The sequence below is a fragment of the Hymenobacter baengnokdamensis genome, from assembly GCF_008728635.1.
Lineage (GTDB): Bacteria > Bacteroidota > Bacteroidia > Cytophagales > Hymenobacteraceae > Hymenobacter > Hymenobacter baengnokdamensis.
The window spans coordinates 1,490,175-1,547,845 of record NZ_CP044285.1 but is presented as its reverse complement, the minus strand read 5'-3'; the positions used below and the strand labels follow the sequence as shown (position 1 = coordinate 1,547,845).

Sequence of the window (57,671 nt, the reverse complement as noted above, 5' to 3'; positions counted from 1 at the left end):
CCGCCGAAGGCTACTGGCGCGATGCCGGGGGCCGCGAACGCAAAGCCTATTTCCTGCTCGGCCCGCGCTTCGGCACCGTGAGTAAAACCCAGGTCAACGAGGCCGTGAGGGAGTGCCGCCAGCTCGGCGACGCCGATTGGCTGGTGGTGCTGGGCTTCGCCTTCGACGATGCCATCGAAAACCGTGAGCAAACCACCAATGCCGGCACGTTTCAGGTCACGCGGGCGCGCATCGGCGAGGACTTATTGCAGGAAGGCCTGCTGAAGAAAGACAAGAAAGCCGCCTCGTTCGTCACCATCGGCGAGCCCGAGATTGCGCTGCTGCGCGACGCCGCCACCGGCACCGCCACCGTTGAAGTACAGGGCCTCGACATCTGGGACCCCATCAACAACCGCCTGGCCGCCCGCTCGGTCGAAGACATCGCCTACTGGATGCTCGACGACGATTACGACGGCGCCAATTTCCTGGTGCGCCAGGTTTTCTTCTGCGGCGGCGAAAAGAACGAGTTCAAAAAATGGCGTGCCCGGCTCGATGGTCAGGCCAGCGCCTCGGCCAAAAAGCAAGCCGAGCAAACCCTACGCATCGAGTTGGACGAAGACGCCTGGGAACGACTCTACGGCTTCCGCTCGCATCCCATCGAGCTGCGGCCCGGCCGGCGCGTAGCGGTGCGCGTCATCAGCCAGTTTGGGGAAGAAAGCACCCGCGTGCTCACGCTGTAGCCGCGCCCGTACTCCGGCCGGCACCGCACCGGGCTGGGCCGAGGTACGTATCTTAGTTTGTCCAACCAGTCTGCCTACCCCATGTCTCAGGTCGTCATTACCCTCGATGAGTCGCTGCTCAGCGACGCCGAAGCCTATGCCCGGCAGCACGGCCAGCCACTCGACGCGCTGGTGGCCGAGCTGCTGCAAGCCGCGGTGCGGCCACCAGCAACTCCTGGTCAGCCCTTATCGCCCCGCATTCAGCGCTTGTTCGGCTCAGTCTCAGTACCGGCTAATTTCGATTACAAAGATGCGCTGACTGATGCCCTTCGCGAGCGTTACGGTATATGACGCGCTTTTTTCTGGACACTAATGTGGTGCTGGATTTTTTAACGCGCCGCGAACCGTTTGCTGTACAAGCAGCCGATTTATTCCAGCTAGCCGAAGACCGGAAAGTGCGGCTTTATTGTAGTAGCCTGTCATTTAGCCAAATACACTATATCCTACGTAAAATCATCGGCTCAGTTCCTGCTCGTAGTCTGTTGCTAGAATTGGCGGCCCTCGTGACCATTGTCGCCGTTGATTCGCGCAACGTACAGGATGCGCTTCAGTCCGCTTTTATTGATTTTGAAGACGCACTCCAGTATTACGCGGCGAGTGCCGCAGCTGAATCCGGGCCGGAAGCCATCATAACCCGCGACCCCAAAGGCTTTTCTGCCAGCCAGCTACCCGTGCTGTCGCCGGCCGAAGCACTTCGGCGGGTGGCCTAGCGGCAGCTCACAGCCGCGCCCGTACTTCGCCCAGCAGGCGCTGCATAGCGTTGCGCGTGGCCTGGTCGTCGCCCGGAATACTGTTGTTGAAGAACGTAACGGCCACCAGCCGGCCGCTTTTGCAGCGTACGTAGCCGGCCAGGTTGCAGGTGTGGGTGAGCGTGCCGGTTTTGCCCCAAAACCACGTCACCTTCGGCGGGCCAGGCTCAAAATAGCGGCGGCGCAGCGTGCCGGGGCCGCCGCCCGCCGCCAGCAGGCTCAGCAGGCGCGGCTCGGGTAGCTGCTGGTGCAGGCGGCACAGCACCGCCGTAAGCGTGCGCGGCGTAAGCAGGTTGAGCCGCGACAGACCCGAGCCATCGACCCAGTCGGGCCGGTCGGGCAACGTCTTTAATTGATTTTTTAGAATATATCGAATGGTACGCTGCCCGCTCAACGAGTCGCGGTAGCCCACCTGCGTGCTGGTCATAAGCAAAAGCTGCTCGGCCAGGAAGTTGTCGCTCACGCGCAGCATGCGGCGGTAGAGCGAGTCGGCGCGCAGCCCGCGCAGCGTGCGGATGCTGTCGCGGCTCGGGTGCGGGCGCCACGCCGTGCCCACAATGGCCCTGCGCAGCGTGTCGCCCAGCAGGCGCAGCAGCAGGGTGCGGCTGGTGCGGTACGGCACCTCATCCACCCAGCGCTTGCTGCCGGGCACGTAGGTAAAATGGTTTTCGAGTGGCGCCCGAAAAACGTGCATCTCGTCGTCCTGGTCGGGCGAGAGGCGAAAGCCCTCGCCCGCCGGCCCGGTCAGCGGGGCAAAGGCGCGGGGCAGCACCCGCACCCGCTGCGGTAACACCTTCACCGCCGCGCCCGCATGCGCCCGCTGCACCACAGGAGCAGCGGCATAAAAGCGCACCGTGTTGCCAAAAACCGGAAAGGCCGTGCGCTCGGGCTGGAAGTAGTAGTTGAAATCGTCCCAGGCCCAGCTGGGGCCATAAGCCGGCACGCAGGCAATATCGCAGTACGCTAGTATCTTCTCGGGTCGGCTTGCCAGAAAAGCGTAGGCCCGCCGCGAAGGCACGTCGCCGTGCAGAAAAGTAGGGTCGCCGGTGCCCTGAAAAAACAGCGTATCGCCCCGCGAAAAGTAGCGCAGGCTGGGCAGCGAATCGGGCAGCAGCGTAAGGCCGGCGTACAGGGTCAGCAGCTTCATGGTGCTGGCCGGCGTAAAGTATTTGGCCTCGTTGTAGCCAAACAGCGGCGCGCCAGTAGCGGCATCGGCCAAAGAAACCCCCACCTGCTGGCGGCGCAGCGTGGCGCTGCTGTCGAGCAGCTGGCGCAGCCACGGCATGTCGGCTTTGCCGGTGGCCGAATCAACGACTACGGCCGGCGGGACCGCCGGCGGCGGGGTTTGCCCGCAGGCGGTAGTGAGCGAGAGCAAGGCCAGCACCAGCAAAGCGCCGCAGCGCCGAGCCCGGCAAATGGCAACTGAAGAAAGCATACTAGGCACAAACGCAACTTACAACGTTTAGGGTACTGCAAACTTTGTGCGGCGCTTCAGGAACAGCTCGGAGGCAGACTGCAAAGGCCGGGCACTCATTTCAAGGTCAGGAATTTCTGCTGCATCACCTCCTGCACGGTACGGCCCGAAATCTTGCTTTCGAGCCAGGAAATGATGTCGAAATAGAGAAAAGGCCGGCGGTCGAAAGGTTGGGCGGCAATCTCTTCGAGCCTGGCTTTCAGGCGAACAAACTCGTCGCGCAGCTGGCTGGGGGCCGCGCGGCCCACGCGCCGCAGAAACCGGAACACCTCCACCTGCATGGGCTGCTGGTCGTCCATCTTGGCCAAGAAGTGGTACACCGAGCGCACCTGGTATTCCAGCTCGGCATCCTGGCCGGCTTCGAAGTGCGCCACCAGGTTGAGGATGCGGGCAAAGCACTGCAAGTCTTCACGCAGGCTCAGGTCTTTGTGGTCGATAATACGGTTCAGGTACTTGATAGCCTGCCGGTAGTTGCCGCTGCCAAAGTATAGACAAGCTATTTTATAGTAAAAAACCAATGTTCGGTGCAGGTCGAGCTGCGCCTTGTACTGGCCCAGCTGCTCCAGTAGTTCGGGAATAATCTCGACGCCCTCCGTAAAGCGCGCCTCCATAAAGCAGGCATTGAGCCGGTTGGTCCAGATGTACTGGAAGAGCAGAATCTCGGTATTGGGCGTGGCGCGGCGCGTCTGGTTGGCGGCAAAGTCTTCCAGGGTTTGCAGCACCTCCATAAAGCGGCTGTAGTACAGCATATTGAAGAGTGAAGCCAACACATTGTGCAGGCCTTTGATGTAGAGCATGGTCTGGCTCTCTTTCAGATGCGGCGCCTGCTCAAACAAATCGACCCACTTCTGGGCGTAGCGGTAGCAGGAACGAAAGTCCTGGTTGATAGTATGATACCAGACGTGTGCCTGGTAAAAGTACAGCTTCTCCCAAAACCCGCTGGCCCGCCCAAGCTGCGCCGGCAGATGCGCCCGAAAATAGGCCGTAAACCGCTCGTGGTCGGCCTGGTTGCGGGCGTGGCCGGCTTGCAGATACAGCCCGTAGAGCCGTAGCGAAGCATTGGACAGCGCGTGCTGCTGGCTGAGGTGGGCGGCGGTGGCCGTGGCCTCGGCCGCCAGCGACTCGGCCCGGCCCTGCAAGCTGCGCGTGATGTACTGCGACTCGATAAGCTTCTCAAAGTCAATGGCCAGCAAGGCTACGTGGGGCATTTCGGCCTGTTGGGCCGCCAATTTTACCCTGGCCAGCATGCGCAGGCTTTGCTGGTAAAAGCCCTTGTTGTAGAGCACGCGGGCGTAGTCGAGCTGCTCGTGCAGCTGAATATCAATATTCTGGCCCGCGTGGTAGATGCGCAGGCTGCCCAGCAGCTGCTTGTACAGGTTGGCCTTGAGGTTGGCCAGCTGCGCCCGCTTCAGGGCCGGCACCTGGGTCAGCACGCGCTCCTCGTCGGGCTGCTCCTGGGCATCGAAGGCATCGAACAGCTGAAGGAATTTCAGGCCATCCGTGGAGCCCTGCCGATTGGTAAACAGCCGAAAATACCGCTTTTCCGACTGCGTCAGCGATTTTACCAGCTGAAAAACGGGGTCGCTACTCTTAGTAGGCATTGTAAAATAATTTTAGTTAACAAGCTATTTTACAGATTTTTATCTAAAAAAAGAATCGGCTTGGAAATCATAAAAAACAACAAAACTTGTTTTCGCGGCCCGGCAGCAGCCTGGTACTTGCAGTGCAATTACAGTGATAGTCTCGCTTAGGCAGGCTTGCTACCTCTATGGCAACGCACCACATCCAGATTTTTGACACCACGCTGCGCGACGGCGAGCAGGTGCCCGGCTGCAAGCTAAACCAGCAGGAGAAGCTGGTTATTGCCCGGCAGCTGGAGGCGCTGGGCGTCGATGTGATTGAGGCCGGCTTCCCGGTATCGAGCCCCGGCGACTTTGCCGCCGTGGCCGCCATTGCGGCCCAAACCAGGGAAGCTACCGTGTGCGGCCTCACCCGCGCCGTGGAGAACGACATTCGGGTGGCGGCCGAGGCATTGCGCTCGGCGCGCCGGCCGCGCATTCATACCGGCATCGGCACGTCGGAGCTGCACATCAAGCAAAAGCTGCGTACTACGCAGGCCGACGTGCTGGCCCGCGCCGTGGCCGCCGTTAAGCTCGCTAAAAGCTTTGTGGAAGACGTGGAGTTTTACGCCGAAGATGCCGGCCGCACCGACAATGAGTTTCTGGCGCGGGTGTGCGAGGCCGCCATCGCGGCCGGGGCAACGGTACTCAACATCCCGGACACCACCGGCTACTGCCTGCCGCAGGAGTACGGCGCCAAAATAAAGTACCTCTACGAAAACGTAAAAGGTATAGAAAAGGCTATATTATCAACGCACTGCCACAACGACCTCGGCCTGGCCACGGCCAACTCCATCGCGGGGGTTAGCAACGGCGCACGCCAGATTGAGTGCACCATCAACGGCGTGGGCGAGCGCGCCGGCAACACGGCGCTCGAAGAAGTGGTGATGATTCTGCGCCAGCATCCTTACCTCAACCTCACTACCGGCGTGCAAACCAAGCTGCTGGCCGAAACCTCGGCCCTGGTTGCGCACCTCATGAGCATGCCCGTGCAGGCCAACAAGGCCATTGTGGGGCCAATGCCTTTGCGCACAGCAGCGGCATCCACCAGGATGGGGTGATTAAGTGCCGCGAAACCTACGAGATAATTGACCCCAAAGAGGTTGGCGTGGTCGATTCCAGCATTGTGCTCACGGCGCGCTCGGGCCGCGCGGCCCTCGCCTACCGCCTCCAGAAGCTGGGCTACCACCTGGAGCGCCCGGCACTTAATACGGCCTACGCCAGCTTCTTACGGCTTGCCGACCGCCAGCGCGAAGTACACGACCACGACTTGCATAGGCTCCTGGAACAGGAAAAACCAGTAGCTGCCGGCTGATGGGCTAAGGAAGCGGAGCGGCAGGCGCTGCCAGTGGGTGGGAGCAGGGAAGTCAGGGGGTCGGGTTAAAACCCCAATAACGCCGCTCTTTCACAACCTTAACACGACCAAAACTTCCCCCTGCTGCTTCGTTTCCTTAGCCTTTTAGCCGGCGCTGCTAGTGCCTACGCATTCGTTAAGCTAGCCTATTCTTATCTCTGCCATGCCCCGTACGCTAGTCGATAAAATCTGGGATGCCCACGTTGTCCGCTCCATCGAGAGTGGGCTCGACGTGGTGTACATCGACCGCCACCTGATTCACGAAGTCACCAGTCCGCAGGCCTTCGACGAGCTGGCCGCCCGCCAGCTGCCGCTGTTCCGCCCCGGCCGGCTCTTAGCCACCGCCGACCACAACGTGCCGACCCTGAACCAGCACCTGCCCATTGCCGAGCCGCTCTCGCGCTCACAGGTCGATAAGCTGACCGAGAACTGCCGGAAGTACGGCATTGAGCTGTACGGGCTGGGCCACCAGCGCCAGGGCATCGTGCACGTTATCGGCCCCGAGCTGGGCCTGACGCTGCCGGGCACCACCATCGTGTGCGGCGACAGCCATACCTCTACGCACGGCGCCTTTGGCGCGGTGGCCTTCGGTATCGGCACCAGCCAGGTAGCGCAGGTAATGGCCTCGCAGTGCCTGCTGCTGAGCCGCCCCAAGCGCATGCGCATCTCGGTGGAAGGGGAGCTGCGGCCCGGCGTAACGGCCAAGGACCTGATTCTCTACGTTATCGCGCAGCTCGGCACGGGCGGCGCCACCGGCTACTTTGTGGAGTACGCGGGCAGCGCCGTGCGCAGCCTGAGCATGGAAGGGCGCATGACGGTCTGCAACATGAGCATCGAGATGGGCGCGCGCGGTGGCCTCATCGCGCCCGATGCTACTACCCTGGCCTACGTGGAGGGCCGGCCCTTTGCCCCCAAAGGCACGGCCTGGCACGACGCCGTGGCCTACTGGCAGACGCTCTACTCGGACGCCGACGCTACGTTTGAAGCCGAGCACACCTTCGCGGCGGCCGATATCACGCCCATGATTACCTACGGTACCAACCCCGGCATGGGCATTGCGCTCACCGGCCACGTGCCGAGCGAGGTGCCCGCCGCGGAGGCCGAAAGCTTTGCTAAATCACTCAGATACATGGGCTTCGAGCGGGGCGAATCGCTGCTGGGCAAGCAGATTGACTACGTATTCATCGGCAGCTGCACCAACTCGCGCATCGAAGACCTGCGCGCCGTGGCCGCCTACGTGCAGGGCAAGCAGAAGGCCGGCCACGTCGAGGCCATCATCGTGCCCGGCTCCAAGCTGGTGGAGCAGCAGGCCATTGCCGAAGGCATCGACAAGATTTTTGCCGCCGCCGGCTTCGAGCTGCGCGAGCCCGGCTGCAGCGCCTGCCTGGCCATGAACGAAGACAAGATTCCGGCCGGAGCCTACTGCGTGGCCACTTCCAACCGCAATTTCGAGGGGCGGCAGGGCCCCGGCTCGCGCACGCTGCTGGCCTCCCCGCTGGTGGCGGCTATTACGGCCGTGCAGGGCCGCATCGTGGATATTACGCAGTATTTGAACTAATGGAAAAATTTCAAACGCTGCGCACCACGGCCGTTCCGCTGCCGCTGGAAAATATTGATACAGACCAGATTATTCCGGCCCGCTTCCTGAAAGCCACTACCCGCGAAGGCTTCGGCACCAACCTGTTTTGCGACTGGCGCTACCAGGCCGACGGTTCGCCCAGGGCCGGCTTTGTACTGAACAATCCGCGCTACCAGGGCCGGATTCTGGTAGCCGGCAAGAACTTCGGCTGCGGCTCCAGCCGCGAGCACGCCGCCTGGGCGCTGTACGACGCGGGTTTTCGGGTAGTGATTTCGAGCTATTTCGCCGATATTTTTCGGGGCAATGCCCTGAATACCGGCCTGCTGCCCCTACAGGTGAGCGACGAGGTGCTGGCCCGCCTGCTGGCCGGCATCGAGGCCGACCCGCGCTTGGCGCTGGTGGTGGATTTACCCTCCCAAACGCTAGCGGTGCCGGCCTGGGGCGAATCCTTCGGCTTCGCCATCGACGCCTATAAAAAAGAATGCCTGCTTAACGGCTACGACGACATCGACTTTTTAGTGAATCAGAAACCGGCCATTGAGGCCTTTGAAAAACAACGCGCGTGGACATGGTAACTAAGAAAATAGCGTTGCTGCCCGGTGATGGCATCGGGCCGGAAGTTTGTCGGCAGGCCGTGAAAGTGCTCGACGCCGTAGCCGAGCGCTTCGGCCACCGGTTTGAGTTTGCCTCACACCTGGTAGGAGCCTGCGCCATCGACGCCACCGGCAACCCGTTGCCCGACGAAACGCTGGCTGCCTGCCGGGCCGCCGACGCGGTACTGTTCGGCGCCATCGGCGACCCCAGGTACGACAACGACCCTACCGCCCCGGTGCGCCCCGAGCAGGGCCTGCTGCGGATGCGCAAAGAGCTGGGCTTATTTGCCAACATCCGCCCCGTTACGGCCTACCCGGCGCTGCTGAAGCACTCGCCCCTGAAAGCCGACCGCATCGAAGGCACCGACCTGGTTATTTTCCGGGAGCTGACGGGCGGCATCTACTTCGGCGAAAAAGGCCGCACGGCCGATGGCACCGCCTACGACCACTGCACCTACTCGCGCCCCGAGATTGAGCGCATCGCGCACCTGGCGTTTCAGGCCGCCGCCGGCCGGCGCGGCCACCTCACCCTCGTCGACAAAGCCAACGTGCTGGAGACCTCACGCCTGTGGCGCGAAGTGGTGCGCGAGCTGGCCACCGACTACCCGGAAGTGACGGTCGACTACCTCTTCGTGGACAACGCCGCGATGCAGCTGATTACCAACCCCCGGCAGTTTGACGTGGTGCTAACCGAAAATATGTTTGGCGATATTCTATCCGACGAAGCCTCGGTGATTGCCGGGTCGATGGGCCTGCTGCCTTCGGCCTCGGTGGGCGCGGCCGTGGCGGTGTTTGAGCCCATCCACGGCTCTTACCCGCAGGCTAAAGGCCAGGGAATTGCCAATCCGCTGGCGGCTATCCTCTCGGCTGCCATGCTCCTCGACCACCTGGGCCTGACCGACGAAGCGGCCCTGGTGCGCGAAGGGGTAGATGAAGCCATAAGCAACAACATATTAACGCCTGAGCTGAACGGCTCGGCACCCTACACCACCGAGCAGGTGGGCAGCTACGTGGCCTTCTGGGTGGCCGACTCCAACGAGCAGCAGTGGAATGCCCACAACGTTGCCGTGGGCGTGAGCACGATTATTTAAGTCAGTATGACTACCCAAAATAAGCTTACAGGCTGCCGCCCTTACTGCTAGCCATTTCACTAGTTTTTTTCCCAGCCGTCCGGGCCAAGGAAGCTACTTCTTGCTGCAAGAAAAAGCCTTCCGAGCCCTGCGCTCAGCAAGGCTTTTTGATGACGAAACACCAGTGCCCAGCTATGCCGCACCTGCAAGCAATAGTATGCTGAATAAAAATAAATCGGTATATTTAATTTTTTTCTAAACCGAATGAAGCAGGTCGCTCACTACGACCTATCATTACAAAAACCATCTGCGCACTAATAATAAGTAGAATAAAGCTTGGGATGCTTGGTTTTAATAGCCTGTGGGCCTACCTGGAGCTTTCCCCCACCTATAATGCTGACTTCAGCCAAGGGGTCACGGAAGAAGTAGGCCCCATCCTCTATTATCAATTGGCCAGCGATAGATACTTTGGTATGACGTAGCACTTCCAGCGAGCCACCTTTTTTCACAATCAGGCGCGAGGTGGGCCCAATATATAGTTCAGGCACTCTACCCGGAGACTCGTTCAATACCAACGCATTATCGGCCGCCACGGTTACACTAGCGGAGCCATGCGCCCCGCCCTCCAATCTACCCACGTCGAGCCCTCCTACCAATAGGTAGTAGCAGTTGGGGGCCAGGAACTGTAGCGTACCAGGGGCACGCACCACCATGGACTTATCGGCGCTATTGCCGAGCATAAAAGCGGTACGGTGGTTACTGGTGCTCTGGCGACCATTTTTAAATATAGTGTTTCCACTAAGTACTGCCCCCAGTAGCTTGTCGTACGAGCCTTGAGGCGGCTGCGTATAATTGTAGAGAAAGGTGCAGTTGCGTAAATGAAACGCACTAGCCGAATCGGTAGTGGCCGGAATAGCATGCATAAGGTAATTATGCGTTCCTACAAAGCGGCAGTCAGTAAAGCTCATACGCTTGGCATACGAGTCGGAATGCAGCGTAAACGGGCCATAAGCCGCTTGCCCATGATAGGGCCGGTCTTCAAAGGTGCAGCCCACAAAGCGTGTCGCCTCGGCTGCTGTAGCCGCCTGACAGCCATGTACGAATGCGCCGTAGATAAAGCAATTTTTAAACAAAAACCCTGGCTGCGTTACCCAAGTCGACCAGTTAGTGACACCCCATATCAGGCTACCCGCTACCGCAATGTTTTTGGTAGAAGCCGGCTGACTTAAGCTCGGCCGGTCAGACACGATACCCTGGCCGGCATTATCGACAAACTGACAGTTTTCGAGGCTAACATTAGTTACAAAACCGTCCTGCGGCTCCAGGTCGAGGCCAGCGCCGGGGTTAGAAAACAGTGGCTTGCCGGTAGCCGGCATCAGTACCCGGCCGGTATGATTAAAACGGCACTTTACCGCCCGAAACCCGTTGACCCCGGTCAGCGACAAGCCTTGGCGACCATTATAAAGGCATGTAGAATTTTCGAATACAATATTTTCGCGTTGCGGGTCGTTCAGGCTCTTTGCTAAGTGATTGAGCACCTGCACCCCATCGCGGCCCATATGATGTAGCGAAAGGTTGCGAAGAGTTATCTTCCGCGAATCACTGATAAACACCCCATCGGCGGCGAGCTGAATTCCGGTATCGCCCCAGTGCCCTCCTATTAGCAGGTGCGGACTGTTGCCGTTGATAGTCAGGTTGGATACTTGGATATCTTCGCAGCCTTGCAACACAATGCAGGTGCCCAAGCCGGCGGCATATTTCCCATCCGTAAACATAGCTGTGGGGGCTTCGTACGGCTGCCGGGTAGTAGGGTCGAAGGCGCCGTAGCGCAGGCCCGACGCATAGCGGATTTCGGTCGTGGCGCTATCTTCTCCTTCGATAGCCAGGTTGCGGCAGTTCATCAGCCGCAACACATCAGGGGTTTCGCCCTGCGGCGTTTGCTGGCCCACCACATATATCCCTTTCGGAATGGTGAGCATAGCCCGCGCCGTACCACCAGCGGTTGTAGCACGCTTGTTAAAAAAATCGGCGGCCTTCGCAAAAGCAGGCTGGTCATTGGTGCGCCCATCGCCTACAGCCCCAAAGTCCTTTTTAAGGTCTTTACGCAACGCCACGGGCGCAGTCTGGGCCTGTGTCAACTGGCTTAACAACAGCCAGACCAGCAGCATTGGCCCACATTGCCACTGTATTGCGCAAAACCTACCCTTATAATTTCTGCGTTCTTTTTTCATAACTCATCCTCTAACCTGAAAACGACCTAAAGTGGTGCGACCAGCCGTAAAAATAGCCCTTCTATTACCCTGGCAATTGCAACCGCTGGTTACTTGGAGAAGGTAGCGGGCGGCCACACCGTACCTTTGACCCCCGTCATGCCTGAACGCTCCACCCCCTCCCCTACAGCGTCGGCCGCGAAGTATATCTTCGTCACCGGCGGCGTCACCTCCTCGCTCGGAAAAGGAATTATTTCCGCTTCCCTGGCCAAGCTCCTGCAAGCCAGGGGCTTTCGGGTCACTATTCAGAAATTCGACCCCTACATCAACATCGACCCCGGCACGCTCAACCCCTACGAACACGGGGAATGCTACGTAACTGACGACGGCGCCGAAACCGACTTGGACTTAGGCCATTACGAGCGCTTTCTGAACGCACCGACCTCCCAGGCCAACAACGTCACTACCGGCCGCATCTACGACACGGTTATCCGCCGTGAGCGCGAAGGCGCCTTTCTCGGCAAAACCGTACAGGTAGTGCCCCACATCACCGACGAGATAAAGCGCCGGATGCTGCTGCTGGGTCAGAACGGCGAGTTTGACGTGGTGATAACCGAAATCGGCGGCTGCATCGGCGACATTGAGAGCCTGCCTTTCGTGGAAGCCGTGCGCCAGCTGCGCTGGGAGCTGCCGCCGAACGATTCGCTCGTGATTCACCTCACGCTGCTGCCCTACCTGGCCGCAGCCGGTGAGCTCAAGACCAAGCCTACCCAGCACTCGGTCAGAGACTTGCGCGAAGCCGGCTTGCAGCCCGATATTCTGGTGTGCCGCTCCGAGCACCCGATTCCGCCTGAGATGCGCCGCAAGATTGCGCTGTTTTGCAACGTCAAAATCAACGCCGTTATCGAGAGCCTCGACGCCGACACCATCTACTCGGTGCCGCTGCTCATGCTCAAGGAAGAGCTCGACGCCCGCGTTATCGCCAAGCTGCGCCTGACCGGCGGCCACGCGCCCGAGCTGGAAAACTGGAAGGAGTTTTTGGGCCGCCTCAAAAACCCGACCGAGGAAGTAACGATTGCGCTGGTTGGCAAATACGTAGAATTACCAGATGCCTATAAATCAATAATTGAATCCTTTATTCATGCGGGCGCGGCCAACGAGTGCAAGGTGAAGGTGCGCAGTATCCAGAGCGAGCACCTGACGCCCGAAAACGCCGTGCAGCAGCTCGAGGGCGTGGATGGCGTACTGGTGGCGCCTGGCTTTGGCGAGCGCGGCTTTGAGGGCAAGGTGGCTGCCGTGCGCTACGTGCGGGAAAACGGGATTCCGTTCTTCGGCATTTGCCTGGGCATGCAGGTGGCCGTGGTAGAATACGCCCGCCACGTACTGGGCTTGCCGCAAGCCAGCTCGACCGAGATGGACCCACTCACGCCCGACCCGGTTATTGCCCTGATGGCCGAGCAAAAGGACATCACCCAGAAAGGCGGCACCATGCGCCTCGGGGCTTACGCCTGCGAGCTAAAGCGGGGCTCGCGCGCCGCCAAAGCCTACGGTCGTAACCTTATCAGCGAGCGCCACCGCCACCGCTATGAGTTTAATAATGAGTACCTGAGTCGCTTTGAGGCGGCCGGCCTCACTGCCTCCGGCACCAACCCCGAAACCGGCCTGGTTGAAGTAGTTGAGCTGCCGGCCTCGGTACATCCGTGGTTCGTAGCCGGGCAGTTTCACCCCGAGCTGAAAAGCACCGTGGAAACCCCGCACCCGCTGTTTGTGCGGTTTGTGAAGGCGGCTATTCAGCACAAGAAAGGGCAATAGCTTAAAGCATCAGGCAAATAAGAACGTCATGCTGAGCTTGGCGAAGCATCTCTGCCGCTTCAGTGGGTTGATACCTCTTGGGGCGTGGCAGAGATGCTTCGACAGGCTCAGCATGACGTTCTTATTAATGGCATAAGCAGTAAGCGCCCCTGCCCCGCCGTACCTTTGCCCTTCGAATTTTTTTAATTGTAAATGGACCGCAATCAAGCGACTGGCCTGTTCCTCATCTCGGCCTTGCTCCTGGTGTATCTGTTTTTCTTCTCGCCGAAGGCGGAGGACAAAGCTAAAACCCAGGTTACCACTACCACTACGGCCGCCCCGTCTACGACGCCGGCCGTGGCGCCCGTGCTCGTGGCGCCGCTCGACTCGGCGGCCGGCCCGGTGCGCAGCATCGAGCTGAAAAACCCGGAGCTGACGCTCACCTTCTCGACCCAGGGCGGCCGGGTGGCGGCCGTGCGCCTGAACAACTACAAGACGTTCTTCGGCAAGCCGCTCGACCTTTTCGACGCCCAGAGCGCCCGCTACAACACCCGGCTGCGCACCCTCGACGGCCACGCGGTGGAGTTTGCCGGGCTCAACTTCGCGGCCAGCGCCCCGCAGCCTACCGCCGACGGCGGCCAGCAGCTGGCCTTTACCGCACCGGTGGGCGGCGGCACCGTGACGCAGACTTACACGCTGCCCAAGTCGGGCTACGAGGTGAAGTACAACCTGAAGCTCAGCGGCGTGGCCGTGGCGCAGGAGCCGCTCACGTTCAGCTTCGTGGATAACGTGCGCCAGACCGAGCAGGACCTCAAGCAGAACCGCAACCACTCGACCATCAACCACTACCTGGCCAGCAACGACCCCGGCAGTCTGGCCGAGGCCAGCGAAAAGCCGGAGGAGATGAAAATTGCTACGCCCATCAAATGGGCGGCCGATAAGCACGACTTCTTTGTGGCCGGCTTTATCGCCGACTCGCAGCCCTTCACCAGCGGGCAATTCAACTCGACGGTAAACCTGGCCGACTCCACGTTTATCAAAACGCTGAGCACCACGCTTACCCTGCCGGTAGCCGACGTGACGAGCGCGGCTGGCGGCCAGTACCGCTTCTTTTTCGGCCCTAATCAGTTCAACCTGCTGAAGGCAGTAGCCCCGAACTTTGACCGCAACGTGTACCTGGGCTGGGGCATCTTCCGCTACGTCAACCGCTACGTAGTGATTCCGGTATTCAACTTTTTGCAGCAGTATATCAGCTCGTACGGCATTATTATCCTCCTGCTGGTAATTATTATCAAGCTCGTAACGTGGCCGTTGACCTACAAAACCTACGAAAGCCAGGCCCGCATGAAAGTGCTCAAGCCCGAGCTGGACGAGATTAAGGCCAAGCACCCCGACGACCAGGTGAAAACCCAGCAGGAGACGATGAAGCTCTACAACCAGTTTGGGGTGTCGCCGCTCAGCGGCTGCGTGCCCACGCTGCTTACGCTGCCGATTCTGTTTGCCATGTTCCAGTTCTTCCCCAATGCGATTGAGCTGCGCCAGCAGCCCTTCCTGTGGGCCCACGACCTGAGCACCTACGACAACCTTATCAAGCTGCCGTTTACGCTGCCTTACCTGGGCAATCATATCAGCATTTTCACGGTGCTGATGACGATTTCAACGCTCTTTATGACCTACCAGAGCAACCAGATGAACACGGCGGCCATGCAGGGCCCGATGAAGTTTTACAGCTATCTCATGCCGCTGGTTTTCTTCTTTGTGCTCAACAGCTTCGCCGCCGGCCTGACGTGGTATTACCTGGTTTCCAACCTTGTCACGCTGGGCCAGCAGGCCCTGACCCGCTCCTTCGTCAACGACGATAAGATTCGCGCCCAGCTCGAAGCCAACAAGGTGAAAAACAAGGATAAAAAGCCCGGCGGCTTCCAGGCCCGCCTGGCCGAAGCCATGAAAACTGCCCAGGAGCGCGAGGCGCAGGCAAAAAAGACGCCCGGCAAAGCATAGAGGTTTTCCACTATTTAAAAAGACGTATTGTAGTGCTCAGCATTACGATACGTCTTTTTTTATGAGCTCACCTTCGCAAGGTTGGCTTGGTTTTCGTTTTGTTGCCGGCGCTGCACTTTTGCAGTATTGCTCATTTTCTTGTTCATCTTATTTTATTCTGATGCGCTTTTTGCTTTGGTTACTCGCGATTTCGCTGGCCCTGCCAGCTTGTGCTCAGAAGAAGCTGCCGCGCAAGTCCAAATCCACGGCTACGGCGGCCCCGGCCCGGCAGGCCGAGCCAGTGCTCATTTTGCAGCGCACCCCCTGCTACGGCACCTGCCCGGTTTATACGGCTACCATCTTTGCCGATGGCCGGGTCGAGTACGATGGCCAGCGCTTTGTAAAGCTGCTGGGCAAGCACACGCTGAGCCTGCCCGTGGCGACCATCAACGAGATGCTGGCCGAGGCCAGGCGGGTTGAGTTCACGAAGTTTCAGGAACGCTACGTAGGCAACACCAACGACCTGCCGGCCAGCATTATCACGGTGCATCCGGTGGGCCAGCCCCTGCACGCAGTATATGCCGAAGAAGGTATTCCGGCCAGCTTGCAGGGCTATATAAACTACGTCCAGGCCCGCGTCGACCCGCTGACCAACAGCGGCTTGGAGAAGTAAGCACCACCCGGCGCTACAATTTTCGCACCTGCTCCAGCAGCAGCTGGTTCATGGGATTGGGCGTGAGGCCGCGCACATTGCGCTGCGTGAGGCGGATTACCTCATCGTAATACAGCGAAACTACCGGTGCGTCGCGCACTACCAGGCGGTCCATCTGTTGGTAGAGCGCGGTGCGCCGGGCCGCCTCCTGCTCCCGAATGGCGCGGGCATAAAGCTGGTCGTACTCCGCCGACTTATAATGCGTTTTATCGGGGCCGGCGGGGCTGAAGTTGGGCGAGTAGAACAAGGCCAGGTAATTCTCCGCGTCGGGGTAGTCGCCCAGCCAGCTTTTGCTGAAAAAGGCCGTACGGCCATTGTCCACCAGCTCCTGCTGGGCGGCCGACTGGTTGATGTCAATCTGCACCTGAATGCCCACGTCGGCCCAGTTTTTCTGGAGATATTCGGCTACGGCCTTGCGCTCGGCCACCGTGCTCAGGCGCAGCTGCAAGGGCCGGGCCGGGCCGTAGCCGGCCGCCGCCAGCAGCTCGCGGGCCTTTTGGGGCTTAAATGTGTAGCCCGGCACCTGCACCGGCGAAAACGAAGGCAGCGCGGCCGGCACAAAGCCCGACTCGCCGGGCCGCCCTACGTGGTTGAGCACATAGGCCAGCAGTTCGGGCCGGTTGATAGCGTAGCTCAGCGCCTGGCGCACGCGCACGTCGCGCAGGGCGCGGCCCTGCTGCGCCTGCTCGCCGGTAAGCCTGGCCGAGTCGAGCTGAAAGCCCAGGTACTCGGTATTCAGATAAGGCGCTTTTTGCAGGTTGAAACGCCCCTTAAAATCGGCCCGCACCGAGCCATCGGCATTGAGAATCAAGTCGCGCGAGCCTTCGCGGATGCCGCTTAGAAAATCAAGCTTGCCTTGCAAAAAGGTCAGAAACTCGGTCTTGCGGTCCGCGATAAAGCTGATGGCCACGGCATCCAGGTAGGGCAATGTTTGGCCCCTAGCGTCGCGTCGCCAGTACATAGGGTTGCGGTGCAACAGCAGCACATTGCCCTCGTCCCACACCTTAAATTGGAACGGCCCGGTGCCCACCGGGTGCTCGCGAAAGTCCTTGCCGTAGCGCGTCACCGCTTCGTGCGGCACCACATAGGCATAGGGCATTGTTAATATACTCAGAAACGGAATAAACGGCGCCCGCAGGTGAATACGCAGCGTCGAGTCGTTGGCGGCCACGAAGCAGGTGTCGCTGGGCTCGCCGCCGGCTTTTTCGAGCACCTTACCCCGAAAAATCCAGCCGCCCGGCGAAGCAGTTGCGGCATCAAATAACCGCCGGAAAGAATAGACAAAATCGCGGGCTGTTACCTCCCGGCCGCGCCCGCCGGCAAACGCCTCACTATCGTGAAAGCGCACCCCGCGCCGTAGCGTAAAGGTGTAGGTTTTACCATCGGGCGAAATGCTGTAGCGCCGCGCCAGCGCCGGAGCGGGCTGCAAGGTCGAGTCGAGGGCGAGCAGGCCGTTGTAGAGCTGCGCCACGGCCCAGCTATTGGCCTGGTTGCGGGCAAATGCCGGGTCGAGCGAGCTGAGCGCTTCGGGCTGATTGTAGCGAAATACGCGGCGCTCGTCGGCGGCCGAAAGCCCGGCGCCAGAGCACGCAGCCAGCAGCAAGGCACTGGCCCCGAGGATAAAGCCGGTCAGCCAGCGAAAACGCAATTCGTGTAGAAACATCTGTTCGGGGTGTCGGTTGCAAAGGTAGGGGCCATGATGGCCCGGCTTTTTCGTCCATTTTTCTTCTTTCCATGCAGCTTACCTATTTCGGCCACGCCTCCTTCCTGCTCACCGTCGGCAACGTGCGCGTGCTGTTCGACCCTTTTATCAGCCCCAACCCGCTGGCCAAAGACATTAATGTTGGCGCCATCGAGGCCGACTACATCCTGGTTTCGCACGGCCACGGCGACCACATTGCCGACGTGGAGGCCATCGGCAAGCGCACCGGCGCCAAGGTGCTGGCTATTGCCGAGATAGCCGGCTACTTCGGGGCCAAGGGCCTCGACGTGATTGGCACCAACCTGGGTGGCAAAGTAGTGCTGCCCTTCGGCACAGTGCATTGCGTGGCCGCTGCCCACAGCAGCTCGTTCCCCGATGGCTCGTACGCCGGTGTGGCAATGGGTTTCGTTATCAAAACCATTGACAACCAGACGCTTTATTTCGCTGGCGATACAGCCCTGACCTACGACCTCAAGCTCATCAAAGACCGGCACAAGGTAGATGTGGCCCTGCTGCCCATTGGCGATAACTACACCATGGGCATCACCGATGCGCTGGTAGCCGCCGACTGGGTGGGCACTACCGAGATTATCGGCATGCACTACGATACCTTCCCCGTTATCGCCATCAACCACGAGGCGGCGCTGGCCGAGGCTAAAGCCGCTGGCAAAAACCTGCGCCTGCTGCGCATCGGCGAGAGCATTACGCTGTAAAAACCGTTGACCCTGGCGAGCGCTACCCGGCAATCGTCCCCAGAATGGCACCCAAATGAGTCGTTCTGGGGCAATTGCGCGGCGGCGCTCGCCAGCACATCCGGCAGGGCCGTTACTCCTATTGGATTCGCCAGGCATGCCCTGCTTGGCAAATCCATTTTTTTTAGCCTTATTTTGTAGAGTGAAGCGCGCTGGTTTTGGCAGGCTTACTTTCTGTCGCCGCGTGTTTTCTTAGTTATATCATTTGTTGTTATGGGCAAAATTATCGCGGTAGCCAACCAGAAAGGTGGCGTCGGCAAAACCACTTCGGCCATCAACCTGGCTGCCTCGCTGGCGGCGCTCGACTACCGGACCCTGCTCGTTGATGCCGACCCGCAGGCCAACGCTACTTCGGGCGTGGGCTTCGACCCCAAAGATATAGATAATAGTGTATATGAGTGCATGGTAGATGGCATTGCGCCGCAGGATATTATCCTGCCCACCAACATCCTGCCTCACCTCGACCTCATGCCCTCGCACATCGACCTCGTAGGGGCCGAAGTAGAGATGATAAACCTGCCCAACCGCGAAGAGAAAATGAAGGAGGCTCTGCGCCCCCTGGCCGACCAGTACGACTTCATTATCATCGACTGCTCGCCCTCGCTGGGCCTTATTACGGTGAACGCGCTCACGGCCGCGCACTCGGTTATCATTCCGGTACAGTGCGAGTACTTTGCCCTCGAAGGCCTGGGTAAGCTCCTGAATACTATTAAGATAATTCAGAGCCGCCTCAATACCAACCTCGAAATCGAAGGCATCCTGCTTACGATGTACGATGTGCGCCTGCGCCTCAGCAACCAGGTGGTAGAGGAAGTCCAGATGCACTTTCAGCAGCTCGTGTTCGACACCATCATCCCGCGCAACGTCAAGCTGAGCGAGTCGCCGAGCTTCGGCATTCCGGTCATTCTGCACGACGCCGAGAGCAAAGGCGCCGTAAGCTACCTCAACCTGGCCCGCGAAATCGTGGAGAAGAACAGCGTGGAGGCCCGCCCCGAGGCCGCGGCCGAGGATGAGTTGGCGTAAGCTGTAGTGCGGACTTTTAGTCCGCCGCCTCATTGAGAAAAGCCTACTCAACGGCTTATGCTATCCTCCGCTGCGCATCCACTTATTGGTATTGACCCCGAAATTCGGTTTGGGCGCGCTTGCCTTGTGGGTACTCGCATCAGCGTAAATGACGTGCTGGGCTGGCTGGGCAGCGGCATGAGCGTAGACGATATTATAGCCGATTTTCCCGAGTTGACCGCCACGCAAATCGAAGCTGCTTGCGCCTACGCAGCTGACTGTGGAACCCCGTACACGGAGATTTTTGGTCGAGAAGCCGATTTTCGGGTTACTTACCGCTTATTTACTACCGAAGAAGGAGGCCGCAACACGCCAGCTTATCAGGGCATTCGTTGGGACATCCGTTATGCTGAGGAAGACCGCTCTCATACTTGGATGGTGTATCCAGAATTCATTGACCCCGATGGGTTTCCTATTCCAAACGGACCGTTTGCGCCGATGGGCCGCGCCAATATGTTCGTATTGAACCCCGACTTACGGAGCGTTCACCGCCAGCTTATTTGTCTAGGCACTCGCGGCTACTTCATGGAGGGCAGCAGACGCATGGGCGTTTGGGAAGTAGCCGAAGTGCTCGGGCTGCGCCAGGAGCTACAGTAACTATGTCTGGCAAACTAGTCTGTCGTTCTACTTCGCATAGGGCTTGCCCTTCGCCCCTTACTCCGTAATTTTGAAGTTCCGCAGGCGCCGACCTCTCGGCCCCGGAACCTTGCCAAGATGTCTGTAGAGAAGAACGAAGAGAAAATCCAGGCTGCCCTGAGCGCTAACCCTGGCGTGGCCGGCGCGGCCAAGCGCAAAATTGGCGGTCTGGGCCGGGGCCTCAACGCGCTGATTGAGGGCAGCTACGAGCACAAAGGCGACCGCGAGCAGCGCCTGGTGCCCCACCCCGTCAACTCGGTGGGCCAGATTCCGGTGGGCCAGATTGAGGCCAACCCCTACCAGCCGCGCTCGCACTTCGACCAGGAGGCGCTGGCCGAGCTGGCCGACAGCATCAAGATTCAGGGCATCATTCAGCCCGTGACGGTGCGCCAGCTGGGCACCAACTCCTTCCAGCTCATTTCGGGCGAGCGCCGCCTGCAAGCCAGCAAGCTGGCCGGCCTGGAGACGATTCCGGCCTACATCCGCAAGGCCGACGACCAGCAGATGCTGGAAATGGCGCTGATTGAAAACATTCAGCGCGAAAACCTGAACGCGATTGAAATCGCGCTTAGCTACCAGCGCCTGCTCAGCGAATGCCAGCTGCGCCAGGAAGACCTGGGCGAGCGGGTGGGCAAAAACCGCTCGACCGTGACCAACTACCTGCGCCTGCTGAAGCTGCCGCCCAGCATCCAGATTGGCCTGCGCGACTCGGTTATCGGCATGGGCCACGCCCGCGCCCTCATCAACATCGAAGACCCCCAGCAGCAGGTAGACTTATTCCGGCGCATTGTGGCCGAAGACCTGTCAGTGCGGCGCGTGGAAGAGATTGTGCGCAACGGCTTTGGCCGGCCCGTGGGCAGCCCGGCCGCCGCCCGCACGCAGCCCACGCCGGTAGTGCCCGTGGCTGAGCTGCGCCGCACCGAGCGCCAGCTTACCGACCACTTCGGCTCGAAGGTGCAGCTGCGGCCGGGGGCCCAGGGGCGCGGCGAAATCAAGATTTCCTTCGACTCGGTGGAGGATATGCAACGTATTCTGCATATTCTGCAACCTGCGTAGGGGCTGCACTTCTGCTCGCCGGCTGGCGTTAACGGCTTGCTTATGAAAAACTATTTACTTTCCGCCCTGGGAGGCGGTCGGGGCGCGGGGTGGGCGCTGGGGCTGCTGCTTTTGCTGGCCGGCGTACACCCGGCGCGGGCGCAGTTCCCAACCGCTACCAATCCGCAGGGCATTAACCCCGCCGCGCCGGTAGTGGTGCGCCCCGACACGGCTACCGTGCGCAAGGTCAGTAAAAAAGAAAAGCGGGCGCAGGCCGCGGCCGACTCGGCCAAACGCACCGAGCGGCTGTTTGGGCTGCACGTAACGCGGCCCCAGAAGGCCGGCCTGCTGGCGCTGGTGCCCGGCGCGGGACAGATTTACAACCACAAGTACTGGAAGCTGCCCATTGTGTATGGCATGGTGGGCGGGCTGGGCTACTGGGTGTCGTACCAGGCCCGCTATTATGGGTACTATAAGTATGCGTATTATCACACTGCTACGGAAATACAGAATGCCAGTACGCAGATACCCGATGTTACGCTCCGCGGCCAACTGGCCGCCGCTCCTTCTACTACTATTTACAACAGCCTGGTTTTTTCGCGGCGCTACCTCGACTTGTCTATCCTATTGAGCGCGCTGGGCTACTCGCTGCAAATTCTGGATGCGGTGGTTGATGCGCACCTCTACGATTTTGATGTGAGCGACAACCTCTCGCTGAACATGCAACCGGCCTTGCTGCCGATACCCGGCCAGCTCGTGCCCGCCACCGGCCTGGCCCTGACGCTCCGCGTGAAATAAGCCGGCTACCTGCCAGTACTTTTTCTATGAAAATTCTTCTTATCGGCTACGGCAAAATGGGCCAGACGATAGCCGCGCTGGCCGCCGGCCGGGGCCACGAAATAGCGGGCATTGTCGACCACCAGTCGTCGACGCAGCACATCGAAGATTTCACGCCGGCTCAGGTCGACGTGGCCATCGAGTTTACAAACCCCGAGGCGGCCTTTGCCAACGTGGCGGCCTGCCTGCGCCAGGGCCTGCCGGTGGTGTGCGGCTCTACGGGCTGGCTGCATCACTTTGACGAGGCCAGGCAGCTGACGGCCCAAACCAACGGCGCCCTGTTTTACGCCTCCAACTACAGCGTAGGCGTGAACCTGTTTTTTCACTTCAACGAGTATATCGCGGCCAAGATGAACCAGTTTGCGGCCGGCTACGACGTACAGGTAACTGAGATTCACCACGTTCATAAGGTTGACCAGCCCAGCGGCACCGCCCTCACGGCCGCCGAAGGCATTCTGGCCAACTTCCCGGCCAAAACTACCTGGCGCAATGCCCCGGCCCAAGCGCCCCACGAGCTGGCGGTGCTCAGCGAGCGGCAGTGCGAGGTAGTCGGCACCCACGAAGTTCGCTATATATCAACTGCCGATACGATTGAGCTGCGCCACGAGGCTCACTCGCGCGAGGGCTTTGCGCTGGGCGCGCTGCTGGCGGCCGAGTGGCTGCCCGGCCGCCACGGGGTGTTTGGCATGAAGGAATTGCTGGGCTTGTAAGTCTGAAAAACGCTGGCATTGCGAGCGCAGCACCAGAAGTCGTTGTTTCTTTGCCGAATATTTATTTGGAGCGCCAGCGCTCCCGCTCCCATTTCATGCTTTTTCGCAAAACTGACCCTACCGCTCCTCCCAAGCCTCCCAAGAGCAAAAGCCGCGAGTGGGTCGATTCGCTGCTGTTTGCGGTTATCGCGGCCACGCTTATTCGCTGGGCCACGTTTGAGGCCTACGTTATTCCGTCGCCGAGTATGGAGCACTCGCTGCTGGTGGGCGACTACCTGTTTGTGAGCAAGCTGCACTACGGCCCCATTACGCCCCAAACGCCGCTGCAAGTGCCGCTTACGCACCAGACGGTGCCCGTATTTGGCTTCAAAAGCTACTCTGACCTCATTCAGCTGCCCACCTATCGCTTTCCCGGCTTCAGCTCCATCAAGCGCAACGACGTGGTGGTGTTTCACGTGCCGCACGAGCAGCAGTATCCGGCCGACCTGCGCACCAACTACATCAAGCGCTGCATCGCCATCGCGGGCGATACCATCGAGATTCGCAACGGCCAGGTGTTTCTCAATGGCAAGCCCGGCGCCATTGGCGGCCAGCCGCAGACCGATTACTTTATGGAGGTTGAAACGCCTAACGATGAGGTGCGCCAGGCCCTGCACGACCAGGGCGTGGTAGACTATACCAAGCCCGACGGCATTCCAGTGGCCGGCACCCTGGAAGAAACCGGCAAGCTGGGCTATATCATCAGCTGCCAGGCCAGCGTGGCCGAGTATTTCCGCAAGCAGTCCTACGTAAAGTCGCTCACTGTTTACAGCCCGCTGCGCCAGCCTTTGTTCCCCGATGTGGCCGATTATCCGGTGTCGGGGGCCATGAGCGCCGTGCAGCGCAAGTGGCAGCTCGATAACTTCGGTCCGCTGCCGGTGCCGAAAAAAGGCCAGACCATTGCTCTGACGCCGGCCAACGCCGCTATTTACTACAAAATCGTGAGCCAGTATGAGCATAATCAGGGCATCAGCTGGCAGGATGGCATGATTCAGCAAAACGGCCGGCCGCTCACCAGCTATACCATTAAGCAGAACTACTACTGGATGATGGGCGACAACCGCCACAACTCCGAAGACTCGCGCTTCTGGGGCTTTGTGCCCGAAGACCACGTGGTGGGCAAGGCCGTGCTTATCTGGCTCTCGCTCGACCCCTTCGGCGACCTGGCCCACAAAGTGCGCTGGAACCGCCTGTTTCATACCATAGACTAAACATAGTATAATTACTATGCATTACACACGGGAGCGAAAAGCACTCACGCGTAATGCCAGTCAGCAGGAGCCCCCGGCGGAATCATTCGGCCGGGGGCTCTTGTTCATATGCGTGAAATCTAGTAGCTTGCAGCCAGCTAGTTTTCGCCTACCGTATATGGACCAAAAAGTGCTTGTACTCAATGGCGACTACACCGCCATTACCTTATGCAGCGTGCAGAAGGCTTTCGTATTGTTGTTTCTGGATAAGGCCGAAATGGTGGCAAAGTCGGAGCAGGGCGTGCTGCGCACCATTTCGCAGGCGTTCCCGAAGCCCAGCATTATCCGGCTGGCGCGCTACGTGCGCGTGCCTTACAAGGGCATTGCCCTCAGCCGGCACAACATATTTAAGCGCGACCAGTACGAGTGCCAGTATTGCGGCTCGGCCAAAAACCTGACCCTCGACCACGTAATGCCCCGTTCGCGCGGCGGCGACTCGGGCTGGACGAACCTGGTGGCTGCCTGCTCGCGCTGCAACCACGCCAAAGGCCAGCGCACACCCTCCGAGGCCAATATGCCCCTGCGTACCCAGCCCAAAAAGCCGACCCTCTCGGGATTTCTGAAGCTCTCGGCCGGCACCATCGACCAGAACTGGCACGCCTACCTGGGCTAGCCCCGCCGAAGCCTGCACCTAAAAAAACTCCCGACCTGCCGGCCGGGAGTTTTTCATTGTATAGTAAAAATGCTATATAAACCTAGTAAGTAGTTAGGTTGTCATCGTCGCGCGCCGCTGCGTAGGCATCCTTATCAAAATCCTTGGGGACTTCGTGGCCGTTGGCAAAAAGCAGAATGTCGCGGTTGAGGCGGTCTTTGGCCGTTACGTTGAGGCCGTGGGGCTCGCCATCGTACAGCCGGAGCACGGCACCGGGCACCAGCTTCACCGCCCGCTCGGCACTCACCTGCGGGGGCACGGTTTCGTCAGACGAGCCGTGGATGAACAAAGCCGGCACTTTTATCGTCGCCAGGTCTTTACGGAAGTCGGTTTCGCTCCAGGCTTTTACGCAGGCCGTGGTGGCGCGGGGCGAGGCCTGCAGCGCCAGGCTCTGGCTCCAGTCGAGGGCAGCCTGGCTTACCGGCTTGCTCACCAGCCCTACCCCGTAGAATTTTTTGCCAAAAGTGTTGAGAAACCCGGGACGGTCTTTGCCCAGGCCCTCCATCATGCCGTCAAACACCGATTTATCGACGCCATCGGGGTTATCCTCGGTTTTCAGGAGGTAGGGCGTTACGGCACTCACGAAAATTACATTTTTTACGCGGGCGCCGTGGTGGCGGCTCATGTAGCGGGCCACTTCGCCGCCACCCATCGAGAAGCCGACGAGCGTCACGTTTTGCAGGTTCAGCTCGTCGAGCACGGCCTTGAGGTCGTCGGCCAGTGTGTCGTAGGCGTAGCCGTCCCAGGGCTTGGAAGAATGACCAAAGCCCCGGCGGTCGTAGGCTATTACGCGCTTGCCGTGCAAGGGCAGCTCGGCCAGCTGGTATTCCCACGAAGCCGCACTCAGCGGCCAGCCGTGGATAAGCACAATCGGGTCGCCCTGCCCGTAATCGCAATAGTGTAGCTCGATTGGTTTGCCCTGGCCATCCTGGCCGGCTTTGATGAAATTCATACGTGGGGGAAAGTTGTTTTTTTGTGGAAAAAGAGCACTGGCTTTCAGGTACGCCCTACTTCGCCGTAAGGATTTGCCGGCGCACTTTATTTTATTGGAAAAGCCCGGTGCTGGTCGGCCGGGGATTCTCGGCGGCGACTTTGGCAGGCCCGGCAGCATAACTGCGCTCTGGGTGCGTCTTTTGCGCTATGAAATGCTCTGTGTACGTCCTGGCCGGGCTGCTTGGGCTGGCGGCCTGCAACCCGCAGCCCAGCTCCACTACGCAGCAAACTGCGCCCACGGTTGCCCCGGCAGCCACGGCAAGTAGCTCGCCCGGCACCTCTTACCAGATATACCGGCTGTTGCTGCCGGGGCAGGCCGATAGCCTTACCCTGCACCTCGTAACGGCCCCACGCAGCTTTGATGCCACCAGCACCGCGGGCCGCTTTGGCAGCTACTACGGCTCCGACGGCCACCCGTACGCCTTGCAGGGCCTGCCCAGCCCGGCCGCCGATAGCGTTGTGCTCTTTGAGATTAGTCCGGAAAAAGCCATTGACCCCAATGGCAATAGCCTGTACTGGCGCCTGCGGCGGCAGCCGGGCCGGGCCGACCTGGCCGGCACGGTAGGCGGGCAGCCGGTGCGGCTGCGACGGGTGCAGCCGGCGGCCGGGGCGCTTACGTTTGCAGTACGCTACTTTGCCGACTCGGTAGCGGCTTACCCCAGGCAACCAAAATCACCAGTGGGCCACATCAGCCTGCAAGCCCTGGTGCCTGCCAGTGGCCCCAGTGAGCTGCGTGAGGCGCTAACCATCAGCATACTGCGCGACTTGCGCGGCGATAGCATCGACGGCATTCCAACCACTACGCTGCCCGCCTTGTACAAGCAGCTACGGCAGGATTTTTTCAAGACCTACCACGAAGATGCCGCTGATAGCCGCCTGGCCCCCGCCGATACCGCTGGCATTGGCGCTTACGCGCCCGGCCTCAACTACGAAGACCAAACCGCCACCTACGTGCTCTGCCGCCAGCCCAACCTGCTAAGCCTGGCGTTCTTCCATTACGAGTTCAGGGGCGGGGCCCACGGCACTTATGCTACGACAGGTGCCAGCTACGACCTGCGCACCGGCCACCGCCTGCGCTATGCCGATATTTTTCAGCCGGCTGCGGCCCGGCAGCTACCAACTTTGCTGGGCCGGGCTGTGCGTCCGCTCGTGGGCCTCAAGCCCGAGGAGCCGCTCGATAAGCAGCTGCTTGTGAACACAATGCCGGTTACCCACAACGTATTTCTGACCACCGGCGGCGTTGTGTTTATTTATCAGCCCTACGAAATCGCGTCCTACGCCCAGGGCGAGGTGCGGGTGTTTCTGCCCCTGTCGGAGCTGCGCCCGCTGCTGCGCGACGGATTGCCGCTACCCGAGCCCGCCAGCGTAGCTACGCAGTAGGATGGCGTGATTGAATTTAATTGAATTAGCTTATTTTACAGTAAACATATATTTTTTAATATGTTTAACAACTCTGCTCGTCTGGCTGAAGCCTTCCGCTTGTTTGACCTGGCCAACGGCGAAGACCCGAATCAGGAGCTTAACGAGGCCGGCCAGCCCGAGCCCAAGGAGCTGCTCTACGCCCGGCGCATGACGGCCTGCCTCGCCCACGTGGCGCCCGATGCGCCCGAAGCCGTGCAGCTGGCTGCCCGCTGCCAGCACATCCGGCGCTGGGCCATTCCGCGCCAGGATTTTCCGCTGACGCGCCCCGGCTACCATCAATGGCGCAATACGCTCAAGAAATTTCATGCCGAGCTGGCCGGCGGGCTCATGGCCCAGGCCGGCTACGAGCCTGCCGCAATTGAGCGCGTACAGCAGCTGGTGCAGAAGCTGCGCCTCAAAGACGACCCCGAGGTGCAGCTACTGGAAGACGTTATCTGCCTAGTGTTCCTAGAATACTATTTTCTGCCCTTCGCCACCCAGCACCCCGAGGAAAAGGTGATTGAGATTGTGCAGAAAACCTGGCCCAAGATGACTACGCGTGGCCACGCGCTGGCCTTGCAGCTACCCTTCACACCCGAAGCGCAGGCGCTGATAACCAAAGCGCTGGCTTAAAATAAAACGCGGCCGCCAGCGGTAATATCGGCCGGTAGCTGGCGGTACTGGCAGCGTTTTCTACCCTACCCTTTCCCTAAAAGACTCTTTCATTTAATTTATGACTACCCGCTGGCTACCCGCACTTTTTCTTACGCTGAGCACCTTGCCGGGCTTGGCGCAGACGCCGGTTTATGTGCCATATACCGCCGCGCAGGCCCAAACCGAGAAGCGCCTCTGGGACGACCCGGTTTGGAAAACGGCTTACCGGCCCACCCTCAGCGAGGAAGAGAAGGTAGCGGGCTTGTCGCGGTTTTGGGCCGAGGCCAAGTACAATTTCGCCTTCTTCGACAAGGTGCCGAAGCTGTCGTGGGACAGCCTGTACCTGGCCACCATCCCGAAGGTGAAAGCGGCGCCTACTACCCTCGCCTACTACCAGGTGCTGCAGGAAATGTGCGCCCAGCTGCACGACGGCCACACCAACGTGTACGAACCTTACGACCCCAAGGAGAGCCAGAACGAGCGCCCGCCCCTACGCACGGCGCTCATTGAGGATAAAGTACTTATCACGGAAGTGCGCAGTGCCACGCTGCGGCGGCAGGGCCTGGTGCCGGGGGTGGAGGTGGTGGCCATTGATGGCGTACCGGCCCGCCAATACGGCCAGTCGCGAGCCGCTGGCCAAAGTGCCTCCACGCCCCAGGACCGCGACGTGCGCACTTATACCTACACCCTGCTCAGTGGCAAAGCCGACCAGCCCCTGGCCCTGACGCTGCAAGACGCGAAAGGCCACACGTTTAAACAGACGGTGGCGCGCAGCGGGTATTCGGACGTGGAGAAAGTTCGGCTGCCCGCACTGCGCTTCCGGCTGCTGCCCGGCAACGTGGCCTACGTAGCGCTGAATGCCTTTGACAACGACAGCCTGCCCAGGCTCTTTGCTGCCGCTTACCCGCAAATTAGCCAGGCCAGCGCCCTTATTCTGGATGTGCGCAACAACGGCGGCGGCAGCAGCGAGCTGGGCTACGACGTACTCAGCTACCTCACCGACAAGCCGTTTCAGACTTCGCGCTGGATGACGCGCGACTACCACCCCGCGTTTCGGGCCTGGCAACGGGACCCGCGCTGGTATTCGGAGCCGGTCGATTCTTTCGACCCTAAAGGTACCGCGCCCTATACCCGGCCAGTGCTCGTGCTCACCAGCGCCCGCTCCTTCTCAGCGGCCGAGGACTTTGCCGTGGCCTTCGACCAAATGAAGCGCGGCAAAATAGTGGGCGAGCCCACGGGCGGCAGCACCGGGCAGCCGCTGTTTTTTACGCTGCCGGGCGGCGGCGCGGCGCGCATCTGCACCAAGCGTGACTCGTATGCCGACGGCAAAGAATTTGTGGGCGTGGGCGTGCAGCCGCAGGTACTGGTGCGCCCCACCGTGCGCGACACACGCGCCGGCCGCGACACCGTGCTCGAGGCGGCCTTAAAAGAGCTGAAAGACAGGCCCAAAAGCTAGCACGCCGGCCCGGTTTACTATCATTGCAGCTCGCGCCCTACCCTACTGCCTCGCCGATAAAAATAATAGCTGGGTAGGTAATGCCCTGCGCCGCTACCAGCGCTGGCTGGTCCTGCACGCGGCCGATAGCTACTTTGCGCTGAGGCAGCGAAGTATGCGGCACCACGGCGGCGGGTGTGGGGCCCCAGCCTTTGGCCGCGTAAGTGGCGGCCCACGCAATGCTTTTTCGCGCCGCAGCCAACTCGACCGCCTTCTTCAGACCAGACGGCACGCCAAGTAGCTTGAAATTCTGCAAATCCACGACTTCAACTCTGATAGCAAGAACTTTATCAGCTTTCGCAAAAAGGTGAGCCGCGAAAATCTGCCCTGATATCTCACCCAGCTCCGCGACCAGTTTTATGAGCAGCAGGCCGCACCGTGTGCGATGAGCGGCACGGCGAGCCCGCCCAGGGTATTGCGCCGGGCACTCCGGTTGGCGAGCTAGCCTACTACTGCTGCCCTACCTACGGAGCGCCCCCGGAACTTTTGGCCAGCGCACGCTGGCCAGCTAGTAAGTAGCGTGGACTCCGCGAGTCCGCGCGTGGGTTGCTCGGCGAACGGCGCCACGCGCGGACTCGCAGAGTCCACGCTACAGCTTTACCTTCACGGTATGCCCGACCAGAACCCCCTCTTCCCCGTCTTTCTCAAGCTCCAAACCCTGCGCGTGCTGCTCGTGGGCGGCGGCAACGTGGGCCTGGAAAAGCTCACCGCCATCCTGCGCAGCAGCCCCGAAACGGCGGTTACGGTAGTTAGCCTCGCGTTTTTACCCGAGCTGCGCGCCCTGGCAGCTCGCCACCCGCGCATTCAGCTTAGTGAGCGCGGCTGGCTCGAAACCGACCTCGAGGCGGCCGATATCGTCTTCGCCGCCACCGACGACCCGGCCCTGCACCGCCGCATCAAGGCCGCGGCCCGCCAGCGCCGCCTGCTCGTGAACGTGGCCGACACGCCCGACCTCTGCGACTTTTACCTCTCCTCAGTGGTGCAGAAAGGCCAGCTCAAGGTCGCCATCTCCACCAATGGCAAGTCGCCCACCGTGGCCAAGCGCGTGCGCGCCATGCTGGAGGAAGCCCTGCCCGACGAGTTGGACGAAGTGCTTGAGCAGATGACGGTTATCCGGGGCAAGGTGGCCGGCGATTTCGCTGCCAAGGTCAAATCGCTCAACGCCGTGACGGCCGAGCTGGCCGGCGGCAAGGCGTATGAGTCGCCGGCTACGAAGAAGTGGCGGCGCGTGGCAACGGGGGCACTGCTGGCGGCTGGCGCGCTGCTGGCCAGCCGGCTGTTTCGCCGGCCAGAGTAGTAATAAAGTTTCTTATCCTTCAAATGAGCAAACGACAACTCACAACGCGTCAGCAACTACGCAAAGAATTGAAAGAAGCTGAAGCTGGCTCAGTATTGCAAAGCGAGCTCACAACAGTATTGGCTAGTATGGCAATACCAATAGCGAAGTCTATTCCGACATTGCTTAAGTTGGTCAAGTCTGCTACTACTCAAGCCGCTAAACATCATGCTGCCAAGCTACTGGCCGCAACCAAAGACCCTCGAATCATTCGGCCATTATTACAAGCAGCAGCGGCGCCAGAAAATGAGGGTTATCGGTCAGGCTATCTCTGGCCGCTGGAACTGCATAACTTCGATTGTACTGCATTCCTACCGCAATTTGTGCACCTGCTTTTAACAAGAACGGGCTTCGATGAAGTCACGTGGGTTTGTATCGAGTTTATTCGTAAGATGAAAGGTCCATTTGAGCCAGCGGTAGCGCGCAAATGCATTCGTAAGCTCCTAGCCGAAATAAATCAGCCGCTTGCTTCGAAAGAGTTGATTGCTACCCATGCTAACCGGCTGGAAGCGGCCGACCGGATTATGTGTACTTATTTCAACCAAACAGCAAGAACTTATTGGGTAAAGTGGAATAAGGGTGAATCAGTTACGGAAGAGCAGTAGCAAAACCCACTGAAAATCCGTACCTTTGCGGCCCTGTCAAGGCGGCAGGTCGGGAATCAACATTCCCGGAACCAACTCAAAATGCGCTCCGCCCTGGGTTCCGGCGGTGGCGTTCAGTAGCTTAGGGACCTGCTATTACATGGCAGAATTGATTGACGATTTCGACTGGGACAATGTCGATGCCAGCGGCTTTGGGGGTAACTACAATGCCGACCAGCGCGCTGAGCTGGAAAAAATGTACAGCGACACCCTCACCACCGTTCAGGAGGAAGAGGTAATTAAAGGCACCGTGGTGGGCATTACCGACCGCGATGTCATCCTGAATATCGGCTTCAAATCGGATGGCCTCGTGCCGCTGAGCGAATTCCGTGACCTGCCCGACCTCAAGGTTGGCGACGAGGTTGACGTGTTTATCGAAGACCAGGAAGATACCAACGGCCAGCTCATCCTGAGCCGTAAGAAAGCGAAGATTAAGCAGGCCTGGAACGCGATTTACGCGGCTCTGGAGAATGATACCGTGCTGGAAGGCGTGGTGAAGCGCCGCACCAAGGGCGGCCTCATCATGGAGATGGATGGCGTGGAAGCCTTCCTCCCCGGCTCGCAGATTGACGTGAAGCCCATCCGCGACTTCGACATCTACGTTGGCCGCCGCATGGAAGTGAAAGTGGTGAAAATCAACGCCGCTTTCGACAACGTGGTGGTGTCGCACAAAGTCCTCATCGAGAAGGACCTCGAGCAGCAGCGCGAAGCCATCCTGAATAACCTCGAAAAAGGGCAGATTCTGGAAGGCAACATCAAGAACATGACCAACTTCGGCGTGTTCATCGACCTCGGCGGGGTCGATGGTCTGCTGCACATCACGGATATTTCGTGGGGCCGCATCGCTCACCCGAGCGAGGCACTGCAGCTCGACCAGAAACTCAACGTGGTGGTGCTCGACTTCGACGAAGCCAAGAAGCGCATCTCGCTGGGCCTGAAGCAGCTGACGCCTCACCCGTGGGATTCACTGCCGGCCGACCTCGGCCCCGGCTCGCGCGTGCAGGGCCGCATCGTGAACGTGGCCGACTACGGCGCGTTCATGGAAGTGGTACCGGGCGTGGAAGGCCTGATTCACGTATCGGAAATGAGCTGGAGCCAGCACCTGCGCAACCCGCAGGACTTCATCAAGCAGGGCGACACGGTAGAGGCAGTGGTACTGACTCTGGACCGCGAAGACCGCAAGATGAGCCTGGGTATCAAGCAATTGACCGAAGACCCGTGGACCCGCGCCGACTTCGCTGAGAAGTTTGCCGTAGGCACCAAGCACAGCGGCGCCGTGCGCAACCTCACCAATTTCGGCCTGTTCGTGGAGCTGGAAGAAGGCGTGGATGGCCTCGTGCACGTGTCGGACCTGTCGTGGACCAAGAAAGTGAAGCACCCTTCGGAAGTGGTGAAAGTAGGCGACAAGCTCGACGTAGTAGTACTCGAGCTGGATATGTCGGCCCGCCGCCTCGCCCTGGGCGTGAAGCAGCTGGAAGAAAACCCCTGGGATACTTTCCAGACGGTATTCACCCCCGGCTCGGTGCACAAGGCGACCATCACCGAGAAGTCGGACCGGGGCGCGGTACTCGAATTGCCTTACGGCATCGAGGGCTTCGCTTACCCCAAAGGCCTGGTGAAGGAGGATGGCTCGAACGCCGAAAACGGCGAGCAGCTGGACTTCCGCGTTACCGAGTTCTCGAAGGATGACCGTCGCATCGTGCTCTCGCACACTGCGGTGTACAACAAAGAGGACGAAAGCAACAAGACCACCAACTCGAAGTTCGCCAAGAAGGCTCCCGCTGGCGGTGCTACCCAAGGTGAAGGTAAATTGAGCGACCTCAAGAAGCCGGCCGACAAGAACACCCTCGGCGACCTCGACGCCCTGAGTGCCCTGCGCGACCAGCTGGCCGGCGCCGAGCGTCAGGCTGGCGAAGACAAGCTGAAGGCCCGTCAGGATACGCCCTTAGCTGGCAACTCGCCCGACAACGCCGAGATTCAGGGTTCGTAATTCCTGAGTCAGGTTAAAAGAGAAGCCCCGAGCCGCAAGGTTCGGGGCTTTTTTGTGGGTTATTCGGAGCACGTCGGGGCGGCCTATTGCATAGCCAGCTAAGGCTGGTTAAATTTGTAATTCCCTTTATTCCACCTGTTTACTTAATGAGGAAATTATACTTCACGGGTTTATTCTTTGCCACGCTGTTAGTCAATAGCTTGACAGGTTATGCCCAGACCACCGTGAAGCGGGTGGTGCTGCAGGGGTTCTGGTGGGATTATTATAATGGCAACTACGCCTTTAAGTGGGCCGACTACCTGGCCGAGCTGGCCCCGCGCCTGAAGGGGCTGGGCGTGGATGCCGTCTGGATTCCGCCCACGCCCAAGAACAAGAATGCCACGAACGACGTGGGCTACTCGCCCTTCGACCAGTACGACCTCGGCGACAAGTACCAGAAAGGGGCGGCCCGCACTCGCTTTGGCTCGAAGGACGAGTTTTTGCGCATGGTGGCGGTGTTGCACGCCAATGGCATTGATGTTATCCAGGACGTGGTGCTGAACCACACCGACGGGGCCGGCGCCGCCGACGGCTCGGGCGGGCAGGACGCGGAGCCGAATTTCTCTATGCAGTCCAACAGCGGCTATAAGACCTTTCGCTACAGCTCATTTGGCACCCCGATACCCGAAGCCGGCGACAATGGCGCCGCTTACGCTGCGCGGCAGGGCCGCTGGCCCAAAAACTATCCCAACTTTCACCCGCAGCTGGGCCACAATACCACCAGCGGCGATTTTGCCGAGCCTATTTTCGGGCCGGACTTCTGCTACGGCAACGATGGTGGCAACGATGGCTACGGGCAACTCAGCCCCAATTACTTAGCGCTATACCCCGGCGCGTATAACCCCACCCAGAGCCAGGGCTACAGCCAGACCCAGGCCCGCAACTGGGTAGTGTGGATGAAGCAGCAGACCGGCGTCGACGGCTTTCGCTGGGACGCGGTAAAGCACTTCAGCTACAATACGCAGCAGGACCTGAGCTACAACCTGAAGTATAACGCCGGCTGGGCCAGCGCGGGCGCAACGATGTTTAACGAGGGAGAGTTTGTGGGCAGCGCCTCCGACATGGATAACTACGTGAGCAGCGTCAGCAGCCAGAACGGGGGCCAGGATTTTCTGATGGGCACCTTCGATTTTAGCCTGCGGGGAGCGATTTATAACATGGTAAGCGGCGGGGGCAACTACGACCTGAGCCAGATTCCGGGCCAGCAGCAAAGCCAGCGCGTGGCTTACTACGCGGCTTCCAATACGTACGTGCATCGCACGGCCCCTTTCGTGAATAATCACGACACGTTCCGGCCGCAGCTCGATGCCACTGGAAATTACAAAGGCTGGAACACCGGTGACGAGCTGGCCGCGCACATCGACCCGTTTGACCCGCGCCTGTCGGCCGCTTACGCCATTACGTTTGCGGTGGATGGCAACCCGCACCTCTATTTTGAGGACCTGTTTAACATTGGCGGCACGGGCAAGCGCTGGACGCACCTGCCTACTTCGACCACCGACCTGCCTACCCGCGACGATATAGCAAATTTACTATGGTGTCATCAGCACCTCGATTTTAAGGACGGTGCCTATAAGGTGCCGTTTGCATCGGCCGACCACCTCGTGCTGGAGCGCAGCACCAAAGCGCTTATCGGCATCAACGACAACTACGATACCTGGCAGAATACTACCGTACGCACCGACTTCGCGGTAGGCACTCAGCTTAAAGACTACTCGGGAGCCAATGGTACGGCCATGCAAACCGTGTTTCAGGGTAACGACGGCAATGCTTACGTCAACGTGAATACCCCGCCCTGCAACGGTACGGCCCTGCTGGGCCGCCGGGGCTACTCGGTGTGGGCCCCCGTGGGCCAGGACGGGGCCGCCTACGCCCCAGCCCGCCCGGCTGGCACCACCCAGCAATGGGAGATGGCCGACGACCTCGGCGACCTCAACTGCCAGAGCCTGGGCCAGGGCGGCCGCCTGCCCGACTACTCGACCAACCGCCGGCTGGTGGGTAAAATCTACGTACAGGCGGGCCAGCCCATCACGTATGAGCTGTACCCGGCCACCAGTAATAATGCAAATGGGATGCTGGTGGGCCTCTACGACCTGCGCGGCAACCGCCTGAGCGCGGCCAGCGGCACTACTTCGGCAAGTGGCACTTATACGGCCGCCACTACGGGCTGGGTAGCACTTAAAGTGCAGAATACCAGCGCTACCTACGCCGGGCAGGGTTGCTATGTGAAAGCTACTTATACGGCCCCGGCCGTGGTAGACACCCGCAACGCGGCTGCGCCGCTCAACAGCGTGGCCATCTGGACCGGCAACGACAACTCGACCGACCCGGCCGACTGCCGCAACTGGGAAAACGGCGTAACGCCCACCGCTACTACCGATGTGCTGGTGCCCGCCGGCACTACCCTCACTCCCAGCCTGGGCACCGGCGTGCTGGCCACCCACGACCTCACCATTGAGGCCGGCGCAACCGTGACCGTGGGAGCGGGCACTTCGCTGCGCGTGGCGGGCAACTTCAGCAACCAGGGCACCTTGAGCGGTACCGGGCAGGTACTCTTTAATGGCCCGGCGGCGCAGACTATTGCCGGAGCCACCACCTTTTACAGCCTGCGCCTCGCTAACCCGGCCGACGTTAGGCTGCTCAATCCTATTTCGGTGAGCGACTCGCTGACGCTCACCGCCGGCCACCTGGTAGTAGATAATCAGGCCCTGACGCTGAGCGCGGCGGCTACTATCAGCGGGGCCGATGCTGGCCACTACCTGGTGGTGCGCGACGACCCGGCGGGGCCGGGCTACGTGCAGCGCCCGGTACCAGCTACGGGCACGGCCGTGGGCTTCCCGGTGGGCACGGCCGGCCGCTATGCCCCCGTGGCGCTGCGCAACGCGGGCACCGCCGCCGACATTCGGGTGCGTACGTTCAGCAGCCTGCTCGACCATGGCACCAGCGGCGCACCGTATGCCGACGCTGCGCACTTCGTTGGCAGCTCGTGGGAAATCTCGCCGCTCTCCACCGGGGCGGTGCTCGACATGACGCTGCAATGGAACGGGGCCGACGAAAACAGCAGCTTTCAGCGAGCCAGGGCCAGCGTATACCACAACGACAACTCCAGCACCGGCACCTGGACCCCGCTGCCCGGCACATCGGTAATGGGTACCGACCCCTACCAGCTTACGGCCACCGGTGTAAGCAGCTTCTCGACGTTTGCTATTGGCTCGACCGCACCGCTGCCCGTTACGCTGCTGAGCTTCGGCGCGCAGCGGGTCAGCGCCTCGGTAGTAGCCGTGAGCTGGGCCACGGCCTCAGAAGCGCAGTGCGACCACTTCGACGTGGAGCGCTCGGCCGATGGCCGACAGTTTCTACGGCTGGGCACGCTGGCCTGCACCGGCGGCCTGGGGCAGGAGCAGACGTACACCTTCCGCGATGCGGCGGTGCCGGGCCCCGCCTATTACCGCCTGCGCCAGGCCGATACCAACGGCGCCGCCCACTACAGCCCGACCGCCTACGTAGCTGCCGGTCCGGCCACCGACCTGGGCATCAGCCTATTTCCCAACCCAACTACCGGCATCATCACGTTGCTGGGCGCACCGGCCAGTGCAGTCATCACCCTGAGCCTGACCAACGCGCTGGGCCAACCGCTTCTACCAGTTGGCCCCTACTCGCTGCCCGCCGCTACCGACAGGCTCAACGCGGCGCTGGTGCAGTGCGCGCCCGGCGTTTACGTGCTCACGGCCGAAATCAACGGCCAGCGCCAACACCTGAAAGTGGTAAAACAATAGGTCGGGAAGCATAAAGCTGCGCGCAGGCTTGGTCAATCCGCCGCTGCTCCGTACCTTTGCCCGCCCAAGCCGGTAACGTGACCGAGCGGCTAGGTAGAGGTCTGCAAAACCTCCTACGGCGGTTCGAATCCGCCCGTTACCTCCAAAGCCCCCGCTGCTTCAGCCGAAGCGCCGGGGGCTTTTTAGTGGTCCTAAAAGTGCGGCCCGGCCGGATAAAGCCCCGCCCTGCCTACATTGCCGTATCGCTGGCGGGGCCGGCGGCTTATTCTTGTTTTGGCTATATGAAGATTATTGACCTCCGCACTATGCGCGGGCCGAGCTACTGGTCGGTGAAGCACTACCGATTAATTGTAAGCAAAGTTGATTTGCAGGAGTTTGCCGGCGAGTGGAGCAATACCATCGACGGCTTTGCCGAGCGGCTGACGGCCCTGCTGCCCGAGATAGGCCAGCCCCAGCTTTCCGGGCGGCCCTCCAGCAAGCAGCTGGCCAAGCACCCGCCCCTTACCCAGGAGCAGCTGGCCGATGGCGAGCCGCTGGGCCACGTTATTCAGCACGTTGCGCTGGAGCTGCAGCGCCTGGCCGGCATGCCGGTGTACTGGGGCAAGAGCTACCCCGCCCGTGAGGAGGGGGTCGAATACGTCGTGTTTGCCTACCAGGAAGAGCGCGCCGGCCGCTACGCCGCCCAGGCCGCCGTGGAGCTGGTAGAGGCCCTGTGCCAGGGCGAGGAATTTCACCTGAAGCCGGTGATTGACGAGCTGCACGATATTCGGGAAGATGAATATTTCGGCCCCAGCACCCAGAGCATCGTGACGGAGGCTGCCATGCGCAATATTCCGTATATTCAGCTGAAAAACAGTTCCATAATTCAGCTCGGCTACGGCGTAAACCAGCGGCGCATCTGGGCTACCACCACCAATCTTACTTCGCACGCGGGCGTGGAGGTGGCCGGCAATAAAAACCGCACCAAGGCCATGCTCGAAGATGGCGGCGTGCCGGTGCCGCGCGGCACCACGGTTTACTCAGAAGAAGGCCTGCGCGAGGCCATTGAGGAACTGGGCTTCCCCATCGTGACCAAGCCCCTCGACGGCAACCACGGCAAGGGTGCCACCATTCGCATCACCAACTGGGAAGATGCCGTGGAGGGCCTGAAAGCCGCCAAGGAATACTCACGGGCCGTTATTGTGGAGCAGTTTGTAGAGGGCGACGACTACCGCCTGTTGGTGGTGAACGGCCGCCTGATTGCGGCGGCCAAGCGCACGCCGGCCGCCGTCACCGGCGATGGCCAGCACACTATTCAGCAGCTCATTGACAAGATAAACGAGGACCCGCGCCGGGGTGTGGGCCACGAAAAAGTACTCACTGCCATCAAGGCCGACCAGCACACGCTCGACATCCTGAAAGGCCGCGAGCTGAGCCTGGCATCGGTGCTGTCGGCCGGCGAGACAGTGTATCTTAAGAGCACCGCCAACATCAGCACCGGCGGCACGGCTACCGACGTGACCGACCTGGTAGACCCCTACAACGTGCTGCTGGCCGAGCGCGTGGCCGGCATTGTAGGCCTCGACATCTGCGGCATCGACCTGCTAACCAGCGATATTGCCATTCCACTCAACCAGACGCGGGGCGCCGTCATTGAGGTGAACGCGGCGCCGGGCTTCCGGATGCACATCTCCCCCACCGAGGGCCTGCCGCGCAACGTGGCCGCGCCGGTAGTCGATATGCTGTTTCCGCCCGGCGCGTCGGGGCGCATTCCGATTATCGCTATTACCGGCACCAACGGCAAGACCACGACCACGCGTCTTATTGCGCATATGGTGGCCAGCAAGGGCTATAAAGTTGGCTTTACGACCACCGATGGCATTTATATTCAGGGGGTTCAGCTGCAAAAGGGCGACTGCACGGGCGGGCAGAGCGCCGAGTTTGTGCTGCGCGACCCGACCGTGAACTACGCCGTGCTCGAAACGGCCCGCGGCGGCATGCTGCGCTCGGGCCTGGGCTTTCATACCTGTGATATTGCGGTAGTGACCAACGTAGCGGCCGACCACCTGGGCATGCGCGACATTTATACCGTGGAGGAAATGGCCGCCGTGAAGGGCGTGCTGCCCCGCACCGTGCGCAAAAACGGCTGGGCCGTGCTTAATGCCGACGACGACCTGGTATATGAGATGGGCCGCACCGTGGATTGCCGGGTGGCCTATTTCTCGATGAATGACCACAATCCGCGCATTCAGGAGCATGTGGAGGCCGGCGGTGTGGCAGCAGTATATGAGGAAGGATACATTACCATTTACAAGAATTCGTACAAGCTGCGCATCGACCGGGCGGCCGAGTTTCCGGTGACGTTTGGCGGGCGGGCAACCTTTAATATTGAAAACTCGCTGGCGGCGGCCCTGGCCGGCTACCTGGCGGGCTTCGATAAGGACGAGATAAAAACGGCCCTGCGCACCTTCGTACCCTCGGCCACCAAGACGCCGGGCCGCATGAACGTGTATAAATTCCCACGCTTTGAGGTAATTGTGGACTACGCGCACAACACGGCCGGCATTACCAAATACGCCGAGTTTATGAATGCCACCCCGGCCACCCGCAAGATTGGCGTGGTGTCGGGCCTGGGCGACCGCCGCGACGAGGATACGCTGGGCTTTGCCCGCATTGCCGGGCGCATCTTCGATGAGGTTATCTTGCGGCAGGACCGCGACTTACGCGGAAAGTCGGCCGAATTTCTGCGCGAGATAATGACGCGGGGCCTGCGCCTCGACAAGCCCGACCTGCCCATCGAATATATAGAAAATGAGATGGATGTAATCGACCACGTGCTGGCTACGGCCCCGGACGGGGCCGTTATCACGCTGTTTACCGAGAATATCAGCGGCACGCTGCAGAAGCTCGACGAATACGAAGCCAGCCTGAAAAACGGGTAGTATTATCTGCCTGAATCAGTAAAGCGCCTCCGGTACTGCTCAGTGAGCGGCACCGGGGGCGCTTTACTAATTTAAGCTGATTGCCAGGCTATTGGCTAAATAAGCATACTTGGTGATAGCCGCTCGCAGCATGAGGATATAATGAGGATAGCGATTTCATTGTTAGCGGGTTAAACCCCGGCGATGAATAGTAGTCAGTACAAAAAGCCTGCTGCATGGGCTGGCCGGTTCACACTCTCCATTCTTTCTCATGAAAAACACGCTACACTACGGGAGGTATTTTTGGCTGTACACCCTGTTGGGCTGGCTGCTGATGGCCCTCGGGCCGCACTCGCTGCTGGCCCAAACCACCGACCCCACGGGCGGCACGCTGAGCCCGACTACTACCACGGTGTGCACGGGCTTCAACTCGGGCACCCTGACGCTGACGGGCTACTCGGGCACCATCCTTAAATTTCAGCAGGATGCGGGCAGCGGCTACGTGGACATTGCCAACAGCGCGGCCAGCACCTATACCTTTTCCAACCTGACGCAAACCACCAAATACCGGGCCCTGGTCCGCAATAACAGTGGCACAACCGTAGCTTCTACCGAGGCCACCGTGACGGTAAACCAGCCCCCTACGGCCACCATCAACAGCAGCGGGCCAACTACTTTTTGTACGCGGGGCACCATTTACCTGGTGGCGGGGCCGGGCGGCCCAGGCTATACCTACCAGTTTTTGCTGAACGGCCGCGACATTGCGGGGGCTACCGGCCAAACCTACACCACCACCGTGACGACCAACGGCACGTACTCGGTGCGCGTGACGGATGCCTTTGGGTGCTCGGCCACGTCGTCGTCGGTAGTAGTGCGCGTGACGGCCAACGATATTGTGAGCCTGACGGCGGGCAGCAGTACCGTATTCTGCCAGGGCGGCTCCGTGCTGCTTTCTACCTCGGTGAGTGGCAACGCCAACAACTACACCTACCAGTTTACCCGCAACGGGGAAGAGATACCCGGCGCTACCAGCGCAGCGTACAGCGTTACGACCAGCGGCAACTACGCCGTGATAGTGTATAACCCGAATACCTGCTCGGAAACATCGAATACGATTCCCGTCACGGTGAACCCCGTCACGGTGCCCACGCTCAGCTACGGCAGCAGCAGCTACTGCCAGAGCGGTGCTACTACGCCCGTTCCGGCCGTGTCGCCCACGGGCGGCAGCTTCACGGCCACGCCGGGCGGCCTGAGCCTGGGCAGCACGACGGGCGCTATCAACCTGGCGCAGAGCCAGCCGGGTACTTATACTGTTACGTACACCGCGGGCAGCCCCTGCCCCGGCAGCGCCTCCGCTACGGTCGTTATTACGGCCCCACCCACGGCGGGCTTCAGCTACGCTGCGGCAACCGGCTGCGCGGGCACCTCGGGTACGCTGGCCGCCACGCTGGCGGGCGGGGCTACGGCGGGTAGCTTCACCGCCAGCCCGGCCGGGCTGAGCCTGAATGCCAGCACCGGGGCTATCGACCTGAGCCAGAGCCAGGCCGGCACCTATACCGTCACCAACACCGTGGGGGCGGCCAGTGGCTGCTCGCCGGTAACGGCCACGGCCCGCGTAACGCTGACGGCCCAGCCGGTGGCTACGCTGGCGGCGGGCGGGCCGACCACTTTTTGCCAGGGCGGCGCGGTGCTGCTCACGGCGGGCGGCGGCACCACGGGCAGTACCTATCAGTTTTTGCTGAATGGCCAACCCATTGCGGGCGCCACGGCGGCCACATACTCGGCTACGGCCAGTGGCGCGTATAGCGTGCTTATCAGCAACGGGGGCAGCTGCACCAGCACCTCGACCGCGGTGAGCGTAACGGTGAATCCGCTTACTACGGCCGCTTTCACCTATCCGGCCGCTGCCTATTGCCAGAATGCAGGTAGTGCTCCTACCCCAACCATCACGGGCACGGCGGGTGGCACGTTTGCAGCCAGCCCGGCCGGATTGGCACTCGATGCCGGCTCCGGGGCTGTAAACCCCGGCCAGAGCCGGCCGGGCACCTATACCATCACTTACAGCGTAAGTGGTCCCTGCCCCAGCACGAGCACCCAAACGCTTACCATTACCGCCCCGGCCGTAGCTACTTTCAGCTACGGCGCGGCTATGTATTGCGCGGGCAGTGCCTCGCCCGCTGCCACGCTGGCGGCCGGAGCCACGGCCGGTGTTTTCACGGCCAGCCCGGCCGGGCTGGTAGTCAATGCCAGCACCGGCGCCATCGACCTGACGCAGAGCCAGCCCGGCGCTTACACTGTAACGAACACGGTAGCGGCCGCCGGTGGGTGCCCGGCCGCTACGGCCACGGCGCAGGTGAGTATTAGTCCGGTGCCGGTACCAACGCTGGCCGCCAGCGGCCCGACGACTTTCTGCCAGGGCGGCGCCGTGCTGCTGACGGCTAACGGCGGCGCGGCGGGCGCAACCTACCAGTTTCTGCTCAATGGCCAGCCCATCAGCGGGGCCACGGCTGCCACCTATTCGGCCGCCGCCAGCGGCGCATACAGCGTTACCATTACAAATGGCGGCAGCTGCGCGGCCACCTCGGCGGCTATCAGCATTACCGTAAATCCCATTGCCACGCCTACGCTCACTTATTCGGCCAGCAGCTTCTGCCAGGGGGCGGGCACGGCCAGCGCCACCGTAGCGGGCGGAGCCAGCAGCGGCACCTTTACGGCCAGTCCGGCCGGCTTAAGCCTGAATGCCGGCACCGGAACGATTAACCTGGGCCAGAGTCAGCCCGGCACCTACGCCATTACTTACGTCGGCGGCAGCCCCTGCCCCGGCAGCACCACAACCAGCGTAACCATTGTGACCACGCCAAGCGCCGCCTTTAGCTTTGCGCAGGGCTCTACGTTCTGCACCTCGGGGGCCAGCGCCACGCCCACTATTACCGGCGCGGCGGGCGGCAGCTTCACGGCCACGCCCGCCGGCCTGAGCATCGACCCGGCCACTGGCACGCTCAACCTGAGCGCCAGCACGGCCGGCACCTATGCCGTTACGTACACCGTAGCCGGTCCCTGCCCGGCCAGCACTACGCTCGCCCTCACGGTAACGGCCGCGCCGGTGGCTACCTTCAGCTATCCGGGCACGGCGGGCTACTGTGCCGGTACTACGGGCACGGTAGCGCCCATCTACGCCGGTGGCGGCAGCGCGGGCTTGTTTTCGGCCGCGCCAGCGGGCCTGGCCCTCAACGCCTCTACCGGCGCTGTTAACCTGAGCCAGAGCCAGCCCGGCACGTACACCGTCACCAATACCATCGGGGCTTCGGGGGCGTGCGCGGCCGTGTCGGCCACGGCTTCGCTCACCATTAACGCCGCGCCGGTGGCCACACTTACGGCCGGCGGACCCACCACTTTCTGCGCCGGGGGCGCAGTAGTGCTCACGGCCACGGGCGGCGGCACTTACCAGTTTCTGCTCAATGGCCAGCCCATCAGCGGGGCCACGGCCGCTACCTATGCGGCCACCGCCAGCGGCCTTTATACTGTCAGCGTAAGCAATGCCAGCGGCTGCACCAGCACCTCGGCCGCGGTAGCCGTGACGGTGAACCCCGCCACCACGGCTACCTTCAGCTACCCGGCCGCTGGCTTCTGCCAGAGCGGCACGCCCGTAACGCCGACCATCACGGGCACGGCGGGCGGCACGTTTAGTGCCCCGGCCGGGCTGACCATCAATGCCACTACCGGCGCAATTACGCCTGCCACCAGCGCATCCGGCACTTACACCGTAACCTACTCGGTAGCCGGCCCCTGCGCCAGCACCGGCACGGCCAGCGTCACCATCACGGCTCCGGCCACGGCGGCCTTCAGCTATGCGCAGGCCAGCTATTGCGCCACCGGCACGGCCCTGGCCACGCTTGGCAGCGGCAGCACCGCCGGCACCTACTCGGCCTCGCCGGCCGGCCTTAGCCTGAACCCTACCACAGGTGCCGTCAACCTGGGCGCCAGCCAGGCCGGCACTTATACCATTGCCAATACGGTAGCGGCCGGCGGCGGCTGCGCGGCCATAACCAGCACTACTACGCTCACCATCAATGCCCTGCCTGCCCAACCAGTGCTCACGCTCACGGGCAGCACGCTCAGCACACCGCTGGTGCCGGGGGCCAGCTACCAGTTCTACCGCAATGGTACGCTGCTGCCCGGTACCACCGGCCCCAGCATCAGCGTGACGCAGAATGGCTCTTACACGGTGGTGGTAACGTCGGCCGCCGGCTGCGCATCGCCGGCATCGGCCGCGGTGACCGTTGGCGTCACGGCCGCCCTGGGCAGTCAGGCCACCCTTGAGCTTACCATCTACCCCAACCCCACGCCCGATGGCCAGCTACGCCTCGACCTGCCGGCCCAGGCCCACGCCACGCAGCTAACGGTGCTCAACACCCTCGGCCAGCCGGTGTACACCACGACGCTGGCGGCTGGCACCACCACTACCAGCCTCGACCTGCATAGCCTGGCTACCGGCGTGTACCTGCTGCGCGCTACCACGCCTGATGGCACCAGCTCGCGCCGCCTGATACGGCAGTAGACTACGGGATAATATATACTTTATCATATATTATCAATCTACTAAAGCAAAGGCCCCGGCACACGCCGGGGCCTTTCTTGTATCGAGCCAGTTAGGTAGTGGCGCTTTCGCTATCGGCTGCCATCTTTGCCCGACAGTACCCACCCAACTGGCAGCCAGCTGCTTCACTTCATTTTTTATTCATGAGATATTTTACGCAAGCGGCCGTGGTGGCCGCAGCCTTGTGGCTCACCGGCTGTCAGTCGGGTTCTACTGCTGATAAAACGCAGGCGGAAGTGAGTGCCACGACCGGCGACAAAGGCCTCAACGACTTGTTCGACCGCTACTGGGAGAAAAACTCGCAGCTGTTTCCGCTCGATGCCACGGCCTACGGCGACAACCGCTACAACAACCAGCTGCCCAACAACCAGACCCGCGCTTTCCGCGACACGCTGCGCAGCTTCTACCAGAGCTACCTCACCCAACTCCAGAAATTTGACCGCGAAAAGCTCAACGCCAATGATAAAATCAGCTACGACATCTTCGCCTACGAGATGAACCACGGGCTGGCGGGGCTCAAGCTCAACACCTGGATGCTGCCGGCCAACCAGTTCTACGGCCTGCCCATCACGCTGGGGCAGTACGGCTCGGGCCAGGGCAACCAGCCGTTCAAGACGGTGCAGGACTACGACAACTGGCTGGGCCGGGTGCACGGCTTCACGGCCTGGACCGACTCGGCCATTGCCAACTTCCGCACCGGCCTGAAAGCCGGGGTGGTGCTGCCCAAAGCCCTGGTAGTGCGCATGATTCCGCAGCTCACGGCCAAGGACATCGTGGTGACCGACCCCACCAAAAGCCTGTACTACGGCCCGATAGCCCGCCTGCCGAAAGACTTTTCGGACGCCGACAAAGCCCGCCTGACCGACGCCTACAAAAAGGCCATCCTGACCGAGCTGGTACCGGCTTACCAGAAAATGGGGACGTTTATGAAAACTGAGTACCTGCCTAAGTCGCGCCCCACGAGCGGCATCGACGCGATACCCGGTGGCAAGGACATCTACGCCTTCGACGTGAAGTACGAAACGACGACCGACAAGACGCCGGCCGAAATCTACCAGATTGGCCAGGCCGAGGTGGCCCGCATCCGGGCCGAGATGGAAAAGATAAAGACCGAGGTAGGCTTTAAAGGCGACCTGCCGGCCTTCTTCAAGTACTTGAACACCGACCCCAAATTCCGGCCCTTCAAAACGCCGCAGCAGGTGCTGGCCGCCTTCGAGAACATTCACCAGCGGATGCTGCCGAACTTGAAAACGATGTTCGGGCGCGTGCCCAAAACCCCGTTTGAAATCCGCGAAACCGAGAAATTCCGCGAAGCGTCCGCTTCGGCCGAGTACAACCAGGGCTCGCCGGACGGCTCGCGGCCGGGTATTTTCTACGTGCCGATTCCGGATGCCACCAAGTTTGCCACTACTTCGGGCATGGAGTCGCTGTTTCTGCACGAAGCCATTCCGGGCCACCACTACCAGATTTCGTTGCAGCAGGAAAACACCAGCCTGCCCAAGTTCCGCCGCTTCGGCGGCCAGAACGCCTACGTGGAAGGCTGGGCGCTGTACTGCGAAAGCCTCGGGTCAGAATTGGGTCTCTATAAAGACCCCTACCAGCGCATGGGCGCGCTCGGCGATGAGATGCTGCGCGCCGTGCGCCTGGTGGTCGATACCGGTTTGCACTCGCGCCAGCTCAGCCGCGAAGAGGCCATTGCCTACCTGCTCAATAACCTGAGCACCACGCCCGACGAAGCTACGTCGGCCATCGAGCGCTACATGGCCATTCCGGGCCAGGCGCTGGGCTACAAAATCGGCCAGCTTAAAATCCGGGAGCTGCGCGCCAAATACGAGCAGCAGCTCGGCAGCAAGTTCAAGCTCAGCAACTTCCACGACGAGCTGCTGAAAGATGGCTCGATGCCGCTGGCGGTGCTGGAAAAGAAGATGGACGCCTGGGCCGCCACGCAGAAATAACCCACTGGTAAGGAGTATGAAAAAAGGCGGGCAATTGCCCGCCTTTTTTCATACTCCTTACCAGCGCTTCGCCGGCGTGGGCCGGGCCGGGTTATCGCGGTAAGCAGCCCGATAGACTTTCTTTTCCTTTTTGCGCTTTTTCCCAGTACCCGCCAGGGCCAGGGCCGCCAGGGCCAGGCCGGCTACGGCCACACCTTTCAGCCAGGGGCTTACCAACGGGGGCGGCACCGAGCGAACCCCGCTGGCATCGGCGGTAGCGGGCTCGTGGGCGTAACGGCCAATCTTGGGCCGGGCCACCTCATTGAAAGTTACGGCCAGCTGCTCCAGCTGTTGCAGCAGCTCGTCGCCGTGCATGGCAATGCCGTGGCCGGTGGCCGCTACCTGAGGGGCCAGACTCAGCAGCGTAGCCACCGACAAGCGGGCCGCATCCCAGTCGGGCGTGAAATACGCGGGCGGGCCGTGCACCACCTGCTTTTGCGTGAGCGTAGCCAACCCCGACTCGCCTACCACGGTCGTGAAGGCATCGCCGGCCACCAGCACTTTATCGCTATCGCGGAAAAAGGAGACGTGGCCGGGCGTGTGGCCCGGCGTGTGCACCCAGCGCCAGCCGGGCAGGCCGGGCACGCTGCCATCGGCGGGTAAGGCGTGCACCCGGTTGCCGAGGTCGTAGGGGTGCTTGGGGTAGAGAAACGAGCTCCAGGCCATGAGGCCGCCGCCCACGGTAGGGTCGGGCGGCGGATAGCTCGACCGGCCGGTGAGGTAAGGCAGCTCCAGCGGGTGCGCATATACCGGCACATCGGGCCAGGCGTCGAGTAGCCCGTCGAGGCCGCCGGCGTGGTCGAAGTGCGCGTGGGTCATGATAATGGCCGCCGGCGGGTTGTTGGGCCCGAATACCTCTTCGGCGTGCCGCCTGATTTTGGAGGCAGCACCCGGCAGGCCGGCATCAATCAGCACCCAGGAAGCCCGCGACTGCCCGGCCGTGGGCTCGGCTTCTACATAATAGAGGTTTACGAATATGTTTCGCAGCGCGTACAGCCCGGCTACAACGGGCATAAAGTCGGGCGTACTGGCCCGCGAGGCGTGGTTGGATAACATAGGCAGCTAACTAAAAGTGGAAAGACGAAAGCCGGCACCGCCGCAGGCACCGCCGGAAAGGATGGTACGGCCAGCGCCGGCCAACGGCTACCCCGACCGCACGCCGCAACCTGGACCATAAGTAAACCTCTATATTATTAATATCTTTTTAACCAAAAATCTACGCAGGCATAAAGCAGGGCTTAAAAAAATATGCGTGGGGGAAGTTAATTCCGCACCAGGCGCAGCACCTGTCCAAGCTGCTCGCCCTGAATCCGCACTAGGTAGGTGCCACGCGCCAGCGAAGATGCCGCTACTAAAGCGCGGGTGCCGCCGAGGCAGTTTGCCGGCGGCTGCACAACGCGGCCCAGCAGGTCGAGCAGCGTTACGCGGTAGGTGCCGGCGGGCAGGCCCGTAAGGTCGAGCGTGGTAGCACCGGCACTGGTGGGGTTAGGATACAGCTGGGCCAGACTGGCCGGCGCGGCTGCGCCCGCGGTAGCCAGCGCCCCGGCCGGCGCGCTGAGCTGGTAGATGGTGCTGCTCTGGTCATCGGAAATAAAGAGCCGGCCCTGCGGGTCAACGGCCGTATCGACGGGCCGGCCCCAGGCGCCGCTGCCGTCGATAAAGCCTGTTACCAGGTCGGCCTGCGCGCCGGGAGTTTGGGTGGCAGCATCCCAGGGGAAATAGATAACCTTGTAGCCCGTCGGCGTTTGGCGGTTCCAGGAGCCGTGCAGCGCTATCACGGCGGCATTGTTGTAGGCCGCCGGAAACCGGGTGCCCTGCAAAAAAGTGAGGCCCAGTGCCGCCGAATGCGCCTGAATGCCTTTGCTGATGCGCGTCATGGTGCTCACGTCCACATGGCCGTCGCGGTTCCAGTCGTAGTCGCGGTCGAAGGGCATATTGTCCAGGCCGGTGCTGGTATCGGGGTTGGGATTGTAAAACGGCCAGCCGTAGTTAGCCCCATCGGTTACTTTGGTAAACTCGTCGGGCGGGTGGTTGTCGACGTAATCCGGGATAACCTGCCCGTACTTGCCGGTGCCATCGTCGAACGGATACGGCGTATTGTCGCGGTTATTCACCGCCACCCACAGGGTATTGGTACCCGGAATAAACGCCAGCCCCTCAGCATTGCGCAGCCCGCGCGCGAAGAGGCGGCGGTTGCTGCCATCGGCGTCGTACTGGTAAATGGCCCCGCGAATGGGGTCGCTCTGCGTATCCGTCAGGCAGGCGTTGCAGCTGGAAGCAATGCTCACGTAAAGCTTGTCGTTGCCATCGAGCGCCAGGTTTTTGAGAGCGTGCGCGTAGGCACCTTGCAGCTCGGGCGTGCTAGCATCGGGCAGACCCGTAATGATAACCTGCCGGCTTTGGCCCGTGAGGTCGCCGGCATGGTACACGTAACGGTTTATCTGGTTGCTCTCAGATAAATAGAGGTACGTGGTGCTGCCGATGGTGTGAAATACCATATCGTGTGGGTTGCGCAGACCACTTACAAAGTCCGTTATCACCGGCGCGCCGCCCGCGCTGCCGGGCCGCACCAGCGCCACCTTGCCCGCGCCGGGCTGCGACACCAATAAATTTCCATCGGGCGTAATGGCCAGAAACCGCGCTCCCGGCACCCGCGCGTACACGGCAATGGTAAAGCCCGCCGGCACCTGCATTGAGCGAGGCGTATTGAAGGGCGAGCTGGCCAGGCCGGCCGGCACCGTAAGCGTGACGGTAGCCGGCGCGGGCAGCTGCGCATGGGCGGGTTGCAGTTGCAGCAGGCCCGCACCCAGAGCGGCGGCCGCCAGCCAGCCGCCCAGGTAGCCGGCAGCCGCCGGCCGGCGAAAAGTAGTTTTCATACGATAGCGGGTAACTAAGTGAAAGCCTTACCAGATTACCGCTTACTTACTCATTTTCGGCTACTTCGGTTTAGCGGCCGGCCCGGCCTACCGGATGCCGCGCACCAGCATGGGCACCGTAAAAACGGCCTCCGAAGCCGTGATGAACAGCGTGCGCATATCGCGTCCGCCAAAGCAGATATTGGCCGTCCAGGCGGCGGGCACGTCGAGGTGGGCCAGGCGCTCGCCGGCCGGGCTGTAAATGGTAACGCCCTGGCCGGTGAGGTACACGTTGCCGCGCTCGTCGAGGGTCATACCGTCGGAGCCCTGCGCCACGAAGAGCTGCTTATCCAGCAGCTCGCCTTTGCTGCCCAGGCGGTAGCGATAGGTTTTGTTGCCCTCAATGTCGGCCACGTACAGCAGCTTGCCATCGGGCGAGCCGATGAGGCCGTTGGGCTTTTGCAGGGTCTTTTCCACGACCACGGGCTGCGTGCCGCCGGGCGCGAGGTAGTACACGTACTGCTCGATGGGCGCCGGGCGCGCGGCATCCCAATAGTCGCGCTTGTAGTACGGGTCGGTGAAATAGACGCCGTTGGCCGGGCTCACCCATACGTCGTTGGGGCCGTTGAGGCGGCGGCCGGCCGCGTCCGTCACCAGCACCTGCACCTGGCCTGCGGGGCCGATGGCCCACAGCTGGCCCGGGCCGTCGGCGCAGGCAATGAGGCGGCCTTTCTTATCGAAATACAAGCCGTTGGCCCGCCCGGCCGGACTCAGAAAAACGCTGAGCCGGCCGTCGGTGCCGTATTTCCAGATTTTATCGTTGGGCTGGTCGGTGAAGAATATATTGCCCTGCCGGTCGACGGCCGGGCCTTCGGTAAAGGCAAACTGCCGGGCCACCAGCTGCGGCACCGGCGCGCTGGCGAACAAGGCCCGGCCTGCCTCCGAAAGGGGCGTAGCCGTGGCCTGTGCCCCTGCCGCCAGGGGAAGCGCCAACGCTACGCATACCAGTAATTTTTTGGGATAGCTATACATAAAAACCAGCTCGGGGGAGAAGCGGACCAGGCGAACGCCCGGACGGCTGCGCGCGTAAGGCCAGCCAAGTTGCGAAGCTTTTCCCTTATGAGACTCACGAACGTTGAATTAGCCTTTGTGCTGGGCCGCCTGCTGCTGGGCGTTAACTTTTTGATGCACGGCCTGGTGCGCCTGCCGAAGCTGCCGGTTTTCCGGGCCGGCATTCTAAAAGAGTTTGCCGCCTCGCCCCTGCCGCCGGGCCTGGTGAGCGCATTCGCCACGGTACTGCCGTTTGTGGAGGGCGGAATTGGCCTGCTGCTGGTACCCGGCCTGCTTACCCGGCCGGCGCTGGTGGCAGCCATGCTGGTGATTATCAGCCTGGTATTTGGCAGTAGCCTGCTCGAAAAATGGAGCCTCGTGGGCGACCAGCTGCTGTATGGCCTCTATATTATCACGCTGGTAGCACACCTGCAGCACAACCGCCTGTGCCTCGACCGGCTGCCGACGAGCTAAGCGGCTAATTTTCTGGTAAATTGCTCCGCCGCGATGGGGCACGGGCCGGGCTACGAAAGCCGCAGGCACTGCTGCCTCGCCGGCCGGCCCTGCCCTATGCCCACTGCTACTTTAGCTGCCCGCTTTCCCAAAGCCGTTCCGTTTATTATTGGCAATGAGGTGGCCGAGCGCTTCAGCTACTACGGGATGCGAGCCATCCTGCCCACGTTTCTGGTGGCGCAGTTTTTCAACCCTTCGCACAGCGCCGGGCTCACGGCCGGCGCCGAGGCCCGCGCCAACGACTTCGTGCACTCGTTTGCGGCCCTGGGCTACGCCCTGCCGGTGCTGGGTGCGCTGCTGGCCGACTGGGTGCTGGGCAAGTACCGCGTTATTCTCTATCTATCCATGCTGTACTGCGGCGGGCACGCGCTGCTGGCCGCGTACACCGACAACCTGGCGGGCTTTCGGGCGGGCCTGTTCGTGATTGCCATCGGCATGGGCGGTATCAAATCGAGCGTGACGGCTAACCTGGGTGACCAGTTCGACCAGCACAACGCGCACCTGCTGCCCAAGGCCTACGGCTGGTTTCAGCTGGCCATCGACGTGGGCGCGGCGCTGTCCACGGCCTTTATCCCGGAGCTGTACGCCCGCGCCGGGGCGGCCTGGGCCTTTGGCGTGCCCGGCCTGCTGATGGGCGCGGCGGCCCTCACCTTCTGGCTGGGCCGCCGGCACTACGTGCGCCGCCCGCCCACCGGCCTGCTGGCCGGCCTGCGCCAGACGCTGGGCCCCGGCGAAGACCGCGCCGCGCTGCGCCGGGTGGGCGTCATCTTTCTGTTTATCCCGGTGCTGTGGGCGCTGTACGACCAGAGCGTGTCGGAGTGGGTGCTGCAAGCCGCCCACCTCAACCGCCAGCTGTGGCCCGGCTACGCCCCGCTGCCCGAGCAGCTCCAGATTCTGGGTATCGTGTTTGGCATCGGCCTCAACCCGCTGCTCACCTACCGCATTTACCCCGCCCTGGAGCGGCGCGGGGTGCGGGCCACGCCGCTGCGGCGCATGGGCACGGGCATGGTGCTGGTGGCGCTGGCTATGTGCATCATCGCCGGGGTGCAGCACGGCCTCGATGTGGGCGGCAGCCCCTCGGTGTGGTGGCAGGTGCTGGCGTACCTGGTGGTAGCGGGCGGCACTATTATGGTAGCCGTTACGGGCCTGGAATACGCCTACACGCACTCGCCACCGGCCTTCAAAAGCCTGATGACCTCGCTGTGGCTGCTCACCATCGCGGGTGGCAACTATTTTCTGGCCCTGATGAACAGCAGCATTGCGCGAGGCGGCTTTTTTGCCCGGTTTCAGGGGGCCAATTATTACTGGTTTTTTGTGGGACTAATGGCCGTGAACGTGGTTCTGTTTGCGCTGGTAGCCACGCGCCTCACGGAAAAAACGTACGTAGGGGCCGGCCCGCTGGTCGTGGAGCCCCTGGCCGAGTAGGTAACACTCCCGGCCAATTCATTCAAAACATTAAGTATTTACTATATAATGCAACACCTTACCGCCGCCGATATTGCGGCTTTCGACAAAATTTACCGGCTCAACCTCGTCAATGGCCTGCCGGGCTACAAGCCGGCCAACCTCGTGGGCACGGCCGCGCCCGACGGGCGCACCAACCTGGCCATTTTCAGCTCGGTGCTGCACCTGGGCTCCGACCCGGCCGTGCTGGGTATGGTAACCCGCCCCACCACCGTGCCGCGCCATACCTACCAGAACATCAAGGATAATGCTGGCTGCTACACCCTCAACCACGTGCCGCTGAGCCTGGCGGCGCAGGCCCACTACACCTCGGCCAATTTTGGCGACGACGTGTCGGAGTTTGAGGCCTGCGGCTTCACGGCCGATTTCCGCGACGGCTTCCCGGCTCCCTACGTCGCGGAGAGCCCGCTCAGCATCGGGCTGCGGCTGCGCGAAGAGCACGCCATTTTCAATGGTACGCTGCTGCTGGTGGGCACCGTCGAGCACGTATACCTGCGGCCCGAAGCCCTGCGGCCCGACGGCACCCTCGACCTGGCCGCGCTGGGCGAAGCTGCCATCTCGGGCCTCGATGGCTACCACGCGGTGGCGCCGCCGGTGCGCTTCGGCTACGCCCGGCCGGGGCAGCTACCCGCGCCGCTTTAAGCAGCACCCGCCCCAAAGACCAAAGAGCCCGCTGCCGGTGGGCAGTGGGCTCTTTGGGTATAAGCTAGCTTGTGGCCGGCTACATAGTGCTTTTGGGCTGGGCCTGGTCGGCCGGGGCGGGCTTGCCGCTGGCATCCTGGGGCGACGAGGCGCTGTTGCCGGACGGGGCCGAGTTGAGCTTATCCTGCACCGAGCCTTTTTTGATGGCCGTGGCCGAGCCCACGCCCACGGGCTTGGTCACGGTCTGCTTATTATTAATACTGTCGCGGTTGATATCGGCATTGGTATAGCCGTTGGGGTTGGTGAAGCCCTCCTGGTGTTGCGGGTTTTTGCCGGGGCTGAGCGAGGCGTAGTCGCAGGCGGTGAGCAAAGTAGCAGAGCTGCCCAGCAGTAAAATGGCCAGGACAGGGCGAAAAGAGAAGTTCATGCTGAGAGCGGGTAGTTTATCAGGTGCAAAGATGCGGCCCGGCCGCCAATACTCTTGGACGTACCCCCGGAATTTTAGTTGCCAGCGCAACGGAAAAGCCGCGTATAGCGCAAGGTTACGCGTATGCCTGCTACCTTCTGAGCTGTTCGGCTGTTTACTTCCGTCGCTTTTTCTTTCATTTCCTGCCTGCTTATGCTGCGTCGCACCCTTACTGCCCTGGCCCGCACGGCCCTGCTGCCCGTGCGCGGCGCCACGCTGCTTTACCAGGCCGGGCGGGCGCATCAGCATTTTTTTCAGCCCGTGCTGAATGGGGCGCTGGGTGACCAGCTGGCCGCCCGCCACGACCCGCGCGCCATTGCCATGAGCTTCCGGCGCGGCGGCCACGATGTGCCGGTAGCCGAGCTGGGCCTGAGCGAGCGCAACCAGCAAACCGTCGTGTTTGTGCACGGCCTCATGGGCGACGAGCTTATCTGGCAAACCGGCTTTCAGGACGAAGCGGGCGGGCCGCTGCGCTACGGCCCCCGCCTGGCCGCCGAAACCAACTGCCGGCCGCTCTACCTACGCTACAACTCGGGCCTGCACATCTCCGAAAACGGCCGTTCCCTCAGCCGGCTGCTTACCGAGCTGGTCGAAACCTATCCCGAAGCCGTGGGCGAGCTGGTGCTGGTGGGCCACAGCATGGGCGGGCTCATCATTCGCTCGGCAGGCTACTATGGCAGTGAGCTGCCGGCCCACAACACCACCAGCAAAAGGCAGGCGCTCCCCGAAAAATCGCCCTGGCTGACTCACCTGCGGTCAGTTTTTCTGCTGGGCGTACCGCACGAGGGCTCGTACCTGGAGCAAAACGGCCAGCTGGTCGAGCGCCTGCTGCGGCGCATCAACCTCTTCCCCACCCGCTTCGTGAGCGAGGCCATTGCCCGGCGCTCCAACGGCATTAAAGACCTGGGCCAGGCCCTGCTGGTGGATGAGGACTGGCAGCAGCCCGACGACCCGGCCCTGCCACGGCCGCGCACGGTGGTGCCGCTGCTGCCCGGCGTGCGCTACCACGTGCTGGTGGGCGACTGGCTGCGCGCCGGCCGGCCCCAGCTTTTGCGCGAATATTTTGGCGATGGCCTGGTGGGCGCGGCCAGCGGCCGGGGCCGGCAGTTCAGCGACGAAACTGAGCTGCCGCCCGGCACCACCGTGCGTACTGCCCGCTTCGGGCAGCACCACGGCGGCCTGCTTTATAATGTAGAAGTGTATCAATATCTACGTCAGTGGCTACAAAAATAAAAATTCATAAAATGCTTACCCTGCCACGCCAAACTTGCGCTTGCTAAAGTGAATGCCGGCCTCAGCACCGGCTCACCAAAAATATAAATTTACTATATATGAAAACATTCACATACTCCTTCGCCCTGTTGCTGCTGGTGCTGGGTACCAGCCGCCTGGCCAGTGCCCAGAACATCCCCAATAATGGGTTTGAGAACTGGGCTACCACGAATACGGTGGAAGCGCCCGTAAACTGGCAGACCACCGACAATATTCTGGCGGCCATCAACCAGATTCCGGCCGGCAGCTACTACAACACCGGCACAGTAACCAAGGTAACGGATGCCCACAGCGGCCTTTACGCGGCCAAGCTAACGTCGCAAAGCCTGCCAACCAATGGTGGGGGCTCCGTAGTATTGCCGGGCTATCTGGTGTTGGGCAACCGCGTGACGGTTGATGCCCAGTACAATTTCTATGGGGGCTTGCCGTACACGGCCCGGCCTACCCAGATGCAGTTTTACTACAAACTTACGGGTCCCGGCGCCGCTACCGACCAGGCGGCCATTCAGGTAGTTCTGACGCGCTCCGTCAACGGAACTTCTACGCTAATCGGGGAGGCCGATGCTACCCTCGCTCCCACTACCGGAGGCTATGCCCTAGGCACGCTTACGCTTAACTACTCTTCCAGCGCCCTGCCCGACTCGGTTACCATCTACGCGGCCTCGGGCAATGCCCAGACCATTCAGGCGGGCACCGCGCTGCAGCTCGACGATATCACGTTTATCGGCACCGGCCTGGCCGTGCGCGCCGATGCCGGCCTGCAAGCCCAGCTTACGGTGTCGCCCAACCCCAGCCCAAGCGGACGCTTTGTCATCAGCTCGCCCTCCGAGCCGGCGCTGGCTGCGGCCCCGCTGACGGTGCTCGACGCCCTGGGCCGGGAAGTGCTGCGCCAGGCTCCGCAGACGGTGCCCTCCGGCACGCGCGAGCTGGACTTGAGCAACCTGCCGCTGGGCATCTATTTACTGCGCCTCGACTCGAAGCAGGGGGCGCTGGTGCGGAAGCTGGTGGTAAAGTAAGCCCCGGCAAGCCCGCGCCATAACCCGGCCGCGGCCGAACTTCGTAGGTGCTACCGGCTTATTACTTGAGCATGACTCCTACGCTTTCTTCGCCTGCGGCCGGGCCTCGCCCTGGCTTGCGCACCCCGTTTACCTACAGCCTTTTTCGGGCCATCTGGATTGCCTCGCTGGTCAGCAACGTGGGCACCTGGATGCAGAACGTGGCCGGCGTGTGGCTCGTCACTACCCTCACCACCTCGGCCCTGCTGGTGGCCCTGATGCAGACCGCCACCAGCCTGCCGGCTTTCCTGCTGAGTATGCCGGCCGGGGCCATCGGCGACCTTATCGACCGGCGGCGGCTCCTGCTTTTTACGCAGGGTTTTATGGCGGTGGTGGCGCTGGGCCTGGGCTTATTTACGCTGTCGGGGGCGGTTAGCGCCATCGACGTGTTGGGCTTTACGTTTTTGCTGGGCATGGGCTCGGCCCTGAACGGGCCAATCTGGCAGACCGTCACGACCGAGCTGGTGCCCCGGCCGGTACTGCCGTTTGCCATTACCCTCAACGGGGTGAGCAACAACATTGCCCGCGCCATCGGGCCGGCGCTGGGCGGCGTTATCATTGCCTACTACTCGCCGGGCTGGGTGTTTGTGCTCAACGGCGTATCGTTTGTGGGCACCTGGATGGTAGTATTTCGCTGGCGACGCGAAAGCCAGGACGACGGCGGACCCGCCGAAAACTTCTCGGGCGCACTGCGGGCCGGTATTCGGTATGTGCAATATTCGCCACCCATTATCGCGGTGCTGGTGCGCACGTTTGCCTTTTCATTTGGGGCCAGCGCCATGTGGGCGCTACTCTCGGTGGTGGTAGCACGGCGCCTGAATCTGCAATCAGGCTCATATGCCGTCATGCTGTCGTGGCTGGGTGCGGGGGCCGTATCGGGCGCCTTTCTGATTGGCCGAATCGGCCACCGGCTCAACCTCAACCAGCGCGTGCTGCTGGGCTCATTTGTGTTCGTGGGCACCAATGTGGGCCTGGCGCTGCTGCCGGGCGAGTACTGGCTGTTTCCGCTCATGTTTCTGTCGGGCACCGCTTGGCTTATTACCATGACCAGCTTCAGCACCAGCGTGCAGCTGCACGTGCCCAAGTGGGTGCAGGCGCGGGTAGTAAGCATGTACATGCTGGTATTTCAGGCCGGGCTGAGCCTGGGCAGCATTATGTGGGGCGAGCTGGCCGACCGTGCCAGCCTGCTCATTGCCCTGCTGATAGCGGGCGGCTGGATGCTGGCCAGCCTGGCGCTGGCGCTGCCTTTCCCCATGCACCAGCCCGAGGGCCTCGACTTTTCGCCGGCCGAGCCGTGGAGCGACCAGCTGCCCGCGCTGGAAGAAGAAATTGACCCCGACGATGGTCCGGTCGTGGTTATGATAGATTACGAGGTGGCCCCCGCCGACCACGCCGCCTTCCGGGTGGCGGCCCAGCAGCTTACCCGTCTGCGCCTGCGCGACGGGGCCCTGCGGGCCGGCGTTTTTACCGACGTGAGCCAGCCTACGCGCATCACCGAGTTCTTTTACGTAGCCACCTGGGCCGAGCACGAGCGCCAGCACCACCGCTTCACCCGCGACGACCAGACTATTGAGGGCGAGGTGCGGCGCTTTCATCGGGGCGATACCCCGCCGCGCGTTACGCACTTTCTGGCCTTTCCGCGCACGGCCAATGTAGAGGAGGCCGCGCCGCCGCTGCAACTGGCCGGCAGTGCCCAGTAAAGAGCAGGGGCGCGGCTCAACCTCAACTGTAAGCGGGTGCGTACGTACTACCGGCATTGGTGCGGCGTTAGCCTCCGCCGGTCACTTCTTTTCTGCCACCTATGATGCTGCGCTTCGTTACGCTGCTACTTTTAATGCTGAGCTTAGCGACCAGCTATTCGGCCGGGGCCCGGCCGCGCCCCGGCCACCATCGGCCGCGCTACACTTCCTATAAACACCGGGGCGCTGCCCGCAAGCGCTGGCGGCGCATGGGCGTAATAGGCCGCTGGCG

The 57,671-nt window shown here is 61.5% G+C and carries 44 protein-coding genes, 1 tRNA gene and 1 pseudogene (2 of these 46 cut by a window edge); 36 read left to right on the top strand and 10 right to left on the bottom strand.

The window, feature by feature from the left end; translation table 11 throughout:
- The 3 genes in view from F6X24_RS06570 to F6X24_RS06560 are tightly spaced (at most 57 nt apart) and all read left to right on the top strand, a layout consistent with a single transcriptional unit that may run on beyond the window.
- On the top strand, positions 1 to 719 hold the 3' portion of the coding sequence (locus tag F6X24_RS06570) for a site-specific DNA-methyltransferase (RefSeq protein ID WP_151087246.1). Its footprint begins 1,888 nt before the window's first position; the window shows 719 of its 2,607 coding nt (coding positions 1,889-2,607); its start codon lies off the left edge, out of view; the stop codon is at positions 717 to 719.
- A 57-nt stretch (positions 720 to 776) separates the two neighbouring features.
- The gene (locus tag F6X24_RS06565; RefSeq protein WP_151087245.1) at positions 777 to 1,049 is read left to right on the top strand and encodes a DUF6364 family protein; all 273 of its coding nucleotides are present in this window, start codon (positions 777 to 779) and stop codon (positions 1,047 to 1,049) included.
- Positions 1,046 to 1,468 (top strand): type II toxin-antitoxin system VapC family toxin, encoded by a 423-nt coding sequence (locus tag F6X24_RS06560; protein WP_151087244.1) that lies wholly within the window; start codon positions 1,046 to 1,048, stop codon positions 1,466 to 1,468. Before F6X24_RS06565 ends, F6X24_RS06560 begins: the two co-directional genes overlap by 4 nt.
- 7 nt (positions 1,469 to 1,475) lie before the next feature.
- Here the strand turns inward: F6X24_RS06560 and F6X24_RS06555 are convergent, their stop codons facing one another.
- Positions 1,476 to 2,942 (bottom strand): D-alanyl-D-alanine carboxypeptidase, encoded by a 1,467-nt coding sequence (locus tag F6X24_RS06555; RefSeq protein WP_151087243.1) that lies wholly within the window; start codon positions 2,940 to 2,942, stop codon positions 1,476 to 1,478.
- Positions 2,943 to 3,037: 95 nt separating this feature from the next.
- A complete protein-coding gene (locus tag F6X24_RS06550; protein WP_151087242.1) occupies positions 3,038 to 4,582 on the bottom strand; it encodes a hypothetical protein in 1,545 nt (514 codons plus the stop codon).
- 167 nt (positions 4,583 to 4,749) lie between these two features.
- Between F6X24_RS06550 and F6X24_RS06545 the strand changes: the two are divergent.
- The 4 genes and pseudogenes from F6X24_RS06545 to leuB all read left to right on the top strand — a co-directional run bounded on the left by F6X24_RS06545 (position 4,750) and on the right by leuB (position 9,217).
- Positions 4,750 to 5,915 (top strand): annotated as a pseudogene (locus tag F6X24_RS06545) (2-isopropylmalate synthase).
- A 202-nt stretch (positions 5,916 to 6,117) separates the two neighbouring features.
- Entirely contained in the window at positions 6,118 to 7,512 is a 1,395-nt protein-coding gene (gene leuC, locus F6X24_RS06540) for a 3-isopropylmalate dehydratase large subunit (protein WP_151087241.1), read from the top strand.
- Complete coding sequence (gene leuD, locus F6X24_RS06535; protein WP_151087240.1) at positions 7,512 to 8,108, top strand: 3-isopropylmalate dehydratase small subunit; 597 nt, start codon at positions 7,512 to 7,514, stop codon at positions 8,106 to 8,108. The genes leuC and leuD overlap by 1 nt, the downstream gene beginning before the upstream one ends.
- Positions 8,102 to 9,217: a 3-isopropylmalate dehydrogenase gene (gene leuB, locus F6X24_RS06530; RefSeq protein WP_151089538.1), complete on the top strand. Its 1,116-nt coding sequence runs from the start codon at positions 8,102 to 8,104 to the stop codon at positions 9,215 to 9,217. The genes leuD and leuB overlap by 7 nt, the downstream gene beginning before the upstream one ends.
- A 293-nt stretch (positions 9,218 to 9,510) precedes the next feature.
- Here the strand turns inward: leuB and F6X24_RS06525 are convergent, their stop codons facing one another.
- A complete protein-coding gene (locus F6X24_RS06525) occupies positions 9,511 to 11,334 on the bottom strand; it encodes a right-handed parallel beta-helix repeat-containing protein (RefSeq protein ID WP_191906482.1) in 1,824 nt (607 codons plus the stop codon).
- Positions 11,335 to 11,565: 231 nt separating this feature from the next.
- Here F6X24_RS06525 and F6X24_RS06520 point away from each other — a divergent pair, with 231 nt between their 5' ends.
- The 3 genes from F6X24_RS06520 (at position 11,566) to F6X24_RS06510 (ending at position 15,850) form a co-directional block, all read left to right on the top strand.
- Positions 11,566 to 13,218 (top strand): CTP synthase, encoded by a 1,653-nt coding sequence (locus tag F6X24_RS06520; RefSeq protein WP_151087238.1) that lies wholly within the window; start codon positions 11,566 to 11,568, stop codon positions 13,216 to 13,218.
- Positions 13,219 to 13,410: 192 nt separating this feature from the next.
- Positions 13,411 to 15,198 (top strand): membrane protein insertase YidC, encoded by a 1,788-nt coding sequence (yidC, locus tag F6X24_RS06515; protein WP_151087237.1) that lies wholly within the window; start codon positions 13,411 to 13,413, stop codon positions 15,196 to 15,198.
- Positions 15,199 to 15,358: 160 nt separating this feature from the next.
- Complete coding sequence (locus F6X24_RS06510; RefSeq protein ID WP_151087236.1) at positions 15,359 to 15,850, top strand: DUF6438 domain-containing protein; 492 nt, start codon at positions 15,359 to 15,361, stop codon at positions 15,848 to 15,850.
- Positions 15,851 to 15,863: 13 nt separating this feature from the next.
- Here F6X24_RS06510 and F6X24_RS06505 read toward each other — a convergent pair whose 3' ends face one another.
- Complete coding sequence (locus tag F6X24_RS06505; protein WP_229725396.1) at positions 15,864 to 17,537, bottom strand: ABC transporter substrate-binding protein; 1,674 nt, start codon at positions 17,535 to 17,537, stop codon at positions 15,864 to 15,866.
- 86 nt (positions 17,538 to 17,623) lie between these two features.
- Here F6X24_RS06505 and F6X24_RS06500 point away from each other — a divergent pair, with 86 nt between their 5' ends.
- The 8 genes from F6X24_RS06500 to F6X24_RS06465 all read left to right on the top strand — a co-directional run bounded on the left by F6X24_RS06500 (position 17,624) and on the right by F6X24_RS06465 (position 24,525).
- Complete coding sequence (locus tag F6X24_RS06500) at positions 17,624 to 18,304, top strand: metal-dependent hydrolase (RefSeq protein ID WP_151087234.1); 681 nt, start codon at positions 17,624 to 17,626, stop codon at positions 18,302 to 18,304.
- Between the two features lie 252 nt (positions 18,305 to 18,556).
- Positions 18,557 to 19,366: a ParA family protein gene (locus F6X24_RS06495; RefSeq protein WP_151087233.1), complete on the top strand. Its 810-nt coding sequence runs from the start codon at positions 18,557 to 18,559 to the stop codon at positions 19,364 to 19,366.
- A gap of 57 nt (positions 19,367 to 19,423) precedes the next feature.
- Positions 19,424 to 20,002, top strand: a complete 579-nt coding sequence (locus F6X24_RS19315) for a DUF433 domain-containing protein (protein WP_151087232.1) — start codon at positions 19,424 to 19,426, stop codon at positions 20,000 to 20,002.
- Between the two features lie 117 nt (positions 20,003 to 20,119).
- Positions 20,120 to 21,097 carry a ParB/RepB/Spo0J family partition protein gene (locus tag F6X24_RS06485; RefSeq protein WP_151087231.1) on the top strand — a complete coding sequence of 326 codons (978 nt, stop codon included), beginning with the start codon at positions 20,120 to 20,122 and terminating at the stop codon, positions 21,095 to 21,097.
- A 42-nt stretch (positions 21,098 to 21,139) separates the two neighbouring features.
- A complete protein-coding gene (locus tag F6X24_RS06480; RefSeq protein ID WP_151087230.1) occupies positions 21,140 to 21,874 on the top strand; it encodes a DUF5683 domain-containing protein in 735 nt (244 codons plus the stop codon).
- Positions 21,875 to 21,900: 26 nt separating this feature from the next.
- Positions 21,901 to 22,623, top strand: a complete 723-nt coding sequence (dapB, locus tag F6X24_RS06475) for a 4-hydroxy-tetrahydrodipicolinate reductase (protein ID WP_151087229.1) — start codon at positions 21,901 to 21,903, stop codon at positions 22,621 to 22,623.
- A gap of 95 nt (positions 22,624 to 22,718) precedes the next feature.
- Complete coding sequence (lepB, locus tag F6X24_RS06470; RefSeq protein WP_151087228.1) at positions 22,719 to 23,873, top strand: signal peptidase I; 1,155 nt, start codon at positions 22,719 to 22,721, stop codon at positions 23,871 to 23,873.
- 157 nt (positions 23,874 to 24,030) lie between these two features.
- The gene (locus F6X24_RS06465) at positions 24,031 to 24,525 is read left to right on the top strand and encodes an HNH endonuclease (RefSeq protein ID WP_151087227.1); all 495 of its coding nucleotides are present in this window, start codon (positions 24,031 to 24,033) and stop codon (positions 24,523 to 24,525) included.
- Between the two features lie 82 nt (positions 24,526 to 24,607).
- Here the strand turns inward: F6X24_RS06465 and F6X24_RS06460 are convergent, their stop codons facing one another.
- Entirely contained in the window at positions 24,608 to 25,516 is a 909-nt protein-coding gene (locus F6X24_RS06460) for an alpha/beta fold hydrolase (protein WP_151087226.1), read from the bottom strand.
- A gap of 188 nt (positions 25,517 to 25,704) precedes the next feature.
- On the opposite strand from F6X24_RS06460, the gene F6X24_RS06455 reads away from it, so the two are divergent.
- The 3 genes from F6X24_RS06455 (at position 25,705) to F6X24_RS06445 (ending at position 29,068) form a co-directional block, all read left to right on the top strand.
- Complete coding sequence (locus F6X24_RS06455; RefSeq protein ID WP_151087225.1) at positions 25,705 to 26,937, top strand: DUF3298 and DUF4163 domain-containing protein; 1,233 nt, start codon at positions 25,705 to 25,707, stop codon at positions 26,935 to 26,937.
- Positions 26,938 to 26,997: 60 nt separating this feature from the next.
- Entirely contained in the window at positions 26,998 to 27,591 is a 594-nt protein-coding gene (locus tag F6X24_RS06450) for a DUF4202 domain-containing protein (RefSeq protein ID WP_151087224.1), read from the top strand.
- Between the two features lie 100 nt (positions 27,592 to 27,691).
- Entirely contained in the window at positions 27,692 to 29,068 is a 1,377-nt protein-coding gene (locus F6X24_RS06445; RefSeq protein ID WP_151087223.1) for a S41 family peptidase, read from the top strand.
- Between the two features lie 37 nt (positions 29,069 to 29,105).
- Here F6X24_RS06445 and F6X24_RS06440 read toward each other — a convergent pair whose 3' ends face one another.
- Entirely contained in the window at positions 29,106 to 29,339 is a 234-nt protein-coding gene (locus tag F6X24_RS06440; protein WP_151087222.1) for a hypothetical protein, read from the bottom strand.
- A gap of 378 nt (positions 29,340 to 29,717) precedes the next feature.
- On the opposite strand from F6X24_RS06440, the gene F6X24_RS06435 reads away from it, so the two are divergent.
- From F6X24_RS06435 to F6X24_RS06400, 8 genes are all read left to right on the top strand, one after another.
- The gene (locus F6X24_RS06435; RefSeq protein ID WP_151087221.1) at positions 29,718 to 30,404 is read left to right on the top strand and encodes a precorrin-2 dehydrogenase/sirohydrochlorin ferrochelatase family protein; all 687 of its coding nucleotides are present in this window, start codon (positions 29,718 to 29,720) and stop codon (positions 30,402 to 30,404) included.
- A 23-nt stretch (positions 30,405 to 30,427) separates the two neighbouring features.
- Complete coding sequence (locus tag F6X24_RS06430; protein WP_151087220.1) at positions 30,428 to 31,048, top strand: hypothetical protein; 621 nt, start codon at positions 30,428 to 30,430, stop codon at positions 31,046 to 31,048.
- Between the two features lie 139 nt (positions 31,049 to 31,187).
- Positions 31,188 to 33,077 carry a 30S ribosomal protein S1 gene (gene rpsA, locus F6X24_RS06425; RefSeq protein WP_151087219.1) on the top strand — a complete coding sequence of 630 codons (1,890 nt, stop codon included), beginning with the start codon at positions 31,188 to 31,190 and terminating at the stop codon, positions 33,075 to 33,077.
- A gap of 146 nt (positions 33,078 to 33,223) precedes the next feature.
- Positions 33,224 to 36,892 (top strand): alpha-amylase family glycosyl hydrolase, encoded by a 3,669-nt coding sequence (locus F6X24_RS06420; RefSeq protein ID WP_151087218.1) that lies wholly within the window; start codon positions 33,224 to 33,226, stop codon positions 36,890 to 36,892.
- Positions 36,893 to 36,963: 71 nt separating this feature from the next.
- Positions 36,964 to 37,037, top strand: a tRNA-Cys gene (locus F6X24_RS06415).
- Positions 37,038 to 37,173: 136 nt separating this feature from the next.
- A complete protein-coding gene (cphA, locus tag F6X24_RS06410; RefSeq protein ID WP_151087217.1) occupies positions 37,174 to 39,813 on the top strand; it encodes a cyanophycin synthetase in 2,640 nt (879 codons plus the stop codon).
- A 250-nt stretch (positions 39,814 to 40,063) separates the two neighbouring features.
- A complete protein-coding gene (locus tag F6X24_RS06405; protein ID WP_151087216.1) occupies positions 40,064 to 44,350 on the top strand; it encodes a T9SS type A sorting domain-containing protein in 4,287 nt (1,428 codons plus the stop codon).
- A 182-nt stretch (positions 44,351 to 44,532) separates the two neighbouring features.
- Positions 44,533 to 46,344, top strand: coding sequence for a DUF885 domain-containing protein (locus tag F6X24_RS06400; protein ID WP_151087215.1), 1,812 nt, complete (start codon positions 44,533 to 44,535; stop codon positions 46,342 to 46,344).
- A 57-nt stretch (positions 46,345 to 46,401) separates the two neighbouring features.
- On the opposite strand, the gene F6X24_RS06395 is transcribed toward F6X24_RS06400, so the two are convergent.
- From F6X24_RS06395 to F6X24_RS06385, 3 genes are all read right to left on the bottom strand, one after another.
- Positions 46,402 to 47,439, bottom strand: coding sequence for an MBL fold metallo-hydrolase (locus F6X24_RS06395; RefSeq protein ID WP_229725394.1), 1,038 nt, complete (start codon positions 47,437 to 47,439; stop codon positions 46,402 to 46,404).
- Between the two features lie 206 nt (positions 47,440 to 47,645).
- Positions 47,646 to 49,259, bottom strand: a complete 1,614-nt coding sequence (locus F6X24_RS06390; protein ID WP_191906481.1) for a T9SS type A sorting domain-containing protein — start codon at positions 49,257 to 49,259, stop codon at positions 47,646 to 47,648.
- 87 nt (positions 49,260 to 49,346) lie between these two features.
- A complete protein-coding gene (locus tag F6X24_RS06385; protein ID WP_151087214.1) occupies positions 49,347 to 50,270 on the bottom strand; it encodes an SMP-30/gluconolactonase/LRE family protein in 924 nt (307 codons plus the stop codon).
- Positions 50,271 to 50,357: 87 nt separating this feature from the next.
- Between F6X24_RS06385 and F6X24_RS06380 the strand changes: the two genes are divergently transcribed.
- The 3 genes from F6X24_RS06380 to F6X24_RS06370 all read left to right on the top strand — a co-directional run bounded on the left by F6X24_RS06380 (position 50,358) and on the right by F6X24_RS06370 (position 52,907).
- The gene (locus F6X24_RS06380; protein WP_151087213.1) at positions 50,358 to 50,762 is read left to right on the top strand and encodes a DoxX family protein; all 405 of its coding nucleotides are present in this window, start codon (positions 50,358 to 50,360) and stop codon (positions 50,760 to 50,762) included.
- A gap of 96 nt (positions 50,763 to 50,858) precedes the next feature.
- Complete coding sequence (locus tag F6X24_RS06375; protein ID WP_151087212.1) at positions 50,859 to 52,226, top strand: POT family MFS transporter; 1,368 nt, start codon at positions 50,859 to 50,861, stop codon at positions 52,224 to 52,226.
- A gap of 48 nt (positions 52,227 to 52,274) precedes the next feature.
- Complete coding sequence (locus F6X24_RS06370; protein ID WP_151087211.1) at positions 52,275 to 52,907, top strand: flavin reductase family protein; 633 nt, start codon at positions 52,275 to 52,277, stop codon at positions 52,905 to 52,907.
- A gap of 79 nt (positions 52,908 to 52,986) precedes the next feature.
- On the opposite strand, the gene F6X24_RS06365 is transcribed toward F6X24_RS06370, so the two are convergent.
- Positions 52,987 to 53,334, bottom strand: a complete 348-nt coding sequence (locus F6X24_RS06365; RefSeq protein WP_151087210.1) for a hypothetical protein — start codon at positions 53,332 to 53,334, stop codon at positions 52,987 to 52,989.
- Positions 53,335 to 53,526: 192 nt separating this feature from the next.
- On the opposite strand from F6X24_RS06365, the gene F6X24_RS06360 reads away from it, so the two are divergent.
- From F6X24_RS06360 to F6X24_RS06345, 4 genes are all read left to right on the top strand, one after another.
- The gene (locus F6X24_RS06360) at positions 53,527 to 54,606 is read left to right on the top strand and encodes an alpha/beta fold hydrolase (protein WP_151087209.1); all 1,080 of its coding nucleotides are present in this window, start codon (positions 53,527 to 53,529) and stop codon (positions 54,604 to 54,606) included.
- A gap of 98 nt (positions 54,607 to 54,704) precedes the next feature.
- Positions 54,705 to 55,661: a T9SS type A sorting domain-containing protein gene (locus tag F6X24_RS06355; RefSeq protein ID WP_151087208.1), complete on the top strand. Its 957-nt coding sequence runs from the start codon at positions 54,705 to 54,707 to the stop codon at positions 55,659 to 55,661.
- A gap of 71 nt (positions 55,662 to 55,732) precedes the next feature.
- The gene (locus tag F6X24_RS06350; RefSeq protein ID WP_151087207.1) at positions 55,733 to 57,400 is read left to right on the top strand and encodes an MFS transporter; all 1,668 of its coding nucleotides are present in this window, start codon (positions 55,733 to 55,735) and stop codon (positions 57,398 to 57,400) included.
- Between the two features lie 101 nt (positions 57,401 to 57,501).
- Positions 57,502 to 57,671 carry the 5' portion of a hypothetical protein gene (locus F6X24_RS06345; RefSeq protein WP_151087206.1) on the top strand. 94 nt of this gene lie beyond the right edge of the window, so only the first 170 of its 264 coding nucleotides appear in the window; its start codon is at positions 57,502 to 57,504; its stop codon lies off the right edge, out of view.

Bases quoted from the DNA above. Each gene is read 5' to 3' on its own strand.
- F6X24_RS06560 (WP_151087244.1), top strand. From the start codon at position 1,046: ATGACGCGCTTTTTTCTGGACACTAATGTGGTGCTGGATTTTTTAACG.
- F6X24_RS06555 (WP_151087243.1), bottom strand. From the start codon at position 2,942: ATGCTTTCTTCAGTTGCCATTTGCCGGGCTCGGCGCTGCGGCGCTTTG.
- F6X24_RS06550 (WP_151087242.1), bottom strand. From the start codon at position 4,582: ATGCCTACTAAGAGTAGCGACCCCGTTTTTCAGCTGGTAAAATCGCTG.
- leuC (WP_151087241.1), top strand. From the start codon at position 6,118: ATGCCCCGTACGCTAGTCGATAAAATCTGGGATGCCCACGTTGTCCGC.
- leuD (WP_151087240.1), top strand. From the start codon at position 7,512: ATGGAAAAATTTCAAACGCTGCGCACCACGGCCGTTCCGCTGCCGCTG.
- leuB (WP_151089538.1), top strand. From the start codon at position 8,102: ATGGTAACTAAGAAAATAGCGTTGCTGCCCGGTGATGGCATCGGGCCG.
- F6X24_RS06520 (WP_151087238.1), top strand. From the start codon at position 11,566: ATGCCTGAACGCTCCACCCCCTCCCCTACAGCGTCGGCCGCGAAGTAT.
- yidC (WP_151087237.1), top strand. From the start codon at position 13,411: ATGGACCGCAATCAAGCGACTGGCCTGTTCCTCATCTCGGCCTTGCTC.
- F6X24_RS06510 (WP_151087236.1), top strand. From the start codon at position 15,359: ATGCGCTTTTTGCTTTGGTTACTCGCGATTTCGCTGGCCCTGCCAGCT.
- F6X24_RS06500 (WP_151087234.1), top strand. From the start codon at position 17,624: ATGCAGCTTACCTATTTCGGCCACGCCTCCTTCCTGCTCACCGTCGGC.
- F6X24_RS06495 (WP_151087233.1), top strand. From the start codon at position 18,557: ATGGGCAAAATTATCGCGGTAGCCAACCAGAAAGGTGGCGTCGGCAAA.
- F6X24_RS19315 (WP_151087232.1), top strand. From the start codon at position 19,424: ATGCTATCCTCCGCTGCGCATCCACTTATTGGTATTGACCCCGAAATT.
- F6X24_RS06485 (WP_151087231.1), top strand. From the start codon at position 20,120: ATGTCTGTAGAGAAGAACGAAGAGAAAATCCAGGCTGCCCTGAGCGCT.
- F6X24_RS06480 (WP_151087230.1), top strand. From the start codon at position 21,140: ATGAAAAACTATTTACTTTCCGCCCTGGGAGGCGGTCGGGGCGCGGGG.
- dapB (WP_151087229.1), top strand. From the start codon at position 21,901: ATGAAAATTCTTCTTATCGGCTACGGCAAAATGGGCCAGACGATAGCC.
- lepB (WP_151087228.1), top strand. From the start codon at position 22,719: ATGCTTTTTCGCAAAACTGACCCTACCGCTCCTCCCAAGCCTCCCAAG.
- F6X24_RS06465 (WP_151087227.1), top strand. From the start codon at position 24,031: ATGGACCAAAAAGTGCTTGTACTCAATGGCGACTACACCGCCATTACC.
- F6X24_RS06460 (WP_151087226.1), bottom strand. From the start codon at position 25,516: ATGAATTTCATCAAAGCCGGCCAGGATGGCCAGGGCAAACCAATCGAG.
- F6X24_RS06455 (WP_151087225.1), top strand. From the start codon at position 25,705: ATGAAATGCTCTGTGTACGTCCTGGCCGGGCTGCTTGGGCTGGCGGCC.
- F6X24_RS06450 (WP_151087224.1), top strand. From the start codon at position 26,998: ATGTTTAACAACTCTGCTCGTCTGGCTGAAGCCTTCCGCTTGTTTGAC.
- F6X24_RS06445 (WP_151087223.1), top strand. From the start codon at position 27,692: ATGACTACCCGCTGGCTACCCGCACTTTTTCTTACGCTGAGCACCTTG.
- F6X24_RS06435 (WP_151087221.1), top strand. From the start codon at position 29,718: ATGCCCGACCAGAACCCCCTCTTCCCCGTCTTTCTCAAGCTCCAAACC.
- F6X24_RS06430 (WP_151087220.1), top strand. From the start codon at position 30,428: ATGAGCAAACGACAACTCACAACGCGTCAGCAACTACGCAAAGAATTG.
- rpsA (WP_151087219.1), top strand. From the start codon at position 31,188: ATGGCAGAATTGATTGACGATTTCGACTGGGACAATGTCGATGCCAGC.
- F6X24_RS06420 (WP_151087218.1), top strand. From the start codon at position 33,224: ATGAGGAAATTATACTTCACGGGTTTATTCTTTGCCACGCTGTTAGTC.
- cphA (WP_151087217.1), top strand. From the start codon at position 37,174: ATGAAGATTATTGACCTCCGCACTATGCGCGGGCCGAGCTACTGGTCG.
- F6X24_RS06405 (WP_151087216.1), top strand. From the start codon at position 40,064: ATGAAAAACACGCTACACTACGGGAGGTATTTTTGGCTGTACACCCTG.
- F6X24_RS06400 (WP_151087215.1), top strand. From the start codon at position 44,533: ATGAGATATTTTACGCAAGCGGCCGTGGTGGCCGCAGCCTTGTGGCTC.
- F6X24_RS06395 (WP_229725394.1), bottom strand. From the start codon at position 47,439: ATGTTATCCAACCACGCCTCGCGGGCCAGTACGCCCGACTTTATGCCC.
- F6X24_RS06390 (WP_191906481.1), bottom strand. From the start codon at position 49,259: ATGAAAACTACTTTTCGCCGGCCGGCGGCTGCCGGCTACCTGGGCGGC.
- F6X24_RS06385 (WP_151087214.1), bottom strand. From the start codon at position 50,270: ATGTATAGCTATCCCAAAAAATTACTGGTATGCGTAGCGTTGGCGCTT.
- F6X24_RS06380 (WP_151087213.1), top strand. From the start codon at position 50,358: ATGAGACTCACGAACGTTGAATTAGCCTTTGTGCTGGGCCGCCTGCTG.
- F6X24_RS06375 (WP_151087212.1), top strand. From the start codon at position 50,859: ATGCCCACTGCTACTTTAGCTGCCCGCTTTCCCAAAGCCGTTCCGTTT.
- F6X24_RS06370 (WP_151087211.1), top strand. From the start codon at position 52,275: ATGCAACACCTTACCGCCGCCGATATTGCGGCTTTCGACAAAATTTAC.
- F6X24_RS06365 (WP_151087210.1), bottom strand. From the start codon at position 53,334: ATGAACTTCTCTTTTCGCCCTGTCCTGGCCATTTTACTGCTGGGCAGC.
- F6X24_RS06360 (WP_151087209.1), top strand. From the start codon at position 53,527: ATGCTGCGTCGCACCCTTACTGCCCTGGCCCGCACGGCCCTGCTGCCC.
- F6X24_RS06355 (WP_151087208.1), top strand. From the start codon at position 54,705: ATGAAAACATTCACATACTCCTTCGCCCTGTTGCTGCTGGTGCTGGGT.
- F6X24_RS06350 (WP_151087207.1), top strand. From the start codon at position 55,733: ATGACTCCTACGCTTTCTTCGCCTGCGGCCGGGCCTCGCCCTGGCTTG.